The organism is Myxococcus sp. AS-1-15 (assembly GCF_020037055.1).
GTDB classification, from domain to species: domain Bacteria; phylum Myxococcota; class Myxococcia; order Myxococcales; family Myxococcaceae; genus Myxococcus; species Myxococcus fulvus.
Genome location: NZ_JAIQDF010000004.1, coordinates 230687 through 287213 on the forward strand (window position 1 = coordinate 230687; position 56527 = coordinate 287213).

General features: G+C 70.2%; 49 protein-coding genes (1 of these 49 only partly in view). 21 read left to right on the plus strand and 28 right to left on the minus strand.

The genetic code is table 11. From position 1 onward, the window contains the following. Positions 1-925 precede the first annotated feature (925 nt). Complete coding sequence (locus tag K8625_RS14085) at positions 926-2371, plus strand: hypothetical protein (protein ID WP_223783010.1); 1446 nt, start codon at positions 926-928, stop codon at positions 2369-2371. Between the two features lie 52 nt (positions 2372-2423). Here the strand turns inward: K8625_RS14085 and K8625_RS14090 are convergent, their stop codons facing one another. From K8625_RS14090 to K8625_RS14120, 7 genes are all read right to left on the minus strand, one after another. Continuing rightward, complete coding sequence (locus tag K8625_RS14090) at positions 2424-4268, minus strand: GspE/PulE family protein (protein WP_223746769.1); 1845 nt, start codon at positions 4266-4268, stop codon at positions 2424-2426. Then, positions 4253-6049: an adhesin gene (locus tag K8625_RS14095; protein ID WP_223783011.1), complete on the minus strand. Its 1797-nt coding sequence runs from the start codon at positions 6047-6049 to the stop codon at positions 4253-4255. Before K8625_RS14095 ends, K8625_RS14090 begins: the two co-directional genes overlap by 16 nt. A 118-nt stretch (positions 6050-6167) precedes the next feature. Continuing rightward, entirely contained in the window at positions 6168-6902 is a 735-nt protein-coding gene (locus K8625_RS14100) for a uroporphyrinogen-III synthase (protein WP_223746767.1), read from the minus strand. Between the two features lie 42 nt (positions 6903-6944). Next, a complete protein-coding gene (gene hemC / locus K8625_RS14105) occupies positions 6945-7886 on the minus strand; it encodes a hydroxymethylbilane synthase (protein WP_141323224.1) in 942 nt (313 codons plus the stop codon). Next, positions 7883-9217: a glutamyl-tRNA reductase gene (gene hemA, locus K8625_RS14110; RefSeq protein ID WP_223783012.1), complete on the minus strand. Its 1335-nt coding sequence runs from the start codon at positions 9215-9217 to the stop codon at positions 7883-7885. The genes hemC and hemA overlap by 4 nt, the downstream gene beginning before the upstream one ends. 2 nt (positions 9218-9219) lie before the next feature. Then, positions 9220-10035 (minus strand): inner membrane protein YpjD, encoded by an 816-nt coding sequence (locus tag K8625_RS14115; RefSeq protein ID WP_141323221.1) that lies wholly within the window; start codon positions 10033-10035, stop codon positions 9220-9222. Between the two features lie 34 nt (positions 10036-10069). Beyond that, on the minus strand, positions 10070-10450 hold the full coding sequence (locus tag K8625_RS14120; RefSeq protein WP_194869015.1) for a hypothetical protein: 381 nt from the start codon (positions 10448-10450) through the stop codon (positions 10070-10072). A 179-nt stretch (positions 10451-10629) separates the two neighbouring features. On the opposite strand from K8625_RS14120, the gene trxA reads away from it, so the two are divergent. Further along, positions 10630-10959 (plus strand): thioredoxin, encoded by a 330-nt coding sequence (gene trxA, locus K8625_RS14125; protein WP_223746765.1) that lies wholly within the window; start codon positions 10630-10632, stop codon positions 10957-10959. A gap of 471 nt (positions 10960-11430) precedes the next feature. Then, positions 11431-11760, plus strand: a complete 330-nt coding sequence (locus K8625_RS14130) for a hypothetical protein (protein WP_046712903.1) — start codon at positions 11431-11433, stop codon at positions 11758-11760. Positions 11761-11876: 116 nt separating this feature from the next. Here the strand turns inward: K8625_RS14130 and K8625_RS14135 are convergent, their stop codons facing one another. The 5 genes from K8625_RS14135 to mreC form a co-directional block, all read right to left on the minus strand. Beyond that, positions 11877-12563, minus strand: a complete 687-nt coding sequence (locus tag K8625_RS14135) for a PilZ domain-containing protein (protein WP_223783013.1) — start codon at positions 12561-12563, stop codon at positions 11877-11879. A 137-nt stretch (positions 12564-12700) separates the two neighbouring features. Continuing rightward, entirely contained in the window at positions 12701-13852 is a 1152-nt protein-coding gene (rodA, locus tag K8625_RS14140; protein ID WP_223746763.1) for a rod shape-determining protein RodA, read from the minus strand. Then, positions 13836-15875: a penicillin-binding protein 2 gene (gene mrdA, locus K8625_RS14145; protein ID WP_223746762.1), complete on the minus strand. Its 2040-nt coding sequence runs from the start codon at positions 15873-15875 to the stop codon at positions 13836-13838. Before mrdA ends, rodA begins: the two co-directional genes overlap by 17 nt. Further along, positions 15872-16372, minus strand: a complete 501-nt coding sequence (locus K8625_RS14150) for a hypothetical protein (protein ID WP_141323212.1) — start codon at positions 16370-16372, stop codon at positions 15872-15874. Before K8625_RS14150 ends, mrdA begins: the two co-directional genes overlap by 4 nt. Beyond that, a complete protein-coding gene (gene mreC / locus K8625_RS14155) occupies positions 16369-17229 on the minus strand; it encodes a rod shape-determining protein MreC (RefSeq protein WP_046712898.1) in 861 nt (286 codons plus the stop codon). The genes K8625_RS14150 and mreC overlap by 4 nt, the downstream gene beginning before the upstream one ends. 218 nt (positions 17230-17447) lie before the next feature. Between mreC and K8625_RS14160 the strand changes: the two genes are divergently transcribed. After that, positions 17448-19016, plus strand: a complete 1569-nt coding sequence (locus K8625_RS14160; protein ID WP_174816718.1) for a SurA N-terminal domain-containing protein — start codon at positions 17448-17450, stop codon at positions 19014-19016. Positions 19017-19099: 83 nt separating this feature from the next. Here K8625_RS14160 and K8625_RS14165 read toward each other — a convergent pair whose 3' ends face one another. Then, the gene (locus K8625_RS14165; RefSeq protein WP_141323208.1) at positions 19100-20194 is read right to left on the minus strand and encodes a sensor domain-containing diguanylate cyclase; all 1095 of its coding nucleotides are present in this window, start codon (positions 20192-20194) and stop codon (positions 19100-19102) included. 50 nt (positions 20195-20244) lie between these two features. On the opposite strand from K8625_RS14165, the gene K8625_RS14170 reads away from it, so the two are divergent. Both K8625_RS14170 and K8625_RS14175 read left to right on the plus strand, forming a co-directional pair. Next, positions 20245-20844 carry a nucleoside triphosphate pyrophosphatase gene (locus tag K8625_RS14170; RefSeq protein WP_223783014.1) on the plus strand — a complete coding sequence of 200 codons (600 nt, stop codon included), beginning with the start codon at positions 20245-20247 and terminating at the stop codon, positions 20842-20844. After that, the gene (locus tag K8625_RS14175) at positions 20841-21512 is read left to right on the plus strand and encodes a YggS family pyridoxal phosphate-dependent enzyme (RefSeq protein WP_223783015.1); all 672 of its coding nucleotides are present in this window, start codon (positions 20841-20843) and stop codon (positions 21510-21512) included. The genes K8625_RS14170 and K8625_RS14175 overlap by 4 nt, the downstream gene beginning before the upstream one ends. Positions 21513-21527: 15 nt before the next feature. Here the strand turns inward: K8625_RS14175 and K8625_RS14180 are convergent, their stop codons facing one another. Next, positions 21528-21737, minus strand: coding sequence for a hypothetical protein (locus K8625_RS14180; RefSeq protein ID WP_141323204.1), 210 nt, complete (start codon positions 21735-21737; stop codon positions 21528-21530). 330 nt (positions 21738-22067) lie between these two features. On the opposite strand from K8625_RS14180, the gene K8625_RS14185 reads away from it, so the two are divergent. The 6 genes from K8625_RS14185 to K8625_RS14210 all read left to right on the plus strand — a co-directional run bounded on the left by K8625_RS14185 (position 22068) and on the right by K8625_RS14210 (position 29649). Next, positions 22068-22874: a DUF3108 domain-containing protein gene (locus K8625_RS14185; RefSeq protein WP_223746759.1), complete on the plus strand. Its 807-nt coding sequence runs from the start codon at positions 22068-22070 to the stop codon at positions 22872-22874. A gap of 25 nt (positions 22875-22899) precedes the next feature. Further along, positions 22900-24591, plus strand: a complete 1692-nt coding sequence (locus tag K8625_RS14190; protein ID WP_223783016.1) for a DUF4091 domain-containing protein — start codon at positions 22900-22902, stop codon at positions 24589-24591. A gap of 22 nt (positions 24592-24613) precedes the next feature. Continuing rightward, complete coding sequence (locus tag K8625_RS14195; protein WP_223783017.1) at positions 24614-25528, plus strand: DUF3108 domain-containing protein; 915 nt, start codon at positions 24614-24616, stop codon at positions 25526-25528. A gap of 136 nt (positions 25529-25664) precedes the next feature. Next, the gene (locus K8625_RS14200; RefSeq protein WP_223783018.1) at positions 25665-27137 is read left to right on the plus strand and encodes a hypothetical protein; all 1473 of its coding nucleotides are present in this window, start codon (positions 25665-25667) and stop codon (positions 27135-27137) included. Between the two features lie 43 nt (positions 27138-27180). Then, positions 27181-28284: an imelysin family protein gene (locus K8625_RS14205; protein ID WP_223783019.1), complete on the plus strand. Its 1104-nt coding sequence runs from the start codon at positions 27181-27183 to the stop codon at positions 28282-28284. Between the two features lie 27 nt (positions 28285-28311). Further along, positions 28312-29649 carry a di-heme oxidoredictase family protein gene (locus K8625_RS14210; RefSeq protein WP_223746754.1) on the plus strand — a complete coding sequence of 446 codons (1338 nt, stop codon included), beginning with the start codon at positions 28312-28314 and terminating at the stop codon, positions 29647-29649. 32 nt (positions 29650-29681) lie between these two features. Here the strand turns inward: K8625_RS14210 and K8625_RS14215 are convergent, their stop codons facing one another. After that, positions 29682-30575 (minus strand): LysR family transcriptional regulator, encoded by an 894-nt coding sequence (locus tag K8625_RS14215; protein ID WP_223783020.1) that lies wholly within the window; start codon positions 30573-30575, stop codon positions 29682-29684. Between the two features lie 108 nt (positions 30576-30683). On the opposite strand from K8625_RS14215, the gene K8625_RS14220 reads away from it, so the two are divergent. Continuing rightward, on the plus strand, positions 30684-31583 hold the full coding sequence (locus K8625_RS14220; RefSeq protein WP_223783021.1) for an SDR family oxidoreductase: 900 nt from the start codon (positions 30684-30686) through the stop codon (positions 31581-31583). Positions 31584-31647: 64 nt separating this feature from the next. Further along, complete coding sequence (locus tag K8625_RS14225) at positions 31648-32010, plus strand: hypothetical protein (RefSeq protein WP_223783022.1); 363 nt, start codon at positions 31648-31650, stop codon at positions 32008-32010. A 153-nt stretch (positions 32011-32163) separates the two neighbouring features. Here K8625_RS14225 and K8625_RS14230 read toward each other — a convergent pair whose 3' ends face one another. The 6 genes from K8625_RS14230 to cysS form a co-directional block, all read right to left on the minus strand. After that, a complete protein-coding gene (locus K8625_RS14230) occupies positions 32164-33651 on the minus strand; it encodes a hypothetical protein (RefSeq protein ID WP_223783023.1) in 1488 nt (495 codons plus the stop codon). 71 nt (positions 33652-33722) lie between these two features. Next, positions 33723-34241, minus strand: coding sequence for a DUF507 family protein (locus K8625_RS14235; protein ID WP_046712884.1), 519 nt, complete (start codon positions 34239-34241; stop codon positions 33723-33725). Between the two features lie 136 nt (positions 34242-34377). Continuing rightward, entirely contained in the window at positions 34378-36318 is a 1941-nt protein-coding gene (gene uvrC / locus K8625_RS14240; RefSeq protein ID WP_223746749.1) for an excinuclease ABC subunit UvrC, read from the minus strand. A 12-nt stretch (positions 36319-36330) separates the two neighbouring features. Continuing rightward, positions 36331-38433, minus strand: a complete 2103-nt coding sequence (uvrB, locus tag K8625_RS14245; RefSeq protein ID WP_223746748.1) for an excinuclease ABC subunit UvrB — start codon at positions 38431-38433, stop codon at positions 36331-36333. 84 nt (positions 38434-38517) lie between these two features. Next, the gene (locus tag K8625_RS14250; protein ID WP_223783024.1) at positions 38518-40215 is read right to left on the minus strand and encodes a M28 family peptidase; all 1698 of its coding nucleotides are present in this window, start codon (positions 40213-40215) and stop codon (positions 38518-38520) included. A 44-nt stretch (positions 40216-40259) separates the two neighbouring features. After that, on the minus strand, positions 40260-41732 hold the full coding sequence (cysS, locus tag K8625_RS14255; protein WP_370641912.1) for a cysteine--tRNA ligase: 1473 nt from the start codon (positions 41730-41732) through the stop codon (positions 40260-40262). Between the two features lie 192 nt (positions 41733-41924). Here cysS and K8625_RS14260 point away from each other — a divergent pair, with 192 nt between their 5' ends. Next, complete coding sequence (locus tag K8625_RS14260; protein ID WP_223783026.1) at positions 41925-43760, plus strand: FHA domain-containing protein; 1836 nt, start codon at positions 41925-41927, stop codon at positions 43758-43760. Here K8625_RS14260 and K8625_RS14265 read toward each other — a convergent pair. Then, on the minus strand, positions 43723-44388 hold the full coding sequence (locus tag K8625_RS14265; protein ID WP_223783027.1) for a hypothetical protein: 666 nt from the start codon (positions 44386-44388) through the stop codon (positions 43723-43725). The two genes, K8625_RS14260 and K8625_RS14265, sit on opposite strands and share 38 nt — an antisense overlap. 72 nt (positions 44389-44460) lie before the next feature. Beyond that, positions 44461-44955, minus strand: a complete 495-nt coding sequence (locus K8625_RS14270) for a CarD family transcriptional regulator (RefSeq protein ID WP_013939202.1) — start codon at positions 44953-44955, stop codon at positions 44461-44463. Between the two features lie 191 nt (positions 44956-45146). Here K8625_RS14270 and K8625_RS14275 point away from each other — a divergent pair, with 191 nt between their 5' ends. Together K8625_RS14275 and K8625_RS14280 are read left to right on the plus strand one after the other, a co-directional pair. Continuing rightward, on the plus strand, positions 45147-47606 hold the full coding sequence (locus K8625_RS14275; RefSeq protein ID WP_223783028.1) for a DNA internalization-related competence protein ComEC/Rec2: 2460 nt from the start codon (positions 45147-45149) through the stop codon (positions 47604-47606). Between the two features lie 4 nt (positions 47607-47610). Next, the gene (locus K8625_RS14280; RefSeq protein ID WP_141325209.1) at positions 47611-47865 is read left to right on the plus strand and encodes a hypothetical protein; all 255 of its coding nucleotides are present in this window, start codon (positions 47611-47613) and stop codon (positions 47863-47865) included. 18 nt (positions 47866-47883) lie between these two features. On the opposite strand, the gene K8625_RS14285 is transcribed toward K8625_RS14280, so the two are convergent. Then, positions 47884-49080, minus strand: a complete 1197-nt coding sequence (locus K8625_RS14285) for a carbohydrate-binding family 9-like protein (RefSeq protein WP_223783029.1) — start codon at positions 49078-49080, stop codon at positions 47884-47886. A 152-nt stretch (positions 49081-49232) separates the two neighbouring features. Between K8625_RS14285 and K8625_RS14290 the strand changes: the two genes are divergently transcribed. From K8625_RS14290 to K8625_RS14305, 4 genes are all read left to right on the plus strand, one after another. Beyond that, positions 49233-49841 carry an LppP/LprE family lipoprotein gene (locus tag K8625_RS14290; protein WP_223783030.1) on the plus strand — a complete coding sequence of 203 codons (609 nt, stop codon included), beginning with the start codon at positions 49233-49235 and terminating at the stop codon, positions 49839-49841. Between the two features lie 19 nt (positions 49842-49860). After that, complete coding sequence (locus K8625_RS14295) at positions 49861-50574, plus strand: hypothetical protein (RefSeq protein ID WP_223783031.1); 714 nt, start codon at positions 49861-49863, stop codon at positions 50572-50574. 65 nt (positions 50575-50639) lie between these two features. After that, positions 50640-51395, plus strand: a complete 756-nt coding sequence (locus K8625_RS14300; protein WP_223783032.1) for a YqjF family protein — start codon at positions 50640-50642, stop codon at positions 51393-51395. Between the two features lie 110 nt (positions 51396-51505). Continuing rightward, entirely contained in the window at positions 51506-52330 is an 825-nt protein-coding gene (locus K8625_RS14305; RefSeq protein ID WP_223783033.1) for an FHA domain-containing protein, read from the plus strand. A gap of 4 nt (positions 52331-52334) precedes the next feature. Here the strand turns inward: K8625_RS14305 and K8625_RS14310 are convergent, their stop codons facing one another. From K8625_RS14310 to K8625_RS14325, 4 genes are all read right to left on the minus strand, one after another. Beyond that, positions 52335-52766 carry a PH domain-containing protein gene (locus K8625_RS14310; RefSeq protein WP_141325203.1) on the minus strand — a complete coding sequence of 144 codons (432 nt, stop codon included), beginning with the start codon at positions 52764-52766 and terminating at the stop codon, positions 52335-52337. A gap of 63 nt (positions 52767-52829) precedes the next feature. Then, on the minus strand, positions 52830-54455 hold the full coding sequence (locus tag K8625_RS14315) for a tetratricopeptide repeat protein (RefSeq protein ID WP_255665673.1): 1626 nt from the start codon (positions 54453-54455) through the stop codon (positions 52830-52832). Positions 54456-54559: 104 nt separating this feature from the next. Continuing rightward, positions 54560-55870 (minus strand): adenylosuccinate synthase, encoded by a 1311-nt coding sequence (locus tag K8625_RS14320; RefSeq protein WP_046712872.1) that lies wholly within the window; start codon positions 55868-55870, stop codon positions 54560-54562. Positions 55871-55882: 12 nt separating this feature from the next. After that, on the minus strand, positions 55883-56527 hold the 3' portion of the coding sequence (locus K8625_RS14325; RefSeq protein WP_223783035.1) for a UvrD-helicase domain-containing protein. The gene runs 3021 nt beyond the window's last position; 645 of the gene's 3666 nt are visible here — the last part of the coding sequence; its start codon lies off the right edge, out of view; its stop codon occupies positions 55883-55885.

Here is a 56527-nt window from a genome sequence, read left to right on the forward strand (position 1 = left end):
CCCGTCACAGTCGTCAGAACAGGAAAGAAACTGGGTGCCCACCTGGACCTTGCAGACGAGCTGCCCTCCGACACAGTGCAGCTTTCCGAAGCATCCGTTCTGCTGGGCGTCACAGATGATGGTCGGGACGTAGTCCTCGTCGACCAAGCCGTCACCATCATCGTCACAGCCATTGCAGTTGTCGTCCAGTGTCCGATAGGCCGTGCAGGAATTCGCGATCACCTCTCCCATCGCAGTACACCGGCGCGTCCCCGTCCGACCACAGACCGTGCATGACGTCGAGGATGATCCATCGAAGTTCTCGCAGTCGCCCCAGTACAGGTCGCAGTAGCGCCGCCCGTTACAGGAGTTCACCGAACACGTCTGGGAGCCGCCAGGGGGAGAACATGCGGCACGGGCATCCATCGACAGCAATCCCACCACGAGCATCCCCAGACACCACAGGACGGAATGCATGCGGCTTCCAATTCCGCCTCTTTGCGCCCTCCCTGGAACAACGTCGCCGCTGATGATTGAGCACATCGAAGCAAGGACCACGAGAGCTGTTCGGGCAAGCATGAGTGACCATCTCCCCTACAAGCCTGTTCATCCAGAAGTCAACACTTTGCACTTCAGCATCATGGATTCAAGGCGAATCATTGAGCATTCAGGCTTCAAGGCGGACTCGCGATGACAGTGCACCCAGACAGAAAGTCATTGAGCGCGGGTCGCCAGCGCAACCTGGCTGCCCTCCTTTAGATAGGCATCCGCCACGCGCCTCTCACTCACTCGCGCTCGACTGCTGTGGCTTCCTCGAAAAAATCGACGGACGGCACTGCCAGGTCGCGCACCTGGCGCCGTATAGGTCGCGGGCGCATCCGCGTCCCGGTCGACCAGGAGCAGCATGGGGGCTGTTCCAGGGTCGCGCCGCCTCGTGAGGAGTGTCATGCGTCGCGTCTGTGCAGGGATGGTGATGGTGATGTTGGGGGGAGTGGGCTGTGGCGATTCGACGGAGGGAGGCGCGGGACCCCAGGGGGAATCGGACTTCACGTCTCAAGAGTCCTTCTTCAAGGGAGGCTCACGCATCAAGGTCCGGCGGATGAGCACGACCGAGGGCCTGCGCTGGTCGGAGGCCACCTACGACGCCGCACGCCTCCGCCCCTGCACCTGGCAGCCCGTGGCACCCGATGGCGACCTCTACTGCCTGAGTGACAACCTCCACCGAATCACCTGGAACGAGACACCCTTCTACGTCGACGAGAGCTGCACCGAGGAAGGCGTCATCTCCGCTAGTCCACTGCCCGCGGGGACCATCCTCGCGAAGGAAGCAGCGCCTCCCGGAGTCCTCCAGCAACTGTTCCACCTGGGCGCCCGTGTCACCGGCTCCGTCTACCTCCGTGACGACTCCGGAGGCTGCCATGCCCTCCCGAACAACTCCTCGAGAGCGGCCTACCATTTCGGTGGCGAGGTCACCGGCAACACGTTCGTGAAAGGCCAACTGCGCCAACACGTCTCCAAGGATGGCGTCGCGGCCCACTTCGTCGAAGGAGAGGATGGCTCCTTCAGCTTCCATCACCTCGAGTCCACCGAACACGGCGTCACCTGTGCCGTTCAGCGGGCCCAGGACGCGTCACTGCGATGCCTCCCCTCGGGACAGGACGCCGCCGTCGCGCTCCTCGGTGGACTGTCCGCGGACGCGAACTGCAGCGAGCCGATCCTCATGGCGACCTCCTGCAATGCACCCCGCTTCGCGGTCGAGCCCTCTTCGAGCCGCTGCGAGACCGGGGTCAGCGTGTTCTCCACCGGCCCTGTCGCGACTGAGCTGTATGCCATTTCCGAGGACGGGACGTGCATGGAGTCCTCCCTCGGCCCGAACGGCCCCTGCTTCCATCGCCCCGGCCAGGAGGTTCCTCCCACGCGCTGGCCTGAAGCCAGACACGTCGACATGGAGGCCCATGGCCGGCTCGTCGTGCGCGGAGCACGTTTGAATGACTCGCTCCATGTCCCGATGGGTTTGTTCGACACCCAGTTGGACGCGGACTGCCACTTCGAGGCGGACACGAGCGGACAACCGCGTTGCTTCCCCACCACGCCCGCCTTCCACCTCGGGCTCTACGCGGATGCCTCGTGCACCCAAGCCCTGGCGCAGACCTACGAGGAGCACTGCTACACGGGCCCGTATGCCGTCATCGCGGCCACCCCGGCAGGAGACGCGCACCGCGTCTTCCTCCTGGGCACCCGGCACCAGGGCCCCGCCTACGCGAAGATCACGCTCACGGGACAGCCGACCCGCTGCGCCGAAGTCTCCACGCCCGCCACCAGCAAGCGCTGGCTCCTCGGCAAGGAGCTCCCCGCCAGTGCGCTGGTCCCAGGCAGGGCCACCCTCGACTGAAGCCCGTTCGTCCCAAGGCCCAGGCGCACGGTGAAACACCGTGCGCCCGTCCTCACGCGGACGTCATCCGCACCACTTCGTCGAACGCGGTGAGCCCCTGCGCCAGCTTTCTCACGGCGGCCTCGCGCAGCGTGCGCATCCCGCCGAGCCGGGCCACCTCCACCAGCTTCTCGTACGGAGCCTCGCGGGAGATGTGCTCCCGCAGCTCCCTGCCCGTGGTGACGATTTCGAAGACACCCGTGCGTCCGATGAAGCCCGTGCCACGGCAGCGCACGCAGCCCGCGCCCTTGAGCAATCGCACGCCCCCGGGGAGCAGCGGCAACGGCGCCTGGAGCGCCAGGAGCTCGTCGGGCGTCAACGACGTCTCCTCCGCGCAATGACTGCACACCCGCCGCAGCAGGCGCTGTGCCATCACCCCGAGCAGACTCTGCGCCAGCAGGAATGACGGCACCCCCAGGTCCCTCATGCGCGCCACCGCGCCAAGTGCGTCGTTGGTGTGCAACGTGGACAGCACCAGGTGTCCGGTGAGCGCGGACTGGATGGCGTTCTCCGCCGTCTCCGCGTCGCGAATCTCGCCCACCATGATGACGTCCGGGTCCTGGCGCAGGATGTGCCGCAACGCCCCGGCGAAATCCAGCCCCACCTTGGGCTGCACCTGCACCTGGTTGAACGCGTCCCACACCATCTCGATGGGGTCTTCAATCGTGGTGACGTTGACGTCCGGCCCCGCCAGCGCCTTGAGCGCCGAGTACAGCGTCGTCGTCTTGCCACTGCCTGTCGGGCCCGTCACCAGGATGAGCCCGTGCGGCTGGTCGATCCACGACTCGAAGTTGGCCTTCTCGTCCGGCTCGAAGCCGAGCTGGGCGATGTCCTGCACCAACGTCTCCGGGTCGAAGATGCGGATGACCACCTTCTCGCCGAAGGCCGTGGGCAACGTGCTGACACGCAGCTCCACCTCGCGCCCATCCCGCTCCGTCTTGATGCGCCCGTCCTGCGGCTTGCGCTTCTCCGAGATGTCGATGCGCGAGAGCATCTTCACGCGCGACACAATCGGCGGATGCACCTGCGCCGGCAACGAATACACCGGATGCAACACGCCATCGATGCGCAGCCGCACCACGCTCGTGGCGCGCTTGGGCTCGATGTGGATATCCGAGGCGCGGTTGTCGAACGCGTAGCGCAGCAGGTAGTCCACCGCCTGCACCACGGGCCGGTCCGACGCCTCCAGCTCCTGCGTCCCGCTCAAGGAGACGAGCTGCTCGAAGTTGGAGACCTGCGCCCCACCCGACGCCGCGCTGAAGTCATCCGCCGCCCGCGCGAGCGTCTTCTTGAAGCCGTAGATGTCGGAGATGGACTTGAGGATGTCCGCCTTCGAGCTGAGCACCGGCTCCACCGGCAGCCCCGTCAGCCGGTGGAAGCTCTCGAACAGCTCCCGGTCGAACGGGTTCGCCACCGCGACCACCAGGCGCCCCTGCGGCGTGCGCTCCAGCGGCAGCAGCACGTGCTTCTGCGCATAGGGCCGCGACACCGTGCGCGTGGCCAGCCCCATGTCCAGCTTCAGCGGGTCGATCTTCCGGTACGTCAACCCGGAGGCGCGCGCGGCGGCCTCGGTGACGCGGTCCTCGTCCAGCACGCCGCGGCCATTGGCCAACGGCACCTGGAACGCGGCCACCACCTCCACCGGGGACACGTCGTAGCGCGCGGCGTCCTTGCCGCTCGCCGCGGTCTGCGCCTTGAGCACACGCGCTCGCGCGGCGGGCTCCTTCGCGAGCACCTCCTGGGCCTGCTGGGGCGTCAACAGCCCCTGGCCGACGAGCGCCTCCAGGACGAAGAGCGTGGTGAAGTCCACCCGGCTCCTCACGGCAGACGCATTCGGGCCGCTCACGGCTTGTGCCACGTCCTTCTCCTTCCAGCCACCAGCAGCAACAGGACCAATCCACCCAGGAAGGCCGCCGCCGACACGGGCGCGCCCTGGCAGCCACAGCCGTCCGGACCACCCGGGCCCTTCGGCGGCCCCGCGTCCACGGGCGGCGGAGGCGGCGTGCCCGCGTCGTTGCACAGCGTGCACGAGCCCGCGTCCGGCTTGGCCAGCGGATCGTAACAGGTGCCCGCGGCCGAGCAGAGCATGGAGGGCGCGCAGTCCTTCTCCGTCCGGCAGACGGGCAGACAGGCGGAGCTGCCCTGCTCCACCGTGCCGCACCTCAACGTCGCGTCACACGACGTCGCCGAGCAGGCCCGGACACACGCCCGCTCACCGTCCTTGTTCACCACCTGGCACGACGTCCCACCCGGGCACGCGCACGCCGCCACCGAGCACGGCTGCGCGCAGACGCCCTCCGTCCCCCCTTCCGCGACCAGGCAGTACTGGTTGGTGCCGCACTGCGCATCCGCCGTGCACGCATCCCCCACCTGCCTGCCCGCCGTCTGCCGAGGCACGCAGACGCGGTCGCACGTCCTGCAGACGGAGTTGCTGTCGCAATCCGCATCACCATAGCAACCGGGGACGCAGAGGTTCCCTTCGGGGCGCGTCTCGCAGGTATAGCCGGGCCGACAGTCGCTCCCGCCGGGCGTACAGGTCTTCAGACAGATGGAGCCCTGGCCTGGGACATCCGAGCACTCGGCGCCCGCGGGGCACGAGCCCGCGCCGCTGCACGTCTCCGTGCAGTAGCCCAGGTCCCACCGGTCGAACTCCCCATTGCCCGAGGGCGGGTCCACCGGCGCGATGCAGACGCCGTTGGTGTTGCCACAGCTGCGCGGGCCCGGCGTGCACTCGCGGCCCACGGGCGTGACGCCGTCGGGCAGCGCTGGAAGACAGGCCTTCGTATAGCCACTCACCAACGCGGAGTCGCGACAGACATAGGGCGCGGGGCACTCGCCGGAGGTGTTGCCGAAGCAGCCCTTCGCGCAGACCTTCAGGTCCTTGCCCGACACCGTGGACGGCGCGGTGACACACGTCAGGCCCGTGGTGCACGTGCCGCTCTCGCACGGGGAGCCGACCGCCCCCGTCTTCGGATAGAAGCGGCACAGCGCCGTCCTGTCGTAGTCCGCCAGCTGCCGCCGCGTCACGCCGGTGGGCAGGTCGAAGAACATCACCGCGCCAATGGCCTCGAAGCTGTCACCAAGCCCCAGGCAGTGGCCGATTTCGTGGGTCAGCACACTCTGGATGTCCATGCGTCCCGCCGGCGTGGGCGTCAGCGTGGACCAGGCGTAGTTCACCGCGTTGAGATAGACATCACACTGGTACACGTAGCCGCCGAAGGTCAGCGCCCTCGCGGCCGCGGGCCTGTCGCCTCCGTTGAGCGTGTCCTGAAAGTGAATATCGGTCGCGCTCGTCACCCAGATGGGAACGACGTTGAAGCGGTCCCCCGGGTCATCGACGTTCGCCATGGGCGAGCCCGTCGTCGCCACGCCGCCGTCCGCCGGGAAGGAGAACGTGGGCCACGCGCAGGTCGTCCCCTGCCAGGTCTCGAAGGCCGCGCGACTGGCCGCCGTCACCAGGGCCAGGTCATTGCCGGCGGGCTGGGCCGCACGCCCGTCCACGTAGAAGACGAAGGGGTCCGACGGCGTGCTGAGCACCCGGTACCCCAGGTCCCTGTATTCCAGCACCTGCTGCGCCGCCGCCGTGGCGGCCAACAACAGCCCAAGTACGACGGCGCTCCGCTGCGAACCCCGATTCATCGATGAGACCCCTCCCACGTCGCCTGACTCCCGGCATGCGGCCGGCAGGGCGATGGGAGGGCCAGTCTACTCGCGAACGATTCGCCTCGTGGCACCCACGCTGCTTTCCGCCCGGAACTCAGTTCCCCCGGACGGCGCGCACCGTGGCGTCCACCAGCGACTCGGGCGTGGGTCGCTCGGCGATGGCCGAGGCCGGCAGCCCCAGTTGCTCCAGCGCCGAGGCCGTCGTCGGACCGATGGCCACCACCCGCGCGGCGCCCAACCGCTCGCGCCCCGCGGCCTCCAGGAAGGCCTCCGCCGTGCGCGGCGAGGCGAACACCGCCACGTCGGGCGGCGAGGCCCCCAACAGCTCCAGCGCCTCCAGCGGCAGCTCCGCCGGCAGTGAGCGATAGGCCGTCACCCGCGTGACGAGCACCCCGGCCTCCCGCAGCGCGTCCTCCAGCTCGCGCCGACCGTCCTCCGCCGCGGGCAGCAGCACCTCGTCCCCGGACTGCAGGCCGTCCTTGAGCATCTCGAACAGCGCCTGCCCCGTACCCTCCTCGGGCTCCGCGGCGACGTCCAGCCCATAGCCCTTCACCGCGCGCGCGGTGCGAGGCCCCACCGCCGCCAGCTTCACGCGGGAGATCCTGTCGGCCGTGCCCGCCTCCCGGAGCGCGTCCAGCAGCGCGTCCACCGCGGACGGGCTGGCGAACACCACCCAGCGGTAGCGCTGGATGTGCTCCGCGGCCGACGCCAGCGGGCGCGGGTCCTCCGGAGGACGCAGCTCCAGCAGCGGGAGGCTGAGCACCTCCGCGCCCTCGTCCTCCAGGAGGAAGCACAGCTCTTCGGCCCGCTCACGCGGGCGCGTCACCAAGACTCGGATGCCTTCCAGTCGCCGTTCCACGCGCGCGGCAGTCTAGGGCCGCGCGCCCGGGCGGCGAGCGAAATCACGCAGGATGTCCGCCGCGCCACGCGACAGCAGGTCGTCCGCGAGCGCCTCGCCCAGCTCGGCCGCCTTCGCCACGGGGCCACGCACCTCGCCCCGCACCACGTGTGCGCCATCCGGCCGGCCCACGAGTCCGCGCAGGTGCACCTGGCCCTCCGACACCGTGGCATGCCCCGCCAGCGGCACCGTGCAGCCACCCTCCAGCTTCGCCAGCAGCGCCCGCTCCGCCGTCACCGCCACCCGCGTCGTCGCGTGCTCCAGCGGCGCGAGCAGACCGCACACCCGCGCGTCCGCCCCGCGGCACTGGATGGCGAGCACCCCCTGCCCCACCGCTGGCAGGCTCACGTCGGTGGACAGCACCTCCGTGATGACATGCTCCAACCCCAGTCGCTTGAGCCCCGCGTGCGCCAGCAGCGCGCCGGCGAGCCCCAGCTCCTTCGTCTTCGCCAGGCGCGTCTGCACGTTGCCGCGCACGCTCACGATCTCCAGGTCCGGCCGACGCGAGCGCAGGATGCAGCTGCGGCGCAGCGAGGACGTCCCCACGCGCGCGCCCTGGGGCAGCGCGTCCACCGTCGTCTGGCCCGCGGTGCCGCAGAAGGCATCCCGGGGGTCCTCGCGCTCGGGCACGGCCGCGAGTACCAGCCCCTCGGGCAGCTCGGATGTCATGTCCTTCAGGCTGTGCACCGCGACGTCGGCGCGCCCGTCGATGAGCGCCTGTTCAATCTCCTTCACGAACAGGCCCTTGCCGCCCACCGAGGACAGGGGCGCGGACAGGAAGCGGTCCCCCTCGGTGGTCATCTCGACGAAGGACACCTCGAGGCCCGGGTGGTGGGACTTCAGGAGCGCGCCCACGTGACGCGCCTGCCAGAGCGCCAGCGGGCTCTGCCGGGTGGCGATGCGCACGGACGTCATCGCTTCGCCCCCGTGGCCACCTGCGCCGGGCCCTGCGCGGACAGGGCCTGCGGCTGCTGCTCCGCCGCCTCCAGCTCCGCCTCGAGCAACCCGAACAGCTCCGCGGCCGCGCCCGCCAGCCGGTTGCCCTCGCCCTCCGGCCCCACCGCGCGCAGGCGCGAGGTCGGCTCGTGCAACAGCTTGTTGACGATGGCGCGCCCCATGGCCTCGATGCTCTTGCGCTGCTTGTCCGTCAACCCATCCCCCAGCGACGTCAACGTCCGCTCCACCTCGGCGCGGGCAATCCCCTCCGCGCGTTGCCGCAACCTCGCCAGCACCGGCATCCCCTCGCGCAGCGCGCGCTCCTTGACGAAGCGAGCCACCTCCTGCGCCACCAATACCCCGGCCTTGTGCGCCTCCTCGGCGCGCGCGGCCGCGTTGTCCGCGACGAACTTCTGGATGTCGTCCACGTCGTAGGCATGCACCCAGTCCAGCGTGCCCACCCCGGGGTCGATGTCGCGCGGCACCGCCAGGTCCACCATGAACAGCGGGCGACCACGGCGCGCCTTGCCCACCGCGCCCACGTTGTCCCGCGTGAACAGCGGCACCGGCGACGCCGTGCTGCACACCACCACGTCCGCCGCCGTCAGCAGCGTGAAGAGCTCCTCGAAGGGCCGCGCCGTCCCGCCCACCTCGGCCGCCAGCGCCTCCGCTCGCGCCAGGGTGCGGTTGGTGATGAAGAGCTTCGTCGCGCCCGCCTGCTGCAGGTGCCGCGCCGCCAGCTCTCCCATCTCCCCCGCTCCCACCACCACCACCGTCTTGCCCTTCAGCCCGTCGAACACCTTGCTCGCCAGCTGCACCGCCGCGGACGCCATGGACGTCGCCGCGCGGCCGATGGCCGTCTCGGTGCGCACCCGCTTGGCGCAGCCGAACGCCGCCGCGCACGCCCGCGTCAGCTCACCCCGCACCGCGCCCGCGCCCTGCCCGCGCTCGAACGCGTCCTTCACCTGGCCGAGGATCTGCGCCTCGCCCAGCACCATGGAGTCCAGGCTGGACGCCACGCGGAACAGGTGGATGAGCGCGGCCTCGCCCCGGTGCTCATACAGGTGCTCGGCCGCCTCGGGCCCGCCCAGCGCCTGCAGCTCCGACACGGCGCGCTCCCGGGCCACGCCCCCATCCGGCGCGGACAGATACACCTCCACCCGGTTGCAGGTGGAGACCCACAACACCTCCACCGGGGCCTGCGCCAGCTTCTGCAGCACCTCCACCTGACGCGCTTCGGACAAGGCCAGCCGCTCGCGCACCACCAGGGGCGCCGTGCGGTGGGACAGGCCAATGCAGACGAGCTCCATACTCAGGGAATCCTCATGACGGCGGCCGCGGTCGGCGTCGCGTCATACGAGGTGAGGAAGGACACCAGCACCAGGCAGAAGCCCGCCATGGTCAGCAATGCCACCCGCCTCCCACGCCAGCCGGCGAAGATGCGCGCGTTGACCAGCGCCGCGAACACCGCCCACGCCACCACCGTGGCGATGGACTTGCCATCCCACTGCCAGCCCACCGTGGTCGTCACGAAGAAGGCCCCCGTCGCCAGGGTGATCGACAGCGCGATGAAGCCCCACACCACCAACCGCCGGTTGAGGGTGTCCAGGAACTCCAGCGACGGCAGCCGCGCGAACAACAGCCCGAAGCGCTTGGCCCGCACCTGCCGCTCCATCAGCAGGTACATGACCCCCACCCCCGCGGCCACCGCGAACGCCGCCAGCCCCAACAGCGCCAGCGAGATGTGCAGCGGCAACAAGGGCTGGCGCACGCCGGGAGGCAACGGCGACTGGCCCCCGTGCAGCAGCAGGCCGGGCAGGAGCACCGTCACCGCCAGCGGCGTCAGGAACGCGCCGATGACGGGCCTGCGGTAGCGCACGTCCAGCGCCAGGAAGATGGCGAGCAGCAGGAAGGCCAGCGCGGAGAAGCCCTGCGCCAGGCCCACCGGACGGCCGCCCTGGGCGCCCAACAGCTCGAACAGGGCCACGCCGTGGAGCACCAGCCCCCCGCCCACCAGGACGCGACCGGCCATGGCCAGCCCTTCCGACTGGCGGACGAGGTAGGCGAGGTAGGCCACGGCGGCGATGCCGTAGGCGTGGCAGGCGAGCGATACGAGCGTGTGGCTCATGGAATCAGGCTCATAACCGCGGCAGACAGGCGAATCAGCCCATCTTGTTGAGGAGGAACGCCGCCAACAGGTCCGTCTCCGAATCGGGTTTCTTCCCCGCCGCCTCCGGCTTCGGAGCGCCGGAGGGGACCTCCGTCACATACCCCGGAACGACCTCGTAGGCGGACTCCCCCACCAGCACCGAGTCGGCCATCTGCTCGGCCCCCAGTCGGGAGAGCTGCTCCTCGGTCTTCACCTTGGCCACCAGGCCGTGGGTGTCCTCGCCCGACACCAGTTGCAGGAAATGCACGGCCGGTGAGACGGCGAAGGCCGTTCCACCCTCGGCCATGACCACCAGCCGGCCGTCACGCAGGTCCGCTTTGTCAGCCAGTGCCCACTCCTCGAGCTGGGCCTGGGGCAGGAAGAGCTTCGTCACGCCCGCCAGCCTACACCAGCGCCGCGCCCGGGGGGCGGATGATCCTTCCAGGTGAAACCCCGGGCTGCCGGCCGCATCATTGCGGGCGGACTGGCCCCGGCCCACCGGTTCTTGCAGCCCCACGAGGCGCGTACTAGACGACGCGCCATGCAGGCCACAGCGGGCCCCAAGGAGACATCATGGCAGGCGACAACGTGACGAATGTCGGAGATGGCGACTTCAAGCAGCAGGTGCTGGACTCCGAGCAGCCCGTGCTGGTGGATTTCTGGGCGACCTGGTGCGCGCCGTGCCGCGCCATCGCGCCCTCCATCGACGCGCTCGCCGAGCAGTACAAGGGCCAGGTGAAGTTCACCAAGCTCAACATCGACGACAACCAGGGCACGCCGCAGAACTACGGCATCCGGTCCATCCCCACGCTGCTCGTCTTCAAGGGCGGCCAGGTCGTGGAGCAGATCGTAGGCGCCGTCCCCAAGGCGCGCATCGAGGACGCCCTCAAGAAGGCGCTGTAGACCTCCGAGCGCCGGGCACGGGCCTGGCGGGTCGAGGCCAATGCCTCCCGCCCACGCCCTGTCCGGCGCTTCGTCGTACGGCCAGACGCCCCACCCCGTTTCGTTTCCGGGACGAATCAACCCGCGCTCCGCTCCTTCGCGTGACGCGCTTCGTCTCGCACCCAGCGTGAGTCCCTTGCGCGGCCCCGCCAATCCCACGCCACGCGCACGCAAACTTTTCGTGCCCTCTCAGCGATTTCTCAGACTTCGCGCCATTTTCACCCGCGCGGACAAATCCACCGCGATGCGCAAATCAGCACGCATGGCACGTGTGGAAAACACGTATCCCTTTGCAGTCGTGTCACCAATTTTTCGGGACGACTTGCGAGTCATGAGAGACCCCTCCCAGGCTGTATTGACAACGTTGACATCCACCGCCAAATAAGCGCATTGGGAGTCTTGCTTTGTTTGACTGTTTTCACGGGAGTTTTCATGGCACGACCACGTAAGGAGTTGTCGAAGGTCCCCCTGACCCCCGCCATGGTGAATTGGGCGGAGGCGCTGGGTGACGCGATTGGCCGAGGCGTCCTCCGCGCGATGAACCAGGGCATGCCGCTGTCGAGCGGCTCGGGGAGCAGCAATGCGCTGTCGGCGAGCCGTCGGCGCGGCCGTCCGCCCAAGGCCCTTGCGGGCAACATGGTGGCGGCGGACCGGCGTTGCACGATGCCGGATTGCACGCGCGAGCAGCGCTCGAAGGGGCTGTGTTCAGCCCATTACCAGGCGGAGCGGCGTCGCTTGTTGGCGGGTGGCAAGCCCGCCTGAGACACGGCGGTACGCGGTGGCGCCCACGGCCCTGGGCGAGCCACCCGCCGTCAATGCGTGTCAGGGGTGGGCATTCCCTCGCATGACGGGCAGGCTCGCGAGGGAGGCACGATGGGTCACTTCGCCTGCCAGGGGTCCGCTTCCGTGCTCGTCGCCTTGAGCAGCTCCCAGGCCGAAAGCACATCCACCACCCGCTCCAGCTCATTGGGCAGCGAGCGCGCCCGCTGCGAGCGCAGGTAGTCCTCCGCGAAGGCCCGCAGGCGGTTGCCCACGAAGAGCCGGGCCAGGGCCACCTCCGTCTGTCCACTGAAGTCGAGGAAGCGGATGCCGAAGCCGCTGCGGCCCCCGGGGCCGTCCTCGCGCTCCTCGCGGACGATTTCGGCCCGGGCCCGCACGGGCGCGGCGCCGGGCTCCAGCGAGAAGCTCACGCCCAGCACCGTCCCCAAGGGCAGGTAGAAGGTGCTCTCCAGGAAGGCGCCGCTGACGCTGACGTTGATGGACGCCAGGCTCGCCGCGAACCGGCGCCCGCCCTGGTCGTCATCCACCCAGACCTCGAAGCGTGTCGTCAGCTGCGCCCGGGGGAACTCCCGGTGCTCGGGCTCCCCCTGGTTCTTCTCGATGACGGGCAACAGCGCCGCCACGGGCGTGGGGGCCACCGAGGGAGGCCTGCGAGGCTCCTCCTTCACCGGAGCGCCCGGCCTGGCCACCACCGTCGCCGCCGGGGGCTTCACGTCCCTCGCCGCCTGGGGAAGCTCCGCCACGCGGACACTCCCCGTCGCCTTCTGCCCACCCTTCCTCTGCATGCCTGACCTCCACCGGCCCGGGAGGGCTTCACCCTCCCCCCGGAATTGGTGGGTTGATTCATACACCACCCTGGGCCGGGCGCCGAGCGCTCGTGACGACCTCGTGAGTCTCCCGTCGTCGCGCGGCTCGCGATGTCTCAGAACATGTGACGACGCATGCTGATGTTCACCAGCAATCCAATGCTGAGCATCACGGACATCATGGAAGACCCGCCATAACTCATCAGCGGCAGGGTGATGCCCGTCACCGGCAGCAAGCCGATGACCATGCCGATGTTCTCGAACACCTGCCAGAAGAGCATGGCCACGACGCCCACGGCGACGAAGGCGCCGAACCTGTCTCGGGCGCTGAACCCCACCCCCAGGCCGAAGATGAAGATGGCGCCATAGAGCACCAGCAGGAGGGTGCACAGCACGAAGCCGTGCTCCTCCGCCCACACCGAGAAGATGAAGTCGGTGTGCTGCTCGGGCAGGAAGCGCAGGCCCGTCTGGGTGCCCTCGCGCCAGCCCTTGCCGGACACGCCGCCGCTGCCCACGGCGATCTTCGACTGCGCCGCGTGGTAGCCGCTGCCGCGCAGGTCCGCCTCCGGATCCAACCACCCGGAGATGCGCTGGCTCTGGTGCTTCTTCAGGTGGTGCCGGACGATGGTGGGCCGGGGCTCCGGCACCTCGCGGATGTAGTCGTTCCAGATGACGATGGCGCCCGCGAGCACCCCCGCCACCAGCGTGGCCACCAGGTACCAGCGCACCTTGCCGAAGAGGATGACGGTGAGCGACGACAGGCCGATCATCAGCGCGGTGCCCAGGTCCGGCTGCACCAGCACGAGGATGAAGGGCACGCCCACCACCACCAGCGGCTTCCACAGCCGCACCAGGCCGTAGGACGGCTCATTGGGGCGGAAGTCGTCGTGGTAGACCTTGGCCAGCATCAGCACGACGCCAATCTTCATGAACTCCGCGGGCTGCAGGCGGAACGGGCCGATGGCGAACCAGCTCTCGGCGCCCTTGGCCGTGTGGCCGACGAAGCGCAGCGCGATGAGCGCCAGGATGTTGGCGACGTAGATGGGCATCGCCATGCGTTGGATCCAGCGGTAGTCCACCAGGCACACCACCAGCACCGCGACGATGCCCAGGCCCAGGTACAGGGCCTGGCTGGACCACACGGGCGCCAGCGGAGGACGCGACGCGGAGGCCAGGTTCCAGATGCCCAGCAGGGCCACGGCCAGCACGCAGAAGATGAGCCCCCACGGCACGTGGGGCACCATCCGCCGCTCAATCCTGAGTTGCATGCCTGTCCTCGGACTCCTCGTCGCCCGGAAGCTGCGTGGGGGGGCGCACGCCCCGCGTCATGGCCGCCTCGTCGGGAGACGGCGGGCGGAACATCGACGGGGTGTAGGGCTGGTTGGGACGCGGCGGCGGCGCCGTGGCGTCCAGCTTCTTCAGGTCCAGGTACTTCTGGATGACGGCCAGCGCCGTGGGCGCCGCGTCCGAGCCGCCGTGGCCGCCGTGCTCGTTGAGCACCACCACCGCGATTTCAGGATGGTCCGCCGGGGCGAAGCCCGCGAACCAGGCATGGTCTCTCTCGAAGAAGCTCATCTGGTGCGTCTTCAGGCGGATGGCGCCCAGGCGCGCCACCTGCGCGGTGCCCGTCTTCGCCGCCACCTTCACGTCCAGGTCGCGCATGTACTTCAGGCGCGAGCGGTACGACGTGCCGCCCGGCTCATGGGCCACCTTCACCAGGCCGTCGATGACGGCCTTCAGATGCGCGGGCGGCAGGTCCACCCGACGGACGACCTCCGGCTTGAACTCCTCGATGACCTGGCCGTCCAGGTTCTCCAGCCGCTGCACCATCTGCGGCTTGTACAGCGTGCCGCCGTTGGCGATGGCCGCGTACATCAGCGCGAGCTGCAGCGGCGTGACGTTGTTGTCACCCTGGCCGATGGCGCTGTTGAGCGCCATGCCCTTGGTGTAGCCGCCGGGCGAGGCTTTGTCGTGGTACGCGCTGGTCGGCATGATGCCGGGCACCTCCGCCACCACGTTGATGCCGGTGGGGCTGCCCAGGCCCAGCGACTTGCCCATCTCGCCAATCGGGTCCAGGCCGATGGTGTCCGCCACCTTGTAGAACCAGGTGTCGCAGGAGCTCTTCATCGCGTCCAGGCCGTCGACGTGGCCGTGGCCTCGGTCCAGGTGGCAGCGCCAGGTGCGCGCGCCCAGCCGGTAGCCGCCGGGGCAGTTCACCACCGTCTCCGGACGGAACGCGCCGGACTTGAACGCCGCCAGCGCGGTGACGACCTTGAACGTGGAGCCCGGGCTGTAGTGCTCGGCCGCCACGCGGTTGACCATGGGCTCCAGCGGATCGCGCGACAGCTGTGCCATCTGCGTGGGCGTCACGCGGCCCGTCAGGAGGTTGGGGTCGAAGCCGGGCCGGGACACCAGCGCGCGGATGAAGCCCGTGTGCACGTCGATGGCGACCACCGCGCCGGTGACACCGGGGAAGGCGCGCTCGGCCTCCTCCTGCAGGCGCATGTCGATGGAGAGCACCAGGTTGCTGCCCGCCTTGGGCTGCACCACGGCGTTGTCGCCCAGCTTGACGTTGAGCTCTTCAATCTTCTGGCCGCGCGCGTTCACCACTTCCTTGCGCACGCCGTCCTGGCCGCGCAGGCGCTGCTCGAAGTAGCGCTCCAGGCCGCGCCGGCCGATGTAGTCCCCCAGCGCGTAGCGCGCGCCGTCGCCGTTGAGCCGCTCGAGCTCGTCCTGGGTGATTTCGTTCATGTAGCCCAGCACGTGCGACAGCACCGTGTTGGTCCGGTAGAAGCGGTGCGGGACGGGCGCCACCTCCACGCCGTCCAGGATGTCCCGGCGCGCCGCCAGCCGATCATACTCGTCGCGCGTCAGGTCCACGCGCACCGGCACCGGCTGGAAGGGCGCGTTGCGGCGGCCCTGGCGCACCAGGTCCTCCACCTTCTTCGCCTGGTCCGCGTCCCACTGGAGCAGCTCCGCCAGCCGGGGGATGACCTGCGCGAAGCAGTCCGTGCAGAACGCGGGCGTGACGACGGCGTCGAAGGACGGGCGGCTGTCGACGAGGATGGTGCCGCGCGCGTCCTTGATGACGCCGCGGTCGGCGCGCAGCCGCACCTCCTTGACGAAGTTCGCCACGCTCTTGGCGGAGTACTCCTCGCCGCGGGTGATCTGCAGCCGGTAGAGCTGGATGGACAACAGGGCCAGGCCCGCCGTCATGGCCAGGCCCAGCCACAGGAAGCGCCGGCGCAGTTCGCGGCCCGGCGTCGTGTTGCCCAGCGTGGGGGGCGTCACCTCAGCAACCCCGCCGGACGGTCCTGCGCGGCCTCGAAGCGGCGCAGGAGCGGGAAGAGCGCCAGCGCCGCCAGCCCCGTGAGCGCCACCTGCAGCGGCAGCCCCGCGAGCGCCGGCGCCGTGCCGCCGTCCTTCACCGTCAGCCAGGTGAAGAAGGCCGCGAGCAGGCCGTGCCCCACGTCCGCGCCCATGGCGAACAGCGCGAACGACACCGCGCCGCGCACGTCCACGAAGGTGGACACCAGCCGCCCGACGAGGAAGGTGAACACGGCCAGGAAGGTGAACAGCCCCGTGGGCTGGCCGCTCATCAGGTCCAGCAGGTAGCCCACCGCGAACGCGGAGAAGGCCCCTTCGAGCAGCGTGGCGCGCAGCGCGAGGAACGCCACCAGCACCACGGTGACGTCGATGCGGCCCAGCACGAGCCCCGCCTGCTTGACGACCACGGACTCCAACGTGAGCAGCGCCAGCGCGATGCCCACCGTCACCAGGAACTTCATTTCGACGCACCCTCCGCCGCGCTGCCCTGCGCCATCGCCTTGTAGGGACTGCCCACCACCAGCACCTCCTCCAGCTTGCTGGTGTCCACCGCCGGCACGATGTCCGCGCCCTGGAACATGCCGTGCTCCTTCTTCTCCAGGTTCGTCACCCGGCCCACCACCAGGCCCGGAGGATAGATGCCATCCGTGCCGGAGGTGATGATGAGGTCGCCGTTGTCCACGTCCTCGGTGCGCAGCATGTTCTCCAGCTTGAGCGGCCCGCTGCCCGCCCCCGACGCCGTGCCCCGCGCCCGGGAGCGCTGCACCAGCACCGCCACCCGGCTCTGCGTGTCCGTCACCAGCGCCACGTCCGAATAGCTGGAGGTCGCCCGGATGACCTGCCCCACGATTCCGTCCGGCGTCACCACCGACATGCCCCGGAACACCCCGTCCTTCTCCCCGCCGCTGATGCGCACCGACAAGAGCTTCGCCACCGGGTTGACGCCCACCACCCGCGCCGGAATCTCCGGCCCCGGCGCCACCTCCGCGTACCCCAACAGCTTGCGCAGCCGCTCGTTCTCCGTGCGCGACTCCCCCAGGGCCTGCACCGAGGCGCGCAGTTGGAGGTTCTCCAGCCGCAGCGCGTCATTCTCCTGCCGGACCCCGCGCAGATCGAGGTAGTGGCGCACCGCGGACACCGAGCCCTCGATGGTGGCGGTGAGCGCCTGCTGCACGGGCGAGGTGACGGCGATGACCGCCCGGTCGATGGGGTTGGGGTCCCTGCCCTTGCGCCCGCTCAGCAGGAAGGCGACCAGCGGGTAGAGGAGCAGGACGCCGACAATCAGGGGACGCCGGTATCGCTTGAGGAGCGACAGCACAGAGGGGAATTCCGGGGTGGGAGGAGGAAGCGGAGGGAGGGGGTGCGGCTAAACTCTCTAAATCGCTTGCATTTTCTGGTGCAGTGTCCTAGGCAGTCAAGGCCCGCGAGGGGGGTGGTCGCTGGTCCGCCACCCTTCAGCCGGGCTACCAACAACACCGCGTCGCGAGTCCTTCCGCACGACTTTTCTCGGCGCGTTTGCTCTCCGAAGTGACGACAATGGACGGTCTGAACCCCCGGAAGGTCCTCTCCCTGCTGTTCATCATCGGCATCGCGGTGGTGTTCACGCTGCAATTCGGGCCGGGCAGCACCGGCTTCGGCGCCTCGGGTCCGGTGACGGCACCCGGCTCGGTGGCCACGGTGAACGGCAAGGAGATCCCGCTGCGCGACTTCGCCACGGCCTGGGCCCGGCAGATGAGCTTCCTGCGAGCGCAGGGCAGCCCCATCCCCGAGTCCGTGGCCCGCCAGTTCGGCATGCACAACCAGGTGCTCGACAGGCTGGTGAACACGGAGTTGCTCGCCCAGGCGGCCGAGCAGCGCGGCATCACCCCGTCCGATGAGGAGCTGCGCAAGCTCATCCATCAGAACACGGACTTCCACGCCAAGGAGGGCGGGTTCGACTTCGCGCGCTACCAGCAGGTGCTGCGCGACTTCTACCGGAAGACGCCGCCGGAGTTCGAGACGGAGCTGCGCCGGCAGCTGGCCGCGCAGAAGATGATGGAGGTCGTCCGCGCCAACGCCACCGTGTCCGACGACGAGGTGCGCGCGCGCTACGAGAAGGACGGCAACCAGGCCAAGGTCGTCTTCGCGCGCTTCCTTCCCACCATGTACGCGGACAAGGTCGCCGCGCCCACGCCCGCGCAGCTGACGGAGTGGAAGAAGGCGCACGAGAAGGAGATCAAGGACTACTTCGAGGCCAACCGCTTCGTGTACCAGCAGCCCGAGCGCATCCGCGCGCGCCAGGTGCTGGTGAAGCTGCCCCCGGAGGCGACCGCCGAGCAGAAGGCGGAGGCCCTCAAGAAGGCGGAGGCGCTGAAGAAGGAGATCGACGGCGGCAAGGACTTCGCGCAGGTGGCGCGTGACTCCAGCGAGGACCCGGGCAGCAAGGCGCGCGGTGGCGACCTGGGCTGGGTGGAGCGCGGCAGCTGGGAGCCGGTGCTGGCGGACGCGGCGTTCGCGCTCAAGGCGGGCGAGGTGACGGCGCCGGTGGAGACGAAGTTCGGCGTGCACCTGGTGAAGGTGGAGGAGAAGCAGGCGGCCCAGGACAAGAAGCTGGAGGAGGTCCAGGACGAGATCGCCACCACGCTCTTCAAGCAGGAGCGCGCCAAGGAGACGGCGAAGGCGGAGGCCCAGAAGGCGCTGGCCACGGTGCAGGGTGGCAAGACGCTCAAGGAGCTCTTCCCCGCGGAGAAGGAGCAGCCGGCGCTCCTGCGCTTCGAGACGGAGACCCGTCCGGAGGCGGTGGAGACCGACAGCTTCACGGCCGAGGGTGAGGCCGTGCCGCACCTGGGCCCCGCGCCCGCGCTGGTGAAGGCGGCCTTCGCGGTGAGCGCGCCCCAGGTGCTGGGCGAGGTCTTCCCGGTGGGCGAGGGCTTCGTGGTGGCGCAGGTGGTGGAGCGCCAGAAGCCGGACACCGCGGGCTTCGAGCAGAAGAAGGACGCGCTGCGCGTGCAGGCCCAGCAGGCCAAGCAGATTGAAGTGACGGAGTCCTTCCTCAAGGCGCTGAAGAAGGGCGGCAACGTGGTGACCAACCCCGAGGCCATCGACTCGGTGGTCGGCGCCGGGTAAGTCACCCGCTTCAGCTGACAGTACGTGAGGGCCGGGCCGAGGGACTTCCCTCCCCGGCCCTCTCGCTTTTGCAGGGCCCGTGTTCAGCGCACCGGGAAGTCGGAGCCGCCGGAGGGCGTGTCCGGGCCCGGAGGCTCCGCGACGCAGAGGGCATCCCGGCCCCGGGCCTTGGCGCCGTACATGGCGAAGTCCGCGGAGCGGATGAGGTCCAGCGCGGAGGTGGCGTGGTCCGGATAGGTGGCCACGCCGACGCTGGCGGTGACGCGCACGTCCAGGCCGTGCTCCTGGAGGAAGGAGCGCCCGCGGAAGGCCTCACAGACCTTCTGGCCGATGTGCGCGGCGCCGTCCTGGTCCGTCTCCACGAGGAGGATGGCGAACTCGTCGCCCCCGTAGCGGAACACGGCGTCCAGCCCGTTGCGCCCCAGGGACATGAGCAAATCGCCCACCTCCTTCAGCGTGGCGCTGCCCATGAGGTGGCCGAACCTGTCGTTGACGCTCTTGAAGTGGTCCAGGTCCAGGAACACGAGCGACAGCGGGTGGCGGAAGCGCGCCGAGCGCTTCACCTCCGTGTCCAGGAGCGCGCGCAGGTGCCGGGCGTTGTAGCAGCCGGTGTGCTCGTCGGTGATGGTGAGCTCCTGCACCCGGCGGAAGTTGCGCGCGTTCTCAATCGCGATGGCCGCGTAGTCCGCGATGGCCGTCAGCGTGGTGAGGTCGTCGTTGGAGAACGGCGGGTCCGTGGGGCCGTTGACCAGCTCGATGACGCCCAGCACGTGCCCGCGCGACAGGAGCGGCACGGCGAGGATGGAGCGGGTGTGGAAGGCGGAGGCCTCGTCGAAGCGGGGCGCGAAGCTGGGGTCCCCGCCCACGTCGTGCACCAGCCGGGCGACCCCGGAGGAGAACACGGCCCCGGCGATGCCCTCACCGGGGTTGAGCTGCAGGCCCTTGAGGACGCCGGCGCCCTCGCCCACCGCGATTTCGAAGTAGAGCTTCCCGGTGCGCTCGTCCTGGAGGATGAGGGACCAGTTGCGAGGCAGCAGCAGGCTGCTGACCTTCTGCATGACGAGCGCGAGCACCTCGCGCAGCTCCAGCGTGGACGTCAACGCCTTCGCCATCTCGTTGTAGGCGGCCAGTTGCTCCACCGTCCGCTTCATGGCCGACAGGAGGTCCGCGGGATTCATCCGTAGAGTCCACTCCGAGGCGCAAGTCTGCTAAGGCCTGGAGCCGTAACATGCACACGCACGCTGATCAAACGTTGCTCGTCCTGGCCTCCGGTTCTCCCCGCCGTCGGGACTTCCTGTCGCAACTGGGGCTCACTTTTACCGTCTCCGCGGCGGACATCGACGAGACACCCCACCCAGGCGAGGAGGCGGCCGCCTACGTCCTGCGGCTGGCGCGAGAGAAGGCCCGCGTGGTGGCCGGGCGCTCCCCTGGCGCCTTCGTCCTCGCGGCGGACACCACGGTGGCGCTGGGCATGACGCTGTTGGGCAAGCCCCAGGACCCGGCCGAGGCTCGCGCCATGCTCACCAGCCTGTCCGGCAAGACGCACGATGTGTACACGGGCGTCGCGCTCGCGGGGCGGCATGAAGAGGCGCTCGCGGTCCACACGCGCGTCACCTTCCGTGAGCTGAGCGCCGGAGAAATCGACTGGTACGTGGGCACGGGCGAGCCGGTGGACCGGGCGGGCGCCTACGCCATCCAGGGCAAGGGGGGCTTCCTCGTCGCGCGCATCGAGGGCAGCCCCACCAACGTCGTCGGCCTGCCGCTGGGCGAGACGCTCGCGCTGCTGACGCGCGCCGGCGTGCCCCTGGCCTGGAAGCCCGCGCCATGAGCACGGGCGTCGCGGAGCGGCTGGCGTCGGTGAAGGCGCGCATCGCGAAGGCGTGCGAGCGCGCGGGGCGTCCGGTGGAGTCGGTGACGCTGGTGGCCGTGTCCAAGCTCAAGCCGGCGGCGCTCATCCGCGAGGCATACGCCGCGGGTCAGCGCGACTTCGGGGAGAACTACGCGCAGGAGCTGCGCGACAAGGCCCAGGAGCTGTCGGACCTGGAGGGCCTGCGCTGGCACGCCATCGGTCCCCTGCAGACGAACAAGGTGAAGTACGTGGCGAAGGTGGCCAGCGCCTTCCATGCGTTGGACCGGCTGGAGGTGGCGCGCGAGCTGTCCAAGCGGCGCGAGGGCACCTCTCCCCTGCCTTGCTACGTCGAGGTCAACGTGGGCGGGGAGTCCACCAAGTCGGGCCTGGAGCCCGCCGCCCTGCCCGACTTCCTGGGCCAGGCGCGAGCGCTGCCGGGCCTCACGCTGGTGGGGCTGATGTCGCTGCCGCCGCCCACGGACGACGTGGCCCGCGCGCGCGGTTATTTCGACGCGCTGCGCGAGCTGTCGCGGAGCCATGGCCTGCCCGGGCTGTCCATGGGCACCACCCACGACTTCGAGCTGGCCATCGAGGCGGGCGCCACGCTGGTGCGGGTGGGCACCGCCCTCTTCGGCGAGCGGGACTGAGGGCCGGCGCGCGGGTCAGATCTCCTTGAACTTCGCGCGGCCCTCCGCGCTGATCTTCACCTTGTACTCGCAGCCGCAGTAGTTGCAGCGCAGCTCGTCCCCATCCCCGAAGCCATCGTGCACGGGGTTGTTGGCGTCGCAGCCCGGACAGTCGAACTCCTTGAGGCGGCCGCCCTTGGTCGTCTCCTTGGCGTCGTCGTCGTCGAAATCGTAGTCACCGGCCATGTTCCCGCGTCTCCAGGGCAAGGGGGCGACCTCCAGCCGGGGCCGCCTTCTCTTCGGGAGGCTAGCAGCGGTGTCGGCCGGTGGACACGCCCGGCGCGCCGCAGGGCGGCCGGGTTCAGGGGGCCGGGAGGCGCCGTGGGGCCCCTCCGTGCGAGACTCATGTCCCCTTCCGCCCCTCAGGTCGCCCCCACGACGAGGGAGCGGGCGTCCATTGAATGCCCGCCGCATAGGCACGTCGATGGGAAATGTGGAGTGGCGGGAATGGTTCGGGGGCATGGCCTGGCGAGTAGCAGGCGGGCTACTTAACTTCCTTGCGATGGAGCTCACTCGATGCGTGCGCAGTCCAATTGGGGGTTCGCGGCGGTGGTTGCGGGCCTGGTCTGGTCGGCGGCTGCCCTGGGCCAGGAGTCTTCCGCGAACCCGGCGTTCGGCCCCGGTGAGCAGGCGCAGTATCGCGTGAAGTACCTGGGCATGACAGCGGGCACCGCGCAGGTGACGGTGGGCGCGCCCATGAAGCAGTGGGGCGAGGACGTGTGGCCCATCGTCGCGGTGGCGCGCTCGGACGCGCTCATCGGCGTGTGGCCCATCAAGGACAAGTTCGTCTCCTACTGGAAGGCGGACACCCAGCGCGTGGTGGGCAGTGACTTGCACGCGGACGAGAACGGCAAGCGCCGCCGCCAGCGCATCAAGCTGCAGCCGGATGGCAAGAGTGTCTTCGTCGTCAAGCAGAAGGAGGGCGAGGCGCCGCGCGAGTCCACCGCCGAGGTGGCCGAGGGCACGCTCGACGTGACGGGCGCGACGTTCGCGCTGCGCAACCGAGAGCTCGTCGTGGGCGGCGAGTACGCCTACCCGGTGTTCACCGGCAGCAAGAGCTTCACCATGCGCGCCAAGGTGGAGTCGCGCGAGACCTTGAAGACGGAGCTGGGGACGCAGGAGGTCTTCAAGACGCGGGTGCAGGCGGAGTTCGGCGGCAGCCTGACGTCGAAGCGGGACATGTTCGTCTACCTCACCACGGACGCGCGGCATGTCCCGGTGCGAATCGAGGCGGACTTCGCGCTCGGCACGGTGGTGGCGGAAATCACCGACTACCAGCCGGGGCGGACGATGGCGGTGGCGAGCGCGGAGAGCGGTGGGTAGCACCGCTGGAGAGTGAAGGGGGCGGATGGGCGCGGGATGGGCGTGGGTGGTGATGGCGGCGCTGGCCGCCACGCCGGAGCCGAGGGTGGTGTCGCCCCTGGTCAAGGTGCGCCCGGGCTCCGCCTTCGCGTCGCGCCCCGTGGCCCGCCTGAGCGTGGCCCGCGGCGAGTGCGAGGGCACGCAGGTGGTGCTGCCCGACTCGGCCCGTCGCCTGAAGGTGAAGCCGCTGCTGCTCGGCGGTCCGTCGGACGCGCTGCGCGCGGACCTCTGGCGCGTGGGCTACCTGGATGTCGAGGTGCCCTCCAACTCGGAGGGGGACGTGGGCCCGTGGCCCGATGCCCTGTTGCCGCTCGGCGCGCCCGAGCGTGACGACGCCCCACCCCGCCCCGTCGTGCTCTACGTGGAGGTCTGCGCGAAGGAGGACCAGACGCCGGGCACCTATCAGGGTCGCCTGCGCGCGAGCTTCAACAAGCTGGAGCACGTGAGCGTCCCCTTCACGGTGGAGGTGCAGCCCTTCGCGCTGCCGGCGACGTCCTCGCTCGCCACCAGCTTCGGCATCTCCCTGTACAGCATCGCCCGGGGCCACGGGCTCACCCCCGAGTCACCGGAGGCCCGCGAGCTCTTGCGCGACTACGCGCGCGTGCTGCTGGAGCACCGCGTGAGCGCGCATGGCATGAGCATGACGCCGCCGTCCGTGCGCTTCGAGGGCGACACGCCCATCATCGACTGGAGCGACTACGACGCGGAGATGGCGCCCTTCCTCGACGGGAGCCTGCTGGCGTCGGGTGCGCGCTTCACCACGTCGGACGTGCGCGACAGCCGCAAGGCGGACACCGAGGAGCGCAAGGTCGCGTACTACCGCGCGTTCGCCGAGCACTACCGGACGAAGGGCTGGCCCGCGCAGCTCTTCTTCTACGCCAAGGACGAGCCGAAGCCGGAGGACGTGCCGCTCGTGCTCGCGCAGTCGCGCCGCGTGCGCGCCGCCGGGGGCAGCCGCGTGCTCATCACCACGCCCATGGAGGAGCCGCTCGCGAGCGCCGCCGACATCCTCGCGCCCACGCTCAACTGCTTCTTCCCTCGCCCCGGCCCCCAGACCTGCCGCGCCGTGCACACCATTGCCCAGATGCGCGAGCAGCTTCCCGAAGGCACCCGTATCTGGTGGTACCAGAGCTGCAACTCGCATGGCTGTGATGGGGGCCCGTCCCAGAAGCGTGCCCAGGAGAAGAGCTACAGCGGTTGGGCCTCGTACATGGTGGACCACCCCGCCGTGCTCAACCGCGCCATGGGCCTGCTCGCCTTCACGAGCGGCGTGGACGGTGAGCTCTATTTCGACACCGTCTTCGCCTACAACACCAAGCACGACGTCTGGACCGACGTGTTCGAGTTCGGTGGCAACGGCGACGGCACCCTCTTCTACCCAGGCACGCCCGGCCGCCTGGGAGGTTTCCGACACCACCCCGTGGCGTCCCTGCGCCTCAAGCACCTGCGCGACGGACTGGAGGACTACGAGTACCTCCGGCTGCTCTCCGCGCTGGGGGACGAGGCCTTCGCGAAAGACGCGGCGCGCAAGCTCGTGAGGTCCGGTTGGGACATCCGCCGGGATGCGCGAGAATGGACGCAGGTCCGCCAGCTCGTGACGGCGAGGCTCCGGCAGCGGTGGTTGGCATCAGAATTCGCGAAGCGTCCGGGCCGTCACACGCCCAAGAGCACCCCGTAGTTTCTCTCTGGAAGGAAGAAGGATGAGCACCCTGCGCACCCTCCTGGCGACCTGCCTGATGCTGACCTCCGGCGGTGCCGCCTGGGCCCAGCTCCCCGACACCGAGGCCGACAAGCCCGAGGGTGAGAAGCCCGCCGAGGCCACCGAAGCCAAGCCCGACGAAGCCCCCATCACCGTGGAGCCCTGCGCGCAGGCGCTGCCCGCGCTGCGCATGCCGCTCACGTTCATGCCCGGCGAGGTGCTCGAGTTCGACCTGGACGCCATGGGCGCGCAGGCCGGCAAGATGACCCTGCGCGTCCAGAAGCCGCAGGACGGCCAGATTCCCGTGCTCGCGCAGGCGGAGACCAACTCCTTCTTCTCCAAGGTCCGCCGCGTGCGCGGCAGCGCCACCACCTGGCTCAACCCGCGCACGCTGCGCCCCAAGCGCTACGTCGAGGACGCCACCGAGAACGAGATGCGCCGCAAGGTGGAGGTCGCCTTCACCCACAAGGACCGCGCCATCAAGGTGGACTACCAGATCGGCCAGCGCCCCAAGGGCCAGTACAACTACACCTACGACAAGGACGGCCTGGACGTGGCCGGCTCCATCTACCTGCTGCGTCAGCTCCCGCTCGAGGAGAACCTCTCCGTCTGCTTCGACGTGTACGGCGTGCGCCGGCTGTGGCGCATGCAGGGCCAGGTGCTCAAGAAGGAGAAGGTCACCACGCCGCTGGGCCAGTTCGACGCCTGGCACCTGGTGGGCACCGCCGTCCGCCTGGACCGCCCCAAGCAGAAGCGCGAGGTGCACGTGTGGCTCTCCGACGACGCGCGCCGCCTGCCGCTCGCCGCCGTGGGCACGCTGGACCTGGGCGCCGTGCGCGCCACCCTCACCTCCGTCAGCCGCCCCGGCGAGAAGCGCCAGGAGGCCGGCCCCGGCAAGGAGGAGATGAAGTGGTGATGTCCAACTGCTGAGAAAAGAAGACACGGCTCGAGGAGAGGCCCGGTGGACGGAGTTCCCGGGCCTTTCTCTTTGAACCGAAATTGATTCTGGTTTGCAAAATCAAAATCATGAGCGTAGGGTGCGCGCCGCTCCGATGCGCCCACGCTCTTGTCTTGTCTCGTCGTCGTTCCTGCTCTGTTCCACCCTGCTGCTCTCCACGACGGTCGCCCGCGCCCAGGATTCGGCCGGTGCTCCGGTGGTCTCCGCCGCACCGCCGAGTGATTCGCCCGAGGGGCCCGTCGCCTCGGCTCCATCCGCCGAGCAGCCCGAGCAGCCCGCGCCGTCCCCCGCCGCCCAGGAGCCCGCGCCCGTCAGCGCGGCGCCCGCTCCCGCGGCCCTGAGTCGGGCGCGGCCGAACATCGACACGTTCGTCACCGCCTACGGCGAGCTGCTGTTCGGCTATCACAACTACGGGTTGAACCAGAACCGGACGGGTGGCGCGCAGCGCGACTCGCGGCTGGAGTTCGACACCACGCGCTTCGTGCTCGAGATGAAGGGCGCGCTGCCGGACTATGGGCTCGAGGTGGAAGTCGAGGTCGAGTTCGAGCACGGCGGCACCGGCACCGCGATGGAGCTCGAGTACGAGGAGTTCGGCGAGTTCGACCAGGAGCTCGACAAGGGTGGAGAGATCCTCGTCGAGGAGCTCTACATCTCGAAGAAGCTCGGCGACCACGCGGCGCTCGCGGTGGGCCGCTTCTACGTGGCGGTGGGCACGCTGAGCGAGTTCTCGCGCCCCACCGACTACCTGGGCACCCTCCGCGACGAGGCGGAGACGGGCATCATCCCCAACACGTGGGACGAGATGGGCCTGCGGCTGCGCTACAAGTTCCCCTGGGGCCTGCGGCTGACGGGACAGCTGGTCAACGGGCTGGACTCCACGGGCTTCAGCTCGCAGCTGTGGGCGGTGGGTGGCCACCAGCGCCGCTTCGAGGTGCAGCGCGCCACGGACATGGCCCTGGTGTTCCGCGCGGACGTCACCCACTTCGACGGGTTCATCTTCGGCGTGTCCGCCTACCACGGCGACACCACGCGCAACCGTCCCAAGGCGGACCTGGTGAAGAGCTGCGAGGAGGCGAATGATCGCGAGGTCGCCCCGTGCGGCTACGTGTCCGCGCCGCTGACGCTGCTGGACGTGCACCTGTCCGTGTCCAAGGGCCCGTGGAGCGCGAAGGGCATGGTGATGTACGGCCACCTGAAGAACGCGGAGCTCGTCTCGCAGCGCAACGCGCGCCTGTCGAACCTGCTGGGCGTGATGCGCACGCCGGTGTCCGACAACGCGTTGGCCGCGTGGGGAGAGCTCGGCTACGACATCGCGTCGGTGGTGGGCCTGAGCAACTCGCACCACCTGTTCCCGTTCGTCCGCTACGACTACGTGGACACGCAGTTCAAGCCGCGCGCGGAGCTGTACGACAACCCCCGCTTCCGCCGCACCGTCTACACGGTGGGCGTGGCCTACAACCTGCTGAACACGGTGTACGCGAAGCTCGACTTCGGGCACCGCCGCATGGGCTCGGGCGCCTTCCGGCCGGAGAACACCCTGCGCCTCGCCACCGGCTTCAACTACTGACGCGGCCCTCCCCGTGTCCCCTCCCCCCAACGAAAGGTCAGTCATGAAGCGTACGTCCCTGCCCCTGCGTCTGGCGCTCGCGCCCGCGCTCCTCACCGGCTCGCTGTTCCTCGCGGCCTGCGGCGATGATGATTCCAACACCCCCAACGAGGGCGACTCCAAGGTCACCTCGGAGCTGGTCGTCACGTTCGCGGACAAGGTCGTGGTGCCGACCTATGCGCGGCTGGCCACGCGGCTGACGGAGCTGGACGCGGCCTGCGTCGCGCTCGCGACGGCGCCCACGACGGAGAAGCTGACGGCGGCCAAGGCGGCCTGGCGCGCGGCGCGCATCCCCTGGGAGCAGAGCGAGGGCTTCCTCTTCGGCCCCGTGGACAGCTTCGGCTATGACCCGGCGCTGGACAGCTGGCCGGTGAGCCACACCGAGTTGGAGGCGGTGCTGGCCAACAACGCCGCCCTCACCCAGCAGTACGTGAGCAACCTCAAGAACGAGCAGAAGGGCTTCCACACGCTGGAGTACCTCATCTACGGCGATGGCGGCACCAAGACGGTCGAGCAGCTGACGCCCCGCGAGCTGGAGTACGTCACGGCCCTGTCCGCGGAGCTCAAGGCCGTGGGACAGCTGCTGCACGGCGCGTGGGCGCAGGCGCACGACGGCAACCCGCCGTTCCGTGACACGCTCGCGACGGCGGGTCAGTCCGGCAACACCGCGTATCCGTCCGTGGAGGCCGCCGCCCAGGAGATCGTCGGTGGCATCACCACCATCCTGGACGAGGTCGCCAACGGGAAGATCGCCGAGCCCTACGACACCAGGGACCCGGACGTGGTGGAGAGCCAGTTCGCGTACAACTCGCTGGAGGACTTCAGCAACAACATCCGCAGCGTGGAGAACGCGTACCTGGGCCACCTGCAGGGCGAGGCCAAGACGGGCATGTCGCTGCGTGACGTAGTGGGCGTGGACAGCGCGCTCGACGCGAAGATCCGCCAGCAGATCGCCGGCTCCATCAGCGCCCTGGCTGCCGTCCGCGAGCCGTTCCGCGACTCCATCCGTGACGAGACGGAGCGCCCGAAGATCGCCGCCGCGCAGGAGGCCATCCGCGCCCTGCACGACACCTTCCAGGGCGAGGTCCTGCCCCTGCTGTCGAAGTGATGTAGGAACTCAGGCCAGGTGAACGCCATGCGACGTGCGGTGATGCTGGGAGCCCTGCTGCTGTGGTCCGCCGGTTGTGGCGAGGAGGCGCCGATGGTGCCCCTGGAGCCACCGAGGGCGGGCGGGGCCACCACCGTCGACAACCGCACGTCGCAGGCGTTCGCGCAGCCGGCCGCGAACCTGCGTCCCGAGTACGACCGGCTGCACCGTGCGGGCGACGCGGCGTTCGCGGCCATCTTCGTCCCGGCGCCCTCGCGGGTGAACCCGGGGCTCGGGCCCACGTACAACAACGTCTCCTGCAACGGCTGTCACCTGCGCAACGGGCGCGGCATGCCGGTGATGGGGCCCACCGCGCAGCGCACCCAGCTCCTCGTGCGCGTGAGCCTGCCGGAGGGCGTGCCCGACCATCCCCACGGCGCGGTGCCCGTCCCCGGACTGGGGCTCCAGGTGCGTGACCAGTCCATCTACGGCCAGGTGCCGCCGGCCTCGCTCACGCTGTCGTGGGTGGAGCGCACCGGACAGTACCCGGATGGCACGCCGTACACGCTGCGCTCGCCGAGCGTGCGCATCGTCAAGTCGGATGGCTCGGCGCTGCCGGAGGACATGATGATGTCGCTGCGGCTTCCTCCGCCCGTCTTCGGACTGGGGCTGCTGGAGGCCGTTCCCATCGAGGCGCTGCGCGCGCTCGAGGACCCGGATGACCGGGACGGTGACGGCATCTCCGGACGGCTGAACGAGGTCTGGGACGTGGCGCTGCGCACGCTGTTGCCCGGGCGCTTCGGCTGGAAGGCGAACAGCCCGCACCTGCTGCAGCAGTCCGCGGAGGCGTACTTCAACGACATGGGCATCACGAGCCCGCTCTTCCCGGAGCCGGACGGGACGCACGAAATCACCGCCGACATCCTGCAGGCGGCCGTCTTCTATTCCGAGTCGCTCGGCGTCCCCGCGCGCACCGCGCTGGAGGACCCCGTCGTCCAACGCGGCGAGAAGCTGTTCCGCGCGCTGGGCTGCGAGTCCTGCCACCGCGAGACGCTGGAGACGGGCGAGGCCGCCTACGAGGAGCTCGCCTTCCAGCGCATCCATCCGTACACGGACATGCTGCTGCACGACATGGGGCCGGAGCTCGCGGACGGACGGCCGGATGGCGCGGCCACGGGCACGGAGTGGCGCACGCCCGCGCTGTGGGGCCTGGGCCTGACGCACACGGTGCTGCCCTACTCCGGCTTCCTGCACGACGGCCGGGCCCGGACCATCGAAGAGGCGGTGCTGTGGCACGGCGGCGAGGCGCTCACCGCGCGCGACGGCTTCCACCGCCTGTCCGCCGATGACCGCGCCGCGGTGCTCAAGTTCCTCGGCTCGCTCTGAGGTGAGCGCGGCGGGAGTGTCCGCTCCCGGCCTCACATCGGGAAGGAGCGCTGCTTCAGCGTCTCGAGGAGGAAGTCGCGGAAGGCGGCGACCTTGCGAGGCATGTGCCGCTCCGCGGTGGAGACGAACCACACGCTCCCCGCCGGCATGCTCCACTTCGGAAGCAGCGCGACGAGTCGCCCCTCGGCGACCTCCGGTTCCGCGAGCATCGTCGGCAGGAACCCGATGCCCGCGCCCTGACGAAGCACCTCCCGCATGAAGAACATGTCGTCGCAGACGATGGCGCCATCCTGCGGCATGACGAGCGTCTCGCCGGGCCCCACGAGCCGGAAGGGCATGGGGGAGCGGAAGGACACCCAGGTGTGGCTGGAGAGTTCGCGAGGATGGCGCGGCATGCTCCGGCGCGCGAGATACGCCGGCGACGCATAGAGCCGCAGGGAGAGCGTCCCGAGGCGGCGGGCGCGCAGCGACGAGTCCTTCAACGGGGCGATGGCCAGTCGCAGCGCGGCATCGAAGCCCTCCGCGACCAGGTCCACGACGCGATTGTCCAGGTGCAGGTCCACCTTCACCGCGGGGTAGCGCGCCACGAAGCGGGTGATGACCTCCGCGAGCACCGTGGTCCCCCAGTCCACCACCGACGTCAGCCGCAGCACGCCTGACGGCTCCTCCTCCAACTCCGGCAGCTCCCCCACGGACTTGCGCAGCGCGAGCAGCATCGGGGACACCCGCTCGTAGAGCGCTTGTCCCGCGGTGCTGAGCGACACCCGGCGCGTGGTGCGGTGGATGAGCTGCACACCGAGCGAGGACTCCAGGCGGGCGATGCCCCGACTCACCGACGACTTGGGCAGGCCCAGCTTCTTCGCCGCGCTGGAGAAGCTGGCGCCCTCGGCGACGGCGACGAAGAGGGTGAGCTGGTTCAGGTCCATTGTTCCTCCCGTGGAACAGTATGCTCCAGCGGGCCGCATTGTGCAGGACGCCGGGCGGCGCTACCCATGAGCCGGAGCCAATGTCGCTCCCTCGCTCTGGAGATTCACATGACGGCCACATCCCCCACCCTGCTCGTCACCGGCGCCTCCGGCCATCTGGGCCGCCGCGTCGTGGAGCTGCTCCTCGAGGCCAGGAAGGGGCCTCTCATCGTCACCACGCGCGAGCCGTCGAAGCTCGCGGACCTGGCGGCGCGCGGCGTCGTGGTGCGCAAGGCGGACTTCGATGACGCGTCGACGCTGGACGCGGCGTTCGCCGGCGCGGAGCGACTGTTGCTCGTCAGCACGGACTCGCTCGATGTTCCTGGCCGCCGAATCACCCAGCATCGCCATGCCGTGGAGGCCGCGCGGCGCGTGGGGGTGAAGCACGTCGTGTACACGTCGCTGACGCGGCCGGAGCCCGACTCGCCCATCACGCTCGCCAAGGACCACTGGGCCACGGAGCAGGCGCTGGCGGCGAGCGGACTGGGCTTCACCGTGCTGCGCAACAACGTCTACATGGAGATGCTCTTGCACAGCCTGCCCCAGGCCGTCGCGCAGGGGCGGCTCGTCACGGCGACCGGGACGGGGGCCACGGCGTATGTCACGCGCGAGGACTGCGCCCGGGCGGCGGTGGCGGCGCTCGCCTCCTCGTACGAGGGACAGCGCGTGCTGGAGATCACCGGGCCGTCGGCGGTGACGCAGGCGGAGCTGGCGCGGTTCGCGGGTGAGCTGTCGGGGCGCCCCGTCGAGTCCATCGCCGTGGACACCGCGAGCCTCGCCGCGGGCCTGGTGGCGCACGGGTTGCCCGCACCGATGGCGGAGGCCTACGCGTCGTTCGACGCGGCCGTGGCACAGGGCCGCATGAGTGGAGTGAGCACGGCCATCGCCGACCTCACCGGGCACGCGCCCGTCGACATCCGCGACTTCCTGTCGGCCCATCGCGCGGTGTTCGCGGCGAAGGGACACTGAGGGGCGGAGGCCCCGCGGGGGTGGGAAAATTGACGGGGTGCTACGGGCCTGTAGCGTCGAGCCCATGCCCCCTCTCGCCCTCGCCGCCCCCGTGCTCTCGCGCCAGGCCGACCCGGTCCGAGTGGCGACCGAACGCCTCGCTCGCGCGCTCCCCGCTCGCACCGACGCGGCGGTGCTCGTCGACCTGCTGGAGGACGATTTGAGGGAAGGGCTGGACGCGCTCGGTGACGTCGAAGCGCACTTCCACGACGTGTTGAGCACGCTGCGCGGCGCGACGTTGTCACCGGTGAACCTCATCAACACCGGGGATGACCTTCGCGTCCTCGAGCGGCTCGACGAGCTGCACGACGTCGTCGTCCAGCTTCGCAAGCGATTGGCCCAGGCGGCCGCGATGGCGCATCAGGGCGCGCCCTCGCGGGTTCGCTGACCGCCGACACCATTCGCGCTGTCACGTCGACACCGGGCCGTCGCCCGCCTGCGCCGCGAGGCGGATGCACAGACGATGACGGCTCTCGCGGAGCGGCACCGCGAGCAACGAACGCTCGCGGCGCGCCCTCTCATGTCTCTACAGACCCGTGCCTCAATTCGCCGGAGCCGCGCCGCCGGGTGCTGACGTCGCGGGCACGGCGCTGGCCGGGGCAGGCGCCGCATTGGCCGGAGCAGGCGTCGCGGGCAGTGTCGTGGCGGACCCCGCGTTCAACGGCGTGGGAGACCCGAAGAGCGGCGGCGCGGGCGCGGCATTCAGTGGCGTGGGCGTTCCGAGCAGCCCCGGCGGCGGTGAGCCCGGCGCCGCATTGAGCGGCGGCGCCGTCGCGAGGATGCCCGGACTCACCTGCGACGTGCCCAGGAACGCATCGAAGCTCGGCGACGTCACCGAGGGCACCGGCACCGAGAACGACCCCGTGGTCGCCAGGCTCGACGTCGTCCCCGAGGAGCCGAAGAACCCAGGCGCCGTCCCCACCGGCGACGCGCCCGTCGTCAGCACCCCCTCCGCCGCGAGCGTCGGGCTCGTCGTCGGTGTCCCCAACGTCACCCCCGAGATGTTCACCGGCGGCTCCGCCACCACGCTCGTGGGGAAGCCGCCACTCACCACCGCGGGCGACTCGGGCGCCGTCACATCGGCCGTCCCCGTCCCCACCGTGGCGCCTCCCCGCACCACCGTGCCGCCCTGCCCCCCGCCCACGAACACCCGACTGCCCCCGGGCGTCCCCACCTCCGGCGCCGACACGGACGTTCCCGTCGCCAGGCCACTGTCACCCGTGGCCGCCGGCTGCGGAAGGATGGGCGGCAGGCCAGGCGCGACGTTCGCCGGCACGGGCGTCAGCCGCGTCGGGTCCACCGTCAGATTCCCCGTGTTCTCCACCACCGCCACCGAGCGCACCGGAACCCCGGCCACCTCGATGGCCACGTCCTCGAACACGAACTGCACGAAGCCCCGACGCTCGACGTCCGTCGGCAGGTTGTACGCGAGCACCACCAGCTCCGTGTCCCCCGCCCGCGCCTGACGCAGCATCCGGTGCGTCGAGTCATCCGCGAACGCCCCGGCGTCCAACGCCGCCACGTGGATGAGCGCCGTGTCCGTCAGCAACCGGCCATCACGCCACACGCTCCCCACTCCCCACACGGCCACCGCCGCATGGGAGCGGGTCATGACCGACCACCCCAGTCCGCTGTCCCCGTAGATGGGCACGTTCAGGAGCACGCCGCCGCCCACCGTGTGGCGGGGTGCCGGGGGCACGCTGGACGAGGCCTGGGAACGGGCCTGGGCGGGCGGGAAACCGGCCTGGGCGAGCTCCACCCGGTACTCGGTGTTCCCCAGCCGGAACGTCGCCTGGAAGGCCGCCTTGTCGCCGTACGTGGCCTGGGCCAGGTCCACCCGGTCCTCCACGGTGAGCTCGGCGCTCCCCGTGCCGGATTCGGCCAGGTCCGTGAAGGGCAAGGGTCCTTGGATGAAGAAGCCGTCCGGTCGCTCGGTCCCCGCGCTGGCCTCCCGGCCTTCGAACGTGAACCCGCCTGGCCCGGCGGCCAGTACTCCGGACAAAAGAAGCGTGGTGAGAGGTCCCGCCATCGACGCTGCCTCCTTGTGCAACAAGGTAGGCAGCGGAGCGGGGAACGACAGTCCCCTCTCTCCAAAGAAGACTAGATGAGGCCCCGCGCGCGGCGGATCTGCTCCACCGTCTTGTTGTACTCGATCTCGAAGCTGCTCGTTCCCTCCTGCAGGTGCTTCAGGCGGGAGCGCGCCTCCTTGTCGATGTCCTCGTCCACGTCCAGGTGCTTCTTCATCACCACGTGGATCTTCTGACGCAGCGAGTTATCCGCCGAGAAGACCTCTTCGACGTTCCGGCTGATGAGCAGGAACTCGATCATCTGGTTGATGACGTATTCGATGCCCTCGTCGCCCATCTTGAAGCCGCGGACGTCCGCCATCTCGCGCTTCACCTGGTTGAACTTGGAGGGGTCGTATCCGCGACGCTCCAGCGCCTCGCGCGTCGCCTGGTTCACACGCTCTTCGTTCGCGAGGTACTCACGCATGATGGCCGAAAGGTCCATCTCGGCGTCCGCCACGCGCATCGGCTCCACCTCGATGTCCCCATCCTGCATGAGCCGTTGAATCGTCTCTCGCGAAATGATCGGGATCACCTTCGGATACAGCCTCATGTCGGTCCCTCGCCCTCTTTGGAGCTGCTCGAATCGTCAACCGCTATAAATCAGCGCGGAGCCCAGTCGCAATTAAAAACCCCAGGAACGTCGCGGTTCCAGCGCGCTTCCCCCCGCAGTCTGCAGCGGAAATTAATCACGCCGCACCGGGTGGCGACCCTCCCCGTGATTTTTCGTGGGAGGGTTCGGTGGCGTCATCCAGGGAAGCCTCCCGGACGGGGTCCTCGGCCTCTTCGTCGGGGTGTCCATGAAGCCCCGCATGGACCCGCTCCGCCACCGCCGGACCGACGACTTCCGCCAGCTCCTCGATGCTCGCCTCACCCACGCGCTTGAGCGAGCCGAAGTGCTTGAGGAGCGCCTTGCGCCGCACCTCCCCCACCCCCGGGATGTCCTCCAGCGCCGAGCGCACCCGGCTCTTTCGCAGCACCTGTTTCTGGAAGGTGATGGCGAAGCGGTGCGCCTCGTCCCGCATGCGCGTCAGCATGAACATCTCCGCCGAGTTCTGCGCCAGCACGATGGGGTCCTTTCGCCCCACGACGAACACCCGCTCGGGGCTGCGAGCGCTCTCCGCGTCCCGGTCGAAAACCTCCAGGTCACGGCTCTTGGCCAGGCCCACCACGTCCACCGTGTCCACGCCCAAATCCTTCATGGCCGCGTGCGCGCTGGCGAGCTGGCCCTTGCCGCCGTCGATGACGAGCAGGTCCGGCAGGTCGCCGTCCTCCTGGCCGCGCTTGAGCCGGCGCGTGACGACCTCGTACATGCTGGCGAAGTCGTCCTGCTTCTCCAGCGTCTTGATCTTGTACTTCCGGTAGCGGGACTTGTCGGCCTCGCCATCCGTCACGGCCACCTGGGAGGCGACGATGGCGGAGCCCTGGAAGTGGGAGATGTCGAAGCACTCCATGCGGCGCGGGAAGTTGCGCAGGCCCAGCCGCTGCTGGAGGCGGGAGAGCACCTGGTCGGTCTCGTCCTTGGTGCGCCGGCGCTCGATGAAGGCCTGCTCGGCGTTCTTCTCCGCCATCTTCACCAGCTCGTGCTTCTCCCCTCGCTTGGGGACCATGACGCGCACGCGCTCGCCCTTCCGCTCGGTGAGCAGGCCCTCCAGCCCCGCCAGGCCGTCCTCCGGCTCCAGCGGCAGCAGGACCTCCTCCGGCACGAAGCTGCCCTGGTCGTAGTAGAGGTTCACGAACGAGGCGAGCAGCTCCTCGTTGGGGAACTCCTGGCTGCCGAAGGGGAACGCCTGCCCGCCGTTGAGGCGGCCCTGCCGGACCCAGAGGACGTAGAACAGGATGCGGTCCCCCTCGCGGTAGAGGGCGAACACGTCCTGGTCCTTGAAGTCCGTGGTGGCGACCTTCTGACGCTCCAGGCTTCGTTCAATGGCGAGCAGTTGGTCGCGCACCCGCGCGGCCTCCTCGAACTTCAGGTCCTGCGCCGCGCGCTTCATGCGCAGCCGCAGGCCCTCCACCAGCTCGCTCGCCTTGCCCTCCAGGAACATGACGACCTCGTCCACGCTGCGACGGTAGTCGTCCTCGGGGACCGGGTAGACGCAAGGGGCCGGGCAGCGGCCGATCTGGAACAACAGACAGGGGCGCTTGCGGTTGGCCAGCACGTGGTCCGTGCAGGTGCGCAGCCGGAAGAAGCGGTTGATGATGCGCAGCGTCTCGCGGATGGCGCCGGCGCTGGAGTACGGGCCGAAGTAGCGCGCGCCGTCGCGCTCGTACTTTCGGACGACCTCCAGGCGCGGATACGCGTGGGTGCGGTCCAGGCGCAGCGAGATGAACTGCTTGTCGTCCTTGAGCAGGACGTTGAAGCGCGGGCGGTGCTTCTTGATGAGCTCGTTCTCGAGGAGCAGCGCCTCCTTCTCGTTGTGGACGAGCACCGTCTCCAGGTCGCCGAGCAGCTCGTCGAGCAGCGACACGAAGACGCGCGTGTCCCCCGTGCGCGTGAAGTACGAGCGCACGCGGCTGCGCAGGTTGATGGCCTTGCCCACGTAGATGATCTGCCCGCGGCGGTCCTTCATCAGGTACACGCCGGGCTCGGTGGGAAGGGCGTCGAGCTTCTCCTGGAGCTTCACGTCCATGACAGGCGCCTCCTAGCGGCGCGGCTTCGCCCGTGACGAACGACCCCGGCCCCGGCCCTTTTTCGGCGCGTCGTCCTCCTTCGCCTTCGCCGGGCCCTTGAGCAGCGAGCGCGACGCGGGCTTGAGGCCCAGGTCCATGTCCTTGAGCAGCTGCACCTTGTCCCGGTACTCGGCGGCCTTCTCGAACTCCATCGACTCGGCGGCCCGGTGCATGTCCTGGGTGAACTCCTCGATGAGGCGCTTGAGCTCCTTCGACTCGAGCACGTCGTCCTCGCCCTCGGCCGCCATGGGCAGCGCGCCCGCGGACTCGGCGTCGTAGAGGTGCTCGGACAGGTCCGTGATGTTGCTCTTGACGGAGCGCGGGGTGATGCCGTGCTCCTTGTTGTACTGGCGTTGGATCTCCCTGCGACGGGAGGTCTCCTCCAGCGCCTTCTTCATCGAGTCGGTGACGGAGTCCGCGTACATGATGACGCGGCCATTCAGGTTGCGCGCCGCGCGGCCGATGGTCTGGATGAGCGACACGTGGCTGCGCAGGAAGCCCTCCTTGTCCGCGTCGAGGATGGCCACCAGCGACACCTCGGGGATGTCCAGGCCCTCGCGCAAGAGGTTGATGCCCACCAGCACGTCGAACTCGCCCTTGCGCAGGTCGCGGATGATGGCCGTGCGCTCAATCGCGTCGATGTCCGAGTGCAGGTAGCGCACGCGCACGCCCACGTCCGCGTAGTACTCGGTGAGGTCCTCCGCCATGCGCTTGGTGAGCGTCGTCACCAGGACGCGCTCGTTGCGGCTGACGCGGACACGCACCTCCTCGAGGAGGTCGTCCACCTGGTTGCCGACGGGCCGCGTCTCCACCTCCGGGTCCGTCAGGCCCGTGGGGCGGATGATCTGCTCCACCACCACGCCCTGGGACTTCTGCAGCTCGTACTCGGACGGCGTCGCGGAGACGAAGACGGCCTGCGGCACCAGCTCCTCGAACTCGCCGAACTTCAGCGGCCGGTTGTCCAGCGCGCTGGGCATGCGGAAGCCGAAGTTGACCAGCGTCTCCTTGCGCGCGCGGTCTCCCCGGTACATGGCGCCGATCTGCGGCACCGTCTGGTGGCTCTCGTCGATGAGCACCAACAGGTTGCGCGGGAAGTAGTCGATGAGGCACGGCGGCGGCTCGCCCGGGGCCCGCCCCGAGAAGTGCCGTGAGTAGTTCTCGATGCCGTTGCAGTAGCCGACCTGCTCCATCATCTCCAGGTCGAACATGGTGCGCTGCTCCAGCCGCTGCGCCTCCAGCAGCTTGCCCTCGCGCTTGAAGATGCCGAGTTGCTCGGCCAGCTCGTCGCGGATGGTCTGGATGGCGCGCCTGCGCGAGTCCTCGCCGGCGACGTAGTGGCTGGCGGGGAAGATGACGACCTTGTCCAGCACGCCGAGCGTCACGCCGCGCAGCGGGTCGAACTCGGTGATGCGCTCCACCTCGTCGCCGAAGAAGCTCACGCGGATGGCGCGCTCCTCCTCGTAGGCGGGGAACACCTCCACGGTGTCGCCGCGCGCGCGGAAGGTGCCGCGGTGGAAGTCCATGTCGTTGCGCTCGTACTGGGACTCGACGAGCCGGCGCATGAACGCGTCGCGCTCCATCTCCCCGCCCTGGTCCACGCGCACCGCAAGGTCCACGTAGCTGCGCGCCGTGCCCAGGCCGTAGATGCAGGAGACGCTGGCGACAATCACGACGTCGTCGCGCGTGCGCAGCGAGTGCGTGGCCGAGTGGCGCATGCGCTCGATGTTGTCGTTGATGGACGAGTCCTTCTCGATGAAGGTGTCCGTCGACGGGACGTAGGCCTCGGGCTGGTAGTAGTCGTAGTACGAGACGAAGTACTCGACGGCGTTGTTCGGGAAGAGCGACTTGAACTCGCCGTAGAGCTGGGCGGCCAGCGTCTTGTTGTGCGCGATGACCAGCGTGGGCCGCTGCACGTTGGCGATGATGTTCGCCATGGTGAACGTCTTGCCGGAACCGGTGACGCCCAGGAGCGTCTGGTAGCGGTCGCCCCGCTGCACGCCCTCCGTGAGCTCGCCAATGGCCCTCGGCTGGTCGCCCTCGGGCTGGTGGTCGCTGACGATCTGGAACTCAGGCATATCCGCGAGGTTTAACACCCTCGCGGAGGGAAACACTGCACATTTGTATCCGCCCGTCGACCGGCGGACGGAGCGCCCCCTGCCCTACTTCGAGGCGCCTTCCGACGGGGGCGTCCTGGGCGCCTCCAGCGCCTTCAAGGCCGCCAGGCGGGCCGCCTCGAACTCGTCGCCCTTGTTCCAGCGCGGCAGCTCCGGCACGCGGGCCACGTGGGCCCCCAAGAGGAAGAACAGCCGGGCGTCCTCCACCGCGCCGGACATGTCCCAGTCCGCGCGCAGCTCGTCGGAAGGCTGGTGGTAGTGCTTGGCCTCCCACGCCTCTCGCTGCTGGCGGCCCCAGCCCTCCGGCTTGCCGATGAAGTCCATGCCGCTGCCGAAGTATGCGGCGGGGATGCCCTGGCGCGCGAAGTTGAACTGGTCCGAGCGGTAGAAGAAGCCCCGGTCCGACAGCTGGTCCGCCTTCACCACGCGGCCCTGCGTCTTCGCCAGCGCCGTGATGACCGCGTCCAGGTTGGACTTGCCCAGGCCGATGACGGTGATGTCGCGCGTGCGTCCGTGGATGTTGGCGCCGTCGATGTTGACGTTGGCGGCGATGCGGCCGGCGGGCACGGGCGGATGCTCCGCGAGGTACTGCGAGCCCAACAGCCCCTGCTCCTCCGCGGCCACCGCGGCGAAGAGGATGGAGCGGCGCGGGGCCTTGGGCAGCGAGCGATAGGCACGCGCCACCGACAGCATCGCGGACACGCCCGCCGCGTTGTCGAGCGCGCCGTTGTAGAGGGTGTCCTCGCCCGGCTTGCCGCCCTCCTTCTTGCCCAGGTGGTCGTGGTGCGCGCTGTAGAGCACCACCTCGTTGGACAGCTTCGCGTCGCTGCCGGGGAGCATCGCCAGCACGTTCGCGGTGGGCCGGCGGCGCACCTCGTTGGCGAAGCGCGTGGACACCGTCACGCCCAACGGCACGGGCTGGAAGTCGCGCGACTGCGCGGCGGCGCGCAGCGTCTCCAGGTCGCGCCCCGCGAGCTGCAGCACCCGGCGGGTGGCGTCCTCCGTCGTCCACGCCTTGACCTGGAGCCGGGGGCCCGTGGTGGCGGGCAGCTCGAACTGCTCACCCGTCCACGAGGACTGGACCACCTGCCACGGGTAGCCGGCGCTCTGCGTGGTGTGCAGGATGATGGCGCCCGCCGCGCCCACCTTCGCCGCCTGCTCGTACTTGTAATCCCAGCGGCCGTACCACAGCCGCGTGCGGCCGCCGAAGATGCGCGGGTCATCCTCCGGGTCGCTGTTGAGGATGAGCAGCGTCTTGCCGCGCACGTCCATCCCCTTGAAGTCGTCCCACTCGTACTCGGGCGCCTGGATGCCGTAGCCCACGAAGACGAGCTCGGAGGCGTCCAGCCGCGCCTCGGGGCTCTGCACGCCCGACACCGCGATGAAGTCCTCGTGGAACTTCAGCTCCGCGCTGCCCAGGGGCGCGCGCACGGAGATCGCCTGGGGATGGCCGGTGACGCCCACCAGGTCGAAGGGCTGGAAGAACGTGCCGTCCGAGCCCGCGGGCTTCAGGCCCAGGGCCTCGAACTGCGAGGCGATGTACGCCTGTCCCAGCGCGTCGCCCCGGGTGCCGGGTCCGCGTCCCTCGAGCAGGTCGTGCGCGAGGAAGCGGATGTGCGCGCGCAGCACGTCCGGGTCGATGGTGCCCGCGGCCGTCTTCTCGGCGGGCGTGACGAGGGGCGCGCGCTGGGCGAGCGCGGGAGCGGAGGCCAGGGCCAGCAGCAGTGACAGCAGGTGCTTCATGGTGCCCCGAGCCCTAACACGAAGGCCCGGGGCACCGCAGCCCTTCAGCCCTGCGCGGCCGCCACCTTCCACGAGGTGCCGGCGGGCGTATCCATGATTTCCACGCCCTTCTCCTTCAGCGTGGTCCGCACCCGGTCCGCGGCGGCGAAGTCCTTGGCCGCCCGAGCGGCCGTCCGCTCACCGAGCAGCCGCTCCACCTCCGCCACGTCGATGCCCCGCTCGCGCACGGCGCGCTCACGCCGGCGCAAGAGCCACGCGCTCGAGTCGTCCTCGAACAGGCCGAGCACGCCGGACACCTTGCGCACGTCCTCGCGCAGCGCGCGCAGCGTGCGCCCGACGAGCGCCTTGTCCTTCACCGGCGGCTTGTCGGTCAGCTCGTTCATCAGGCCGAACAGCCCCGACAGCGCGCCCAGGCCGCCCGCGCTGTTGAAGTCGTCGTCCATGGCGCACTCGAACTCGGCGAGGAAGCGGTGCGGGTCGCCGTGCACCGGCCCGTCGCCGAAGTCCTTGCCGGCGAGCCGCTCGTCCACCTTGCGCAGGGTCTCGTAGAAGTACTCCATGCGCGCCTCCGCGTCGGCCAGGGCCTTGTCGGAGAAGCTGAGCGGGTGGCGGTAGTGCGTGGAGAGGAAGAAGAAGCGCAGGGCCTCCGCGTCCACGCGCTGGAGCGCGTCGCGCAGGCGCACCACGTTGCCCAGCGACTTGGACATCTTCGCGCCTTCCAGGTCCAGGAAGCCGCAGTGCATCCAGTACTTCGCGAACTCCACCCCGTTGGCGGACTCGCTCTGGGCGATTTCGTTCTCGTGGTGGGGGAAGATGAGGTCCAGAGCGCCGCCGTGGATGTCGAACGTCTCACCCAGGTACTTCGCGCTCATCGCCGAGCACTCGATGTGCCAGCCCGGACGCCCCGGGCCCCAGGGGCTGTCCCACGCGGGCTCGCCGGGCTTGGCCGCCTTCCACAGCGCGAAGTCGAGCGGCTCGCGCTTCTGGTCGCCGGGCTGCACGCGCTCGCCCACGCACAGGTCCTCCAGGTGGCGCTTGGACAGCTTCGCGTAGTCCTTGTCCGCGCTGACGGAGAAGTACACGTCGCCCTGGGACGCGTAGGCGAAGCCCTTGTCCACGAGCTTCTGGATGATGCCGATGATTTCCGGCAGGTGGTCGCTCACCTTGGGCGCCACGTCCGGCTCCAGCATGTGCAGCGCCTTGGCGTCCTCGCGGAAGAGCTCGACGTAGCGCGCCGCCAGCGCCACCGGGGCCTCGCCCGTCTCCTGGGCGGCCTTGATGATTTTGTCGTCCACGTCCGTGAAGTTCCGGACATAACGAACCTGGAGCCCCCGGTACCGGAGGTAGCGGACCACCACGTCGAACGACGTGAAGGTGCGAGCATTCCCGATATGGATGTAACTGTAGACCGTGGGCCCACAGACATAGACCCCCACGCAGCCCGGGACAGAGGGCTGCAAGAGCTCCTTCTGCATGGTCATCGTGTTGAAGAGCCGGATGGTGGGGGGAGTCGTCACTTGCGCCATTCCTCCTGGAGGTCCGTCTTTGTGCGTGTGGCCGCCACTCTAGATTCCCGGTCCCTGTACAGGCCAGCATTCACGGGGTCTTGAATCCGGAAGGGCTGGGGGAAACCATCGGACCTGGACAACTTCGGACGCCCAGGGCCTGAGAACCTTCCAGCCGGTCCTCAATCAGCGAGAATGGTGTTCATGGCTCCACCGAATCCCAAGCGCCCGCCCCGCCCTCCCCGCCCGCCGGGTTCGCAGGCGCCGAAGGAGCCCGAGGTGGAGCTGCCCTTCGACGACGACGAGGTGGCGCCCCTGCAGGCCGATGACCCGCGTCCCCAGCGCGTGCCCCAGTACCCGGCGGGCCCGCGCAAGGCGCCCCGTCAGGGCTCGGGCAAGGGCCGCGACAAGGCGGACCGGGAGCTGTCGGCCAGGTTCGACTGGGGCCGCGAGTACTCGAACCCCGGTCACCCGCCGGCCTTCCTGTACGTCGAGCGCGGCCCTGGCATCGGGCAGCTGGTGCCGGTGCAGCAGGGCTCGCTGGTGTTGGGGCGGTCCTCGTCCTCGGACCTGAGGCTGCAGCACCCGTCCATCAGCCGGCGGCACGCGCAGGTCATCCGCACCGGGGACCAGTTCCTCCTGAAGGACCTGGGCAGCCAGAACGGCACCTTCCTCAACCGCGTCCGCGTCACGGGCGAGGTCGAGGTGATGTCGGGCGACGAAATCACCCTGGGCAACGCGCTGCTGCGGCTGCGCGGCCCCGGAGGCACGCCCGCCGCGGGTCTGCCTGCCATCTCCCAGGCCCTGCCTCCGCCCGTGCCTCGCAAGCGAGGGCTGGGGCCGCTGGGCGTGGGGCTCGTCGCCGCGGGCGTGGGCTCCACCGTGGCCGCGCTGGTGACGGTGCTGGCCGTGGGGCTGAGCTCGAGTCGCGCGGTGAATCCCACCGAGGGCGCGACGACGAACGCGGGCGCGACGACGGCGAGCGGCGATACGAACGCCGAGCCGCCCCTGCTCGTGGACCCGGGCAATGCGCGCGCCGTGACGGGACGCGCGGTCGACGAGGGTCCTGGCGGAGAGCACGCTGGCACCGCGAAGGTCGAGCGGACCGCCTCGGACGAAGGCTCGGGCACGAAGCGCCCCTCGTCGCCGGCTGGACTCAGCGCCCGCGACATCGCCGGGAATGGCAACCGGGGCGCACAGCAGGACACCAGCTCGCGGGGTTCGCGGACCGATGAGGTTTCGGACGGACAGGGCGCCGCCGGCTCCGGCAACCCGGTCGCGGCCACCGGCATGAGCGCCCGGGACATCGCCTCGGGAGCGGGCCGCTCGCCGTCGAGCAACCCGGTTGCGGCTCCGACCCCCAGCGCCCGGGACATCGCCTCGGGCGCGAGCCGGGGCGCATCCCCGGGCAGCTCCGTTGCATCCTCGAGCCCGAGCGCCCGGGACATCGCCTCGGGCGCGAGCCGGGGCTCGCCGCCGGCCAGCACCGTTGCATCGCCGAGTCCGAGCGCTCGCGATATCGCCTCGGGCGCAGTCCGGCCGAGCAGTGCCAGCGCGGACGTGGAGGTGGCGGCCTTCCCCGAATCCACCGCCCCCAAGGCCGCGCCGTCGAAGCCCACGGGCCCCGTGACGGAGGCGGACGTCCTGCGCCTCTACGAAGCCAATGACCTGGCTGGCGCGATGGACCTGGCCAAGGGCGCCCGCCTCAACACGCTCCACGCCCAGCTCGTGCGCTTCGAGGCCACCAGCGCCGAGTCCCGCAAGGCGCTCGCGAAGGGCGACACGGCGCGCGCCATCTCCCAGCTCGCGCTGGCGACGCAGATCGACCAGGAGCTCTCCAAGGGCTGGAGCCTGCAGGGGCCGCAGCTGCGCAAGCAGCTCTCCATCCTGTACGTCCGCTCCGGCGTAGACCACATGAAGGCCCACGACTCGAGCGCCGCGCGGGCCGCCTTCCAGCAGGCCCTCAAGTACGACTCGGGCAACCGCAGCGCCATCGAGGGCCTCAGGCGTCTGGAGACCACCGCCGAGTCAGCCCCCTGACCAGCAGCACCGCGTTCAACACCGCGAACGCGAGCAGCGCCAGGGCCACCAGCACCCGCCCCCGGTCCTCACCGGGGCGCTCCCCCTCGATGAGCAGCCACAGCCGGCCCTCGTGGGGCTGAAGCTCTCCCATGCCCTTCAACAACGCGAGCGCGTCCCGGTAGCGAGGCGCGTCCTCCTGCGCCAGGAGCCGCCCCCGGATGGCGAAGGGCCGCGAGTCCGGTGAAGGCGGAGGCCGGCCCTCCACCCAGTCCTCCCCGGGCAACGCGAGCCTGCGCACCACGAACGGAGACTCGCGCAGGCCCACCAGGACGAACGTCGCGCCGCCCTCGCGCTCGTAGGCGCCCCGCGCGGTGGGGATGCCATGCACCTGGGCGTAGCGGTTGGAGACCAGCGCGTCGAACCGGTAGTCCCCCTCCGCGCCCAACGTGAGCGGAGCGGCCGGGGAGAAGACATACGCCAGCTCTCGACGCTGCATCGCCAGCAGCGCAAGGCTCACCACGATGCCCAGCACCGCGGCCAGCGGCCTGACGCCCACGCGACGGCGCGCGAGCCTCGTCTCCAGCTCGGCGATGCGAAGGTCCCGCTCGGCCCGCGCCGACGCGGAGGAGGATGACGGCTCAATCATGACGCACAAACACGAAGCCCCGAGCTCCCTGTGAGGGAACCCGGGGCGGGAGTGTCGGGCTGGAGGCCCGGATCAGGCCAGGTTGAAGATCTTCTTCAGGTCCGACTCGATCTCTTCCTCGGAGCAGTCCTTCGCCAGCGACAGCTCCTTGATGAGCAGCGAGCGCGCGGTGTCGAGCATCTTGCGCTCGCCGAACGACAGGTCCTTGTCGCCCTTCAGGAGGTAGAGGTCACGCAGCACCTCGGCGATCTCGAAGACGGAGCCCGTCTTGATCTTCTCCATGTACTCCCGGTACCGACGGTTCCAGGTGGTGGAGTCGACCGAGATGTCCTTCTCCTTGAGGATGGAATAGACCTGCTTCACATCCTCCTCGCTGATGATCTCCCGGAGGCCGACCGACCCGACCTTGTTGATCGGGATCATGATCCGCATCCCGTTCTCCAGGATGCGCAGCACGTAGAACGACTGGCGCTGCCCGGCCACTTCGGTGTGCTCGATACCCATCACCTCACCGACGCCCTGGCCTGGATAAACCGCCTTGTCACCAGTCTTGAAGCTGGTCTGCACTAACTGCCTCCTTGAAAGACTCGCAACCGGCCTTCCATCAACAAGCCGGGCACTACTACCACAAACCACATCAACGGGCAACGATAACGCCTTGACCACCCAGAACGCGTCCGACTACGTTGTCGGTTTTCGTACGCGATGACGCTCGGTGTGCGAGCTGGCGTGACGGACGGTGCAGGTCGGGGTGGTGGGTGGAACGTTACGCTTGGCGCGACCTGGGGACGCGTCCCCTCTTCTTTCCTTCGTTGAGCCTGCTGCTGGGCGCTCTCTGGTCACCCGGAACGGATGGCTCGGCGGAGCTATTTCTGGTCTGCGGGGTTTTGCTGGGACTGGTCGGCCTGGCGCTCGCCCGGCTGCCTGGTGCTCACCTGGCGGTCCTGGGGGCACTCTGGATGGCGGGAGCCGGCCTGTCGCACTGGGAGGCCCGGGTGCGGGTGCCCGCGTCCCTCCAGGGCGGCGGCGAGGCGGTGCTGGAGGGCGAGGCGGAGCGGGTGGACGCCGTGGAGGGCGGCACGCGCGTGCGGCTCGTGGTGGCCCTGGCGGGACCCTCGGAGACGGCGCTCGAGCCGGCCCGGTTCAAGGTGAACCTGACGTTGCGCGGCGCGCCCGTGGAGTTGCTGCCGGGCCAGCGGCTCCGAGCGCGGACGCGGCTCACCCCGGACGCTCCGGCGGCCAATCCCGGTGAGAAGGACTTCTCCTCGGTCCGGCGGCGACAGGGCGTGGCCTTCACCGGGTCCACGAGCGCGGAGCGGGTGCTGGTGTTGTCGCTCGCGTCGACGTGGCGGTGGAGCCTGGAGGACACGCGCGAGCGGCTCGCGGAGCAGACGCACCGGGTGGCGCCGTCGCGGGACTCGGCGGCCCTCTTCCTGACGTTGGCGGCGGGACGCCGGGCGGAGCTGGCTGCAGGGTGGGAGGACGCGTTCTCACGCGCGGGCCTCGCGCACGTGCTCAGCGTGAGCGGGCTGCATGTCGCGGCGCTCGCGTTGATGACGCTCGCGGTGCTGCGGCGGTTGCTGGTGAGAGCGGGCGCGCGGTGGCGGATGGTGGATGCGCGTCGGGTGGCGGCTCCGGCGGCCGTGCCCTTCGTCTGGGCCTACGTGCTGTTCACCGGGAACCAGCCTCCGGCGGTGCGCTCGGCGGTGATGGCCACCGTGGTGCTGTTGGGGCTGGCGTGGTGGAAGCGCGCGGATGGACTCAACGGCCTTAGCGCCGCGGCCCTGGTGCTGGGCTTGTGGGCGCCCTCCAGCGTGGAGGACCTGTCCTTGCGGCTGTCGTTCCTGGCGGTCTTCGGCCTGGTCGTGCTCGTGCCCCCGCTGAGGCTGGCGCTACCCCTGGCGCCCGCGGACCCTCGCGAGCCTCGCCGATGGGTGCGGTGGTGGCACCAGTCGCGCGAGGCCATGGCGCAGACGCTGTGCGCGAGCGGCGCGGCCACGCTCGCGGGGCTGCCCGTGGTGGCCTCGGCCTTCGGACGGGTGAGCCTGGCGGGGCTCCTGTCCAATGTCGTCGCCCTGCCCCTCTGTGGCCTGCTCACGGGGCTGGCGGCGGGAGGGGCGGCGTTGTTCGTCATCTCGCCCGTGGTGGCCACGCCCGTGCTGTGGGCGGGCGCGTGGGCGTCGGAGGCGCTGCTGTGGGTGACGCGCGTGTTCGCGGCCATGCCCCTGGCCTCGGTGGAGGTGCCGTCGCTGGGCCTCTGGGCCGCGCCGTATGCGCTGGGATTGCTGGTGTGGGCCCTGGGCGCGGGGCGGTGGAGACACGGCCTGTGGCTCACGCCCGCGGCGCTCGTCGCCACCGTGCTCGTGCCCCGGGTGATGCCGCAGCCGGGCCTGCGCGTCACCTTCCTCTCCGTGGGGCAAGGAGACGCCGTGGTGCTCAGCTCGAGGGGACACCATGCGCTGGTGGACGGCGGCGGCGCGCCCAACGGCGCGGACACGGGCACGCGCTTCGTGCTGCCCTACCTGCGCCACCAGGGTATCTCCGCGTTGGATTTGACGGTGCTGTCCCATCCGCACCCGGACCACGCGCTGGGATTGATATCGACCCTGGGACAGGTGCCCACCGCGCGCCTGTGGCTGCCCGCGGGTGACGAGGGCGGTCCCCTGTCACGGCAGGTGGTGAAGGCGGCGGGCAGCGCACGTGTCGAGGAGGTGGAGGCGGGCCATCCGCCGCTTCGCCTGGGAGACGCGACGGTGGAGGTGCTGGGGCCGCCCGGCCCGGCGGAGCGGGAGCTGCTGGAGGGCGTCAATGACCGCAGCGTGGTGCTGCGCGTGCGCCATGGCGACGTCACGGTGCTCCTGCCCGGCGACATGGAGCACGACGCGGAGGAGCTGCTGACCGAGGGCCTGGGCCCGGTGACGGTGATGAAGGCACCCCACCATGGCTCCCGGACGTCCTCCACCCAGGCGCTGCTGGAGCGGGTGCGTCCCCAGCACGTCGTCTTCTGCGTCGGCCGGCGCAACCGCTTCGGCTTCCCCCACCCGGAGGTCGAGGCGCGCTACCGCGCCCTGGGCAGCGAGTGTTGGCGGACGGACATCGACGGCGCCGTCACGGTGGAGAGTGATGGGCGGGAAGTCCGGCTGGTCCCTCACCTGACGCGCGAGCCGGAGCCCTCCGCGCCACGACTTGCCGCGGGGGAGCGTCATTCCCATCGTTGAGTCGATGATTCCCGAGGACATCGACCTGCGGCAGTTGACGGCGGACCTGAAGTCCAAGCTCGGCCCTGGAGAGCCCGTGGGCTACCTGCGCGGCAAGTCGCTCATGCGCGACCTGCTCGTGGACCTGAAGGGGTACTCGCAACAGGAGGCCGAGGAGCTCATCGATACGCTCGAGCTCCAGGGCTTCCTCCGCTTCCTGGGCGACACCTCCGAGCGCTCCGTCGCGGATGCCCAGTGGGACATCACCCCGCACGCCTGAGCGCGGGGGCGCGGCCCCTCACTGGAACGTCAGCCACCCGAAGCGCGGCAGCGCGTGGAAGTCACCGACGAAGAGCGGTGAGAAGGCCTGGCCTTCCACCGTCTTCCGGCCGTGGTGCTCCAGCCGATAGAGATTGAAGCGCCACTTGTCCCCAGGTTGCGGCGGCACCCGGGGCACCTCCGCGAGCTTCGCGAAGGGGATGCGCAGCTCCACGGACCAGCCCTCGTCCTTGTCGGAGGCGTCATCCAGCGTGCCGCGCACCTTCACGGCGGACGTCAGCCCCGAGTCCCACGACAGGTCCATGCCCTGCCGACGCGCGGGGAAGTACGCGTCGAACTGGACGTTGTGCGGTGACACCTGCAGCTCGTTGTACGTGCGCCCGTCCGCGTTGGCGTCGAGGAAGATCTCCACCACCTCCTGCTCGTAGATGGGGTCGTCGCGCTTGCGCAGCGTGCCCCAGACGTCCGGGTCCTCGCAGTCGAAGGCCACGTACAGGTACGCGTCGTCGTAGGCCAGGCGCGCCTCGGTGCGCAGCCGCACCGCGCGCCCGTCGAAGCTGCCCTTCAGCACCACCGGCGTCGCCGTCTTCCAGACCGCGTCATCGAGCACGCCGTCCAGCCTGGGCGCCGTCTCGGCCCGGCGCACGACATACTCGGGGAGCGCCGGCGCGGCGCCGCCGAGCTGGGGCCCGAGCATCCGGTTCGCGCCGTCCTGGGCGGAGGCGTCGTCCACGGCCAGCCGCTCGTCGCCGCGCCAGAAGCCCAGCATGACCCGCGCGGGGGCGTTGGGCATGGGCACGACATGGACATCCTCGATGACCTTGCCCACCGGCCACGTGGCCAACGGCGCGGCGCCGTCCTGGATTTCGTGGTCCGCGTTGACGACCATGCCGCCGCTCGCCACGTCCACCACGTGGACGAAGAAGCCGTAGCCCTGGGGCGGCTGCGCGCGCGCCTGGAAGTAGTGCGAGAGCTGGACCTGCTGCCCCGGGGCGGCGTTCGCGGGCGTCACCTTCGAGCCCAGGTACACCACCGAGCCGCCGGCGAACGTCGTGCCCGCGCGGAAGGTCAGGTCCGAGGGCGCGGCGTCCAGGATGCGGGCGCGGGCAGGCTCCGGCAGACGCTGCGTGCGCGGCTTGGGGCCCGCCTGTTCATCGCGGCACGCGGCCACGGAACACGAGAGGGTCAGGAAGAGGACGATGGAGGAAGTGCGCATCGGCGGCGGCCATCCTAGCGGCCTTCCCGCGGCGAGGTGGGTTCCATCGCGCCTGCGTTCGACCCGGGCGGCCCTCCGCTCACCTGCCCGCCCGCGCGTCCCACGTCCCATTCGCGCGCGACAGGGCCATCTTGCTTCCGGAGGTCTCGCCCATGTCGCGACGTCGAGTGCTCATCCCCGCCGTCCTGCTGCTCTGGGCGGCCCCCGCCCTGGCCGCGTCGCCCGCCGCGCCCCAGGCCAGCGGCTCCGCGTGGGTGGACAAGCAGCCCCTGGCGTCATGGAACGTGTCGGGGGCCACGCTGCCCAAGGCGCCTCGTGGCGATGGCCAGTCCCTGCGCACGGGCCCCTGCGCGAAGCTCGCGCGCAAGCCCACCACCGCGTCGGACCGGGCCGTGGTGAAGGCGGGCTGGACGCTGCTGGGCGCGCTGCAGGTCTACGACACGACGGAGGTCATCACCGCCGCGGCCGAGGGGGACGGCCAGTGCCGCGCCATGGGCTACCAGGTGTTCGTCTTCGTCGACGGCCGCTTCGCGGGCACATTGTCTCCGGAGCCCATGTCGGACCGGTTCGACGGAGCGCTCGGGGACGTGCGGCTGGTGGACGCGAAGAGCCTGTCGGGCGCGGTGCGCCGCTACTCGGAGGAGGATCCGCTGTGCTGTCCGTCCCGACAGGCCTCCGTCGACTACGAAATCCGGCCCGGACCCAAGGGGCCCGTGGTGACGGCGACCTCGGCCACCACACAGCCGACGTCCTCGCCGTGACAGGACCTGGAGGCCCCGCATGAGCACGTCCTCCCCGGCTCCCCACGAGTTCCACAAGGAGCTCGCCGACGCCATCCTCCACCTTCGCCCCGCGCGAGAGCGAAGGCGTGAGTACATGGTGGAGCTGCTCGCCACCGTGCTGCTCGCGCTCGCCACCGTCGGCTCCGCGTGGAGCGCGTACCAGGCCACCCGCTGGAGCGGAGAGCAGTCCTACGAATACAGCAAGGCGAACGCGCTGCGCTCCGAGGCCGTCCGCGCCGCCAACGAGATGGCGCTGCTCGTCGAGGTGGACACGAGCACCTTCGGGAACTGGGCCGCCGCGTGGAGCGACGGCGACGAGAAGCGGGCGCGGTTCTTCGAGCAGCGCTTCCGCGAGGAGTTCCGCCCCGCCTTCGAGGCGTGGCGCGCGGAGGGCCTCGAGCAAGGCGTCGCGCCGCCGGACACGCCCTTCACGCGGCCCGAATACTACCCGGCGCCTCGCGAGCGCAGCCGGCTGCTGAACGAAGAGGCGTCAGCGACCTTCGACAAGGCGCGGCAGGCCACCCAGAACGGCGACAACTTCACCTTCTGCGTCGTCCTCTTCGCCTCCGTCCTCTTCTTCGCGGGCGTGGCCACGAAGCTCGACCACCCGTCGCTGAAGATCTCGTTGCTCGCCCTGGGCGTCGTGATGATGGCGGTCGCGAGCGCGTACATGTTCTCGCTCCCACAGAACATCGGCTTCCGACTCCAGTAAGGCGGAGTTCGGGGGCCCGCGACAGCGGCCCGGACACGCGGGCCCCGCGCGGATTACGAAGGGACATGAGCCCCTTCCTGACAGCCACGTGGCGCTACCTCGTGATGCTCAACTACGAGGTGGACCCGAAGGTGCTCGCGCCGCTCGTCCCCCGAGGCACGGAGCTGGACACGTGGGGGGGCAAGGCCTTCGCCAGCATGGTGGGCTTCCGCTTCCTCGACACGCGCGTGCGCGGGCTCGCGGTGCCCTTCCATCGCGACTTCGACGAGGTCAACCTCCGCTACTACGTGCGCCACCGTGGACCCGAGGGATGGCGACGGGGCGTGGCCTTCGTGCGGGAGCTCGTCCCCCGGTGGGCCATCGCGACGGTGGCGCGCGTCGTCTACAACGAGCCGTACCTGGCGCTGCCCATGCGGCACCTCGTGGAGATGGACGGCGCCGAGCAGGGCGCACCGGGCCGCCTGGAGTACGGCTGGAAGCACGAGGGCCGCTGGCATCGGCTCGCGGCGCGCACGCGGGGCGCTCCCCTGCCCAGCGCTCCGGATTCGCAGGAGGAGTTCATCACCGAGCACTACTGGGGCTACACACCCCAGCGCGACGGAGGCAGCGCGGAGTACCGCGTGGAGCACCCGCGCTGGTCCGTGTGGCGCGCCGAGGACCCCGTCTTCGAGTGCGACGTGGCGAAGCTGTACGGCGAGCGCTTCGTGCCCTTCCTGCGGGGCACGCCCGCCTCCGCGTTCGTCGCGGATGGCTCCGCGGTGGCCGTCCATCCTGGCGCGCGCGTGTCGGAAGTGGACACTTCCCGCGACCCGGCCGCCTGAGCCGTCTCGCGGCGAGGACGGGCCGGGCCAGCGCCCGGGACGCACCCAAGCGCCAAGCACGCGAATCCCCGTGCGCCAGGGCGGTCCACCCGTTGCTCCAGCCCCGGGTCATGCGCTTCGAATTCCAGCACCTGGGCACCACCACGCCCTTCGAATTGCCCGAGGGCCATCACCTGCTGGGCGGCGGTCCCGAGGACCATGTCCGCCTGGAGGCCCTGCCGCCCCACCTCTTGTCCCTGCACATCGAGGGGCAGCGGCTCATGGTGGAGGCGACCCGGACCTTCGACGTCAACGGGGTGCTCGTGCCTCCGGGCGTGTCCAGGCTGGTGCTCCCCGGCGAGGTGGTGGGCCTGCCCGGCACGATGCGCCTGAGTGTCCTCCCGGAGACACCCGAGCAGCGCGCCCAGGGCACTGTCGCCGTGCTCAAGGGGCTGCTCACGGGCCTGGACGCGGCCCCTTCCCGCGCGGCCACCCTCACCTGCCTGACGGGACTGGACGTGGGCCGGATGCACGCGCTCGCGGACGCCCGCACGGACCTCGGTCGGGGACAGGAAGCCACGCTGCGCCTTCGCGACAGGTCCGTGTCCCGCAATCACGCGCGCATCCACCACGAAGAAGGTGTGTTCGTCCTGGAGGACCTGGGCAGTCCCAACGGCGTCTACGTCAACGGGGAGCGCGTCCAGGAGCCCGTGACGCTGTGCGATGGCGACGTGCTGGAGCTGGGGCGCACGCTGCTGCGCTTCCAGGCGGCCCTGGACGAGGCGCCCGCGGAGCCGGCCGCCCCGGAATCCCCCGAACAGAGCCTCTCGGACACGGGGCCGGCGCAGACGGCGCCTCCTCGGCGGAAGGCTCGCGCGGAGTGGTGGTTCATCGGGCTGGGAGGCACCGCGGCGCTGGCGGGACTGCTCGTCACCTACCTCCTGATGACGACCTAGCGCGTCAACCCGGCAGCGGCGCCAGCCCCGCGCGTTCGACGAGAATCCGGGCGAGCTTCTGGTGATGCAGGAAGAAGCTGGTGAAGTGGACGAATCCCCACTGTCCCCGGATGGCGTAGACGGTGACGGGGCCCGGCAGCACGTCCACGTTGCGGATGTCCGAGAACGCGAAGCGCCGGGTGCGGACCATGCCCCGGTAGGTGATGCCCCGGGCGTCCACGACGATGAGCGTGCGCGCGTAGTACGCGAGCGAGACGCCGAAGAAGAGGATGAAGAAGCCCGCTGAGAGGAAGGTCTTCAGCGGCACCCCTTCGAACTTGAAGAGGTAGAGCAGCACCGCCACCCAGAGCAGACCCGCCGCCGCCATCGCAGCCGAGAGGCTACGACGAGGGCGAAAGACCTGCCGTCCGTTCATCTCCGCGTCGCGCCCGGTCATGCCTCCAAATTAATGCTTGGGGCTGACAGGATCCACCTGCCCCCCGGCCCGCCTGGCCGCCGGTCAACGCAGCTTCACGGCCTTCTGTCGAGATTCCTCCTGGAGCTGGGGACGGACGTCCGCGGCCGACGAGGCGGCATAGCGCTCGTAGAGCCCCCGTGCCTCCGCGTTGCGCCCCAGGGCACGGTAGGACTCGGCCAACCCGTACAGGGGGGACGCCGCCTGGGGCTCCAGCTCCATCGCGAACTGATAGTCCGCCGCGGCCTCCGCGTAGCGCCGCAGGCCGATGTTGGCGCTGCCGCGCGCGGTGTAGGCCACCGCGAGCATGGGCTCCAGTTGGATGGCCTGGGTCAGGTGCGTCAGCGCCGTGGCGAAGTCGCGCGAGCCGATGCGCTGCACGCCCTGCTCATAGGCCCTCCGGGCCTGCGCCCGTGTCGTCTCCGCGACAGGTCCGGAGCCCGGGGCCTGTCCCGCCGCCTGCGGCGACGCGCCCGACTGCGCCATCTTCGTCCGCGCCCGCGCGATGTTGTCCTGCGCGCTCTGACGGATGGCCGCGTCCTTCGTGAGCTGGATGGCGGACTCCCACTTCTCCACCGCCTGCCCGTAGTAGCCGAGCACCGCCAACGCGTTGCCCAGCTTGAACAAGGCCTCCACATGGCCCTCGTCCGCGTGCGACGCATCCAGGAACGCGAAGGCCGCCTCGCGGTAGCGGCGCTCCTTCATCAGCGCGTCGCCGTCCCGGATGCGCGCCGCCGCCAGCGCGGGGTTCGGCGTGCGCGCCTGCGCGACCTCGGCCGCGGGCTTCGACGGGAAGGGCACCGGCTCCTGCGCCGAGGGCGTCGAAGCCGGCGAGGCCACGGCGGTGCCCGGGGGCGTCCCCTTCTCGCGCAGGTCCGCGCCGTCGGCCGTCGCCACAGCGGGAGGTGTCACTGGCGTGACGCCCGGGGTGCTCGTCGTCGTCGGCGCCTCGGCGACGCGCGGGAGCGGCTTCGGAGTCTCGGGCGAGGCGCCGAGGGTGCTCGTCGGAGGCGGCGCCTCGGCGACGCGGGGGAGCGGCTTCGGGGACTCGGGCGAGGCGCCGAGGGTGCTCGTCGGAGGCGTCGCCGCGACGCCGCGCGGGAGCGGCTTCGAAGACTCGGGCGGCAGGGGCGAGGCGCCGAGCGACTTCAGGTAGCCGCGCGCCTTCTGGACCCAGATCTGCTCCGAGGGCCGGTTCTCACGGGCGATGTAGCCCTGATACGCGGCGATGGCCTGGGGCTTGTCGCCGAGCTGGCGGTGGCTCTCCGCGAGGCCGTAGTAGCCGTCCGCGTCGTCCGGCTCGAGCTCGACATAGCGCCCGTATGCGCGGGCGGCGGTGGCGGCGTCCCCGGCCTTGCGCGCGGCATATCCCAGGTTGAAGTACGCCATCTTGTGCAGCGGGTCCGCCTGCGTGGCCTCGCCGAAGCGCGCGATGGCGTCCTTCAGCTTGCCCTGGCGGAAGGCCACGCTGCCCAGGCCGTTGAGCGCGGGGGCATAGCCCGGAGTGGCGGCCAGCGCTTCGCGGTATGCGGCGGCCGCTTCGTCCAGACGGCCGGCGCCCAGGGCGGACTCGCCGCGAGCAAAGGCGGCCCGGGCGGGCGCGGAGGGCTCCGCCGCACCGAGCAGCAGCACCGCGGACAGGACGACGACGGACTTGCGCACCAGGTGCATGACGTCCCCCAAGGGGTTGCACCGGTTGCCGTAGCAGAAACCGGGGACGACGTCACGATGCGCCCACACCCCCGGTGGGAGTTTCTCCGAGGGTGTGGCCCGTCTCAGCTGCGGAAGGGGTTCTGCAGCAGCACCGTCTCGCCGCGGTCGGCGCCCACGGAGACGCACACCACGGGCACGCCGCTGACCTCTTCCACGCGGCGCACGTAGCGCTTCGCGTTCTCGGGCAGCTCGTCGAAGCTGCGCACGCCGGCGAGGTTCTCCTCCCAGCCGGGCAGCGTCTCGTAGATGGGCTTGACGCGCGCCAGGTCCTCGTAGTCGCCGGGCAGCTCGGTGATCTTCTCGCCGTCCAGGTCGTACGCGTTGCAGATCTGCAGCGACTTCAGGCCGCTGAGCACGTCGAGCTTGGTGAGCGCCATGCCCCACAGGCCGTTGACACGCGCCGCGTAGCGCAGCACCACGCCGTCCAGCCAGCCGCAGCGGCGGGGACGGCCGGTGGTGGCGCCGAACTCGTCACCCACCTTGCGCAGCTGGTCGCCGATGGCGTCGCTGAGCTCCGTGGGGAACGGACCGCCGCCGACGCGCGTGGTGTAGGCCTTGCTGATGCCCATCACCTTGTCGATGGCCGTCGGGCCCAGGCCCGAGCCCACCGCGGCGTTGCCCGCCACGCAGTTGGACGACGTCACGAAGGGATAGGTGCCGTGGTCCACGTCGAGCAGCGTGCCCTGCGCGCCCTCGAAGAGGATGCGCGCGCCGCGGCGCACCTGGCCGGCGAGGTACAGCGAGGCGTCGTGCACGTAGGGCTTGAGCCGCTCACCCAGCCCGGAGAACTCCGCGAGCACCTGGGGCACCTCGAGCTGGGGCACCGGCACGCCCGCCTTGCCGCACAGCTCCCGGAGCTCCTCGAGGGCCTGGGGCAGCCGCTCCTCGATGCGCTTGCGCAGGCGCTCGGGGTTGAGCAAGTCCCGCATGCGGATGCCCCGGCGCGCCACCTTGTCCTCGTAGGACGGGCCGATACCGCGGCCGGTGGTGCCGATGGCGCTGCCACCGCGGGCCTTCTCGCGGAAGCTGTCCAGCAGCTTGTGCCACGGGAAGATGACGTGGGCATTGTCGGAGATGATGAGCTGCGAGTCCTCCTTGAGGAAGCCGCGCGCCTTGAGCGCGTCGATCTCCCCCACGAGCACCGCCGGGTCCACCACCACTCCGTTGCCAATGACACACGTCTTGCCCTGGTGGAGGATGCCCGAGGGAATCAGGTGCAGGACCGTCTTCTGGCCCCCCACCACGAGCGTATGCCCCGCGTTGTTGCCGCCCTGGAAGCGGACGACCAACTGGGCATGCTCGGTGAGCAGGTCCACGACCTTGCCCTTCCCTTCATCTCCCCACTGCGCTCCGATGACGACGACGTTCGGCATGGTGCCCGCCGCTTAGCACGCGGGAGGGGCCGGGTGACAGTGTTCCGAGAAGCCACAATGCAGGGCCTGGCAGGTCGCCCTCTCTCGTCCCACCCAGGCGCCACGCACCTCCCCTCGGGCCAGGGCCCGCGTCGCGTCCGCGAGCCGCCTGGCGGCCTCCTCGGGGCGCGCCGCGTCCGCCCGCCACTCGGGCTCCGGGCGCTCCTCCCCCAGGAAGACGACGCCCACACGCACGGGGACGCCCGCTCGCACCATCCGTCGCGCCGCCAGCTCCAGCGCGTCCAGCTCGTGGGCGTACGCGGCCGCTCCCAACGGATGCCGTCCGCCCGACTTGTAGGTCACCACCACCGCCTCGCCGCGAGGTGACTCCCAGAGGACATCCATCTCACCCTCCAGGGAGATGCCCTCGTCCACCACCAGGCTGAAGGCCAGGCCCCGGTGCACGCCGCGCGGCGGGGACTCCGCCAGCATCCGGGCGAAGTCGGTGGCGAGCCAGCGCTCCGCCGTGCCCAGGACCGCCTCCATGCCCGGGTCCTCCGCCAACGCGCCCGCCTCGCGCAGCAAGGCCTCCAGGTGCGCGCGGCGCTCCATGACGTCCACGTCACGGGCCGAGCACAGTCGCAAATCAGAGGTGCTCAGCAGATGGCGCACCAGCTC

What these genes read in the sequence shown, in the direction of transcription:
- K8625_RS14185 (WP_223746759.1), top strand. Translation starts at nt 22,068, where the DNA reads ATGCGTGCGCAGTCCAATTGGGGGTTCGCGGCGGTGGTTGCGGGCCTG.
- K8625_RS14265 (WP_223783027.1), bottom strand. Translation starts at nt 44,388, where the DNA reads ATGATTGAGCCGTCATCCTCCTCCGCGTCGGCGCGGGCCGAGCGGGAC.
- K8625_RS14285 (WP_223783029.1), bottom strand. Translation starts at nt 49,080, where the DNA reads ATGCGCACTTCCTCCATCGTCCTCTTCCTGACCCTCTCGTGTTCCGTG.
- K8625_RS14315 (WP_255665673.1), bottom strand. Translation starts at nt 54,455, where the DNA reads ATGCACCTGGTGCGCAAGTCCGTCGTCGTCCTGTCCGCGGTGCTGCTG.
- K8625_RS14300 (WP_223783032.1), top strand. Translation starts at nt 50,640, where the DNA reads ATGAGCCCCTTCCTGACAGCCACGTGGCGCTACCTCGTGATGCTCAAC.
- K8625_RS14205 (WP_223783019.1), top strand. Translation starts at nt 27,181, where the DNA reads ATGAAGCGTACGTCCCTGCCCCTGCGTCTGGCGCTCGCGCCCGCGCTC.
- hemA (WP_223783012.1), bottom strand. Translation starts at nt 9,217, where the DNA reads ATGGAGCTCGTCTGCATTGGCCTGTCCCACCGCACGGCGCCCCTGGTG.
- K8625_RS14195 (WP_223783017.1), top strand. Translation starts at nt 24,614, where the DNA reads ATGAGCACCCTGCGCACCCTCCTGGCGACCTGCCTGATGCTGACCTCC.
- K8625_RS14235 (WP_046712884.1), bottom strand. Translation starts at nt 34,241, where the DNA reads ATGAGGCTGTATCCGAAGGTGATCCCGATCATTTCGCGAGAGACGATT.
- K8625_RS14225 (WP_223783022.1), top strand. Translation starts at nt 31,648, where the DNA reads ATGCCCCCTCTCGCCCTCGCCGCCCCCGTGCTCTCGCGCCAGGCCGAC.
- K8625_RS14095 (WP_223783011.1), bottom strand. Translation starts at nt 6,049, where the DNA reads ATGAATCGGGGTTCGCAGCGGAGCGCCGTCGTACTTGGGCTGTTGTTG.
- K8625_RS14215 (WP_223783020.1), bottom strand. Translation starts at nt 30,575, where the DNA reads ATGGACCTGAACCAGCTCACCCTCTTCGTCGCCGTCGCCGAGGGCGCC.
- uvrC (WP_223746749.1), bottom strand. Translation starts at nt 36,318, where the DNA reads ATGGACGTGAAGCTCCAGGAGAAGCTCGACGCCCTTCCCACCGAGCCC.
- K8625_RS14220 (WP_223783021.1), top strand. Translation starts at nt 30,684, where the DNA reads ATGACGGCCACATCCCCCACCCTGCTCGTCACCGGCGCCTCCGGCCAT.
- K8625_RS14305 (WP_223783033.1), top strand. Translation starts at nt 51,506, where the DNA reads ATGCGCTTCGAATTCCAGCACCTGGGCACCACCACGCCCTTCGAATTG.
- K8625_RS14295 (WP_223783031.1), top strand. Translation starts at nt 49,861, where the DNA reads ATGAGCACGTCCTCCCCGGCTCCCCACGAGTTCCACAAGGAGCTCGCC.
- K8625_RS14310 (WP_141325203.1), bottom strand. Translation starts at nt 52,766, where the DNA reads ATGACCGGGCGCGACGCGGAGATGAACGGACGGCAGGTCTTTCGCCCT.
- K8625_RS14175 (WP_223783015.1), top strand. Translation starts at nt 20,841, where the DNA reads ATGAGCACGGGCGTCGCGGAGCGGCTGGCGTCGGTGAAGGCGCGCATC.
- K8625_RS14165 (WP_141323208.1), bottom strand. Translation starts at nt 20,194, where the DNA reads ATGAATCCCGCGGACCTCCTGTCGGCCATGAAGCGGACGGTGGAGCAA.
- K8625_RS14290 (WP_223783030.1), top strand. Translation starts at nt 49,233, where the DNA reads ATGTCGCGACGTCGAGTGCTCATCCCCGCCGTCCTGCTGCTCTGGGCG.
- K8625_RS14135 (WP_223783013.1), bottom strand. Translation starts at nt 12,563, where the DNA reads ATGCAGAGGAAGGGTGGGCAGAAGGCGACGGGGAGTGTCCGCGTGGCG.
- K8625_RS14150 (WP_141323212.1), bottom strand. Translation starts at nt 16,372, where the DNA reads ATGAAGTTCCTGGTGACGGTGGGCATCGCGCTGGCGCTGCTCACGTTG.
- K8625_RS14200 (WP_223783018.1), top strand. Translation starts at nt 25,665, where the DNA reads ATGCGCCCACGCTCTTGTCTTGTCTCGTCGTCGTTCCTGCTCTGTTCC.
- K8625_RS14115 (WP_141323221.1), bottom strand. Translation starts at nt 10,035, where the DNA reads ATGAGCCACACGCTCGTATCGCTCGCCTGCCACGCCTACGGCATCGCC.
- trxA (WP_223746765.1), top strand. Translation starts at nt 10,630, where the DNA reads ATGGCAGGCGACAACGTGACGAATGTCGGAGATGGCGACTTCAAGCAG.
- K8625_RS14130 (WP_046712903.1), top strand. Translation starts at nt 11,431, where the DNA reads ATGGCACGACCACGTAAGGAGTTGTCGAAGGTCCCCCTGACCCCCGCC.
- K8625_RS14230 (WP_223783023.1), bottom strand. Translation starts at nt 33,651, where the DNA reads ATGGCGGGACCTCTCACCACGCTTCTTTTGTCCGGAGTACTGGCCGCC.
- rodA (WP_223746763.1), bottom strand. Translation starts at nt 13,852, where the DNA reads ATGCAACTCAGGATTGAGCGGCGGATGGTGCCCCACGTGCCGTGGGGG.
- K8625_RS14250 (WP_223783024.1), bottom strand. Translation starts at nt 40,215, where the DNA reads ATGAAGCACCTGCTGTCACTGCTGCTGGCCCTGGCCTCCGCTCCCGCG.
- K8625_RS14320 (WP_046712872.1), bottom strand. Translation starts at nt 55,870, where the DNA reads ATGCCGAACGTCGTCGTCATCGGAGCGCAGTGGGGAGATGAAGGGAAG.
- K8625_RS14180 (WP_141323204.1), bottom strand. Translation starts at nt 21,737, where the DNA reads ATGGCCGGTGACTACGATTTCGACGACGACGACGCCAAGGAGACGACC.
- K8625_RS14280 (WP_141325209.1), top strand. Translation starts at nt 47,611, where the DNA reads ATGATTCCCGAGGACATCGACCTGCGGCAGTTGACGGCGGACCTGAAG.
- K8625_RS14160 (WP_174816718.1), top strand. Translation starts at nt 17,448, where the DNA reads ATGGACGGTCTGAACCCCCGGAAGGTCCTCTCCCTGCTGTTCATCATC.
- K8625_RS14210 (WP_223746754.1), top strand. Translation starts at nt 28,312, where the DNA reads ATGCGACGTGCGGTGATGCTGGGAGCCCTGCTGCTGTGGTCCGCCGGT.
- K8625_RS14085 (WP_223783010.1), top strand. Translation starts at nt 926, where the DNA reads ATGCGTCGCGTCTGTGCAGGGATGGTGATGGTGATGTTGGGGGGAGTG.
- K8625_RS14190 (WP_223783016.1), top strand. Translation starts at nt 22,900, where the DNA reads ATGGGCGCGGGATGGGCGTGGGTGGTGATGGCGGCGCTGGCCGCCACG.
- K8625_RS14170 (WP_223783014.1), top strand. Translation starts at nt 20,245, where the DNA reads ATGCACACGCACGCTGATCAAACGTTGCTCGTCCTGGCCTCCGGTTCT.
- hemC (WP_141323224.1), bottom strand. Translation starts at nt 7,886, where the DNA reads ATGACGTCCGTGCGCATCGCCACCCGGCAGAGCCCGCTGGCGCTCTGG.
- uvrB (WP_223746748.1), bottom strand. Translation starts at nt 38,433, where the DNA reads ATGCCTGAGTTCCAGATCGTCAGCGACCACCAGCCCGAGGGCGACCAG.
- K8625_RS14260 (WP_223783026.1), top strand. Translation starts at nt 41,925, where the DNA reads ATGGCTCCACCGAATCCCAAGCGCCCGCCCCGCCCTCCCCGCCCGCCG.